Raw genomic sequence first — 57,671 nt, forward strand, 5'->3', positions numbered from 1 at the left:
CTCGAGGAAAAAGATGAGAATAGAAATTCTCACTTTTTCCTCGAGTTCACCAAGCGAAGCGCGGTAATTTTATCCCGCAAATTTTTAAAATTTCAGGACATTTTCATTTACGGTTGACACACTTATTTTAAAATATCAAAATTAACTGTTTAAACTTGCTATCTTTTGGAGGTCACAGTACAACTGAACCTCTAATTTTTGAGGGTAGATTTTCTGACACTCTTTTTCTAACTAAATAGAGTCATTATTCTCCATATTTAATGAAGTGTTTAAGATATTTATATATAGAAAAAAAAGAATACGGTATCACTATTACAAGTACGGGAATGATTAAAAACCCAGTTTGAATACCAAAAAAATCTAAAATATAAATAATTATTAAAAAGCTACCTACGAGTAAAGTAATAGACGAAGCTCCTACTGCACCTTTTTTTGAATTTCAATCGGGTTGTCTTTAAAATTATTCCCAGCAACTATTCCGTACCATTTTCCTCTTCTAAGTTGAATACCAATGATTATTAATAAAAGACCAATAATAATTAACAAGAACACCACTAGCACTTCCTTTTATCTTTAAAGTAGCAATGTGTAAAATTTTTAAAATTCAATGTTCATAAACTTTCAAGTATATGAATAGAAGTTTTGTCACTCTGAATATACAAATAATTAACTCAAGATGGCAAAATAATTTTGTCAAGTAATATATAAAGCTGATTAGTGTTTATCATCAAGAAATTTTAGAAGATATAACTCTTATTTTAAGAGAGAAATATTTGTTTTAATCGCGAAGAAGATGATACAGGAAACTTTGGACGAATTTTTGCTTACGATGATAAAGATGAACGAGAAGATATTCTTCATCATTTAGGATTAGAAATCACTAATGAGAATATTGAGTGGTTAAAAAATCTACCAAAATATCATTGCCTTTATTTAGATTTACGAGGACGTGTTGGTAAAATGCTTGTCTACTGTCCTTATGAAGAAATCCATCAAATGCTGCAAACGGTCAAAAAAAATACAAGTGCAGATGTGGAAACAACCTTTAGCGCTTAGAAAGGAGCTGCTATGTTACTAAAAGATTTATTTGATATTGACAGTTTCCAATCTTTTTTTGAAAAAGGCGGCTGGTTTAGCATCAATGAAAATTTAAAAAGTGTGCTAAATGCGTTGCTCAATATTGCCTTTGGCTTAATCAAATACCTTGTTCTGGCATTAGATTATGTGATAGACAAACTCTTTAGTTTAAATTTATTAGAAGGAGTATTACCAGATTTATTCTCTACTACCGGTGCTATTTACAACAAATTATTCAGTGTTGTAGGGATTCTCCTTTTTACATTTGTGATTGTCATTTCAGTGAAGGATTTTTTTGAAAAAGGAATCAGCAAGGCATTAATTCGTTTTGGTATATTCACCTTAATCTACGTTGGCAGTATGACCTTCTTTGCCGATGGTGCCAACAAAGTTCAAGAAGTGAATACCCTTTCTCAAAATGTGCAAGGACAGTTAGTTGATTTAACAAGTGGTAGTCTAACAAAAAACACTGGCAATATCAAAGAAAAGTTACTTGGATCAAATCAACAACTAGACGGAACAAGTAATATCCGAAATCTCATTTTTGATGAATTTGTTATTAAACCGTATGCTTTACTCAACTTTGGAAAAACAGACGTATCAAAAGAGCAATTTGAATCCTATCTCGTTAAAAGTGGCGAAACATTTGATCAAAAAAAAGACAGACGAAATTGCAGATAAAATAAAAAAAGACTCCGAAAAAAGTTCTTATCTCACCTCAGATCGTATGACCGAAAAAGTTGCTGTTTTATTAAATACATTTATTATGCTAATCGTGATTGGAACGGCTGTACTAATTATCGGAGTTGCAAACATTTTAATCCAGCTATTAATTTACGGCATCCTCTTTCTCTTTCCTTCAATACTATTTTTAGCTTTGATTCCAAATATGCACCATCTGTTAAAAAATGGCTTCATGTTATTAGGAACACTGTTTGCTTCAAAGATAGGGATTGGATTCGGTTTTGGTCTCTTGTTCTCTATTTTAAATTTGTTAGATACTTTTTTTGTTGTCACAAACATTGTCACTATGATTGTGGGACTGTTTGTCAAAGTTTTGTTGGGGCTATTTATCTGGAAGAATAAAGGACAGATTGTTCGTTCATTGACGAAAGGTAAAGCAGAGTTAAAAGACTTTTCTTTCAACCCAAAACAAGCTATTCAAGAAAGGCAACAACAACGAGCACAAAAAGAAGATCAGCAAAATCGCTATGCTGAACAAGACTATAAAACACAAACCGCAGAAAATGATTATCTTCGATCAGGTATAGAGCTAGATCACGCTTATCGTCAAAATGAACTACAGGATAATTTATTAGTGCAAGCTGGGGAGGAAGAAACTTCTCTTTATCAAACGACAATGCCTTTTGATAAACAACCAATGGAGTCCAAAGAAGAACCACTTCCTACCGATACTTTTGATGCAAACGACTCAGAAGAATCATTTAACTATCCTGTTGAGAAAACTCCTGGTTCTGTCTCAAATACAGAGCCATTACTCGCTGAAACCGCATTACCTACAGAAGAGGTTGATGATCATTTGCTTAGCCCAGATGCTTTAACAGATGAAACAGAAATACCTGTTGAATCAGTCATTGAAACAAGCAATGTAAAGGACGACTCATCAGAAACAGAGCCACACCTCCCTTCTCCAGATTCAGAACAAGAAGCTCAGCAACTAGAAAAAGAAATCAGTCATCTAAGGAAAGAAACCTATACTACGCCAGAATTTAGTGAGGAACAAGCCTATGAAAATGCGTAAGTTATTTCCCTTGCTTTTTTTGGGCTTCTTTTTCGTTTTTTTATGCTCATCGCTGGCAGTAGTTCTTCTACTACACACACAGCCTCCGAAGAAGGACAAAACCTGCCAGAAGTAGTGCTTCGTTAGAAAGATAAAGTCACAAAAGAAGTTACTAAAAATGAAATTCCAGAAGCGGTTCCTTACTTATTAGGAATCATTATGGCAGAATCAGGTGGAAATTCAGAAAAATATCCCGATATAATGCAATGTTCCGAAAGCCAAGGAAAACAACCAAATTCAATTCAAGATCCAAACGAATCTATTGAGGTTGGCGTAAAATATTTTGCAGATATGTGGAAAGGACATCGTGATTACGATGTTTTAAATATTGTACAAGCCTATAATTTTGGCGGTGGCTTTCTAAGTCATTCAGGTAAGAGCTACTCTCTGGATAATGCAATTCAATTCTCAAAAACTCAAGCAGGTGGAAAAACAATCACTTACACTAATCCTATAGCTGTCAGCTTAGGCTATGATTATCGTTATGCGTACGGCAATATGTTTTATGCTCAAATTGTTAAGCAATACATCACGTCTACTTCCAACAACAATAGTCAAGGGAATGCAGCAATTGTAAAGGCAGCACTTAAAGAATTGGATGAAGGAACACATGAGGGTGGAACGAAATATTGGCAATGGTATGGCTTTGATGGACGTGTAGAATGGTGCGCTATTTTTGTTTCTTATAATGCGGAAAAAGTTGGGGTTAAAATGGAACGTTTAGCCTATTGCCCAACAGGTATTGAAAACTTTAAAGCTAAAAATCAATGGCTAGAAGGAGGGAATCTTCCTAAAAGTGGTAATATATCTTTTTTGATTGGGATGGTGATTCTATCAGTGACCATGTTGGGATTGTTGAGAAAGTGGAAAATGAAGTTGTTTACACACTTGAAGGAAATTCTGGTGATATGATTGCAAAACAAAATTATAAAAAAAACAGCCCTTATATTATGGGGTATGGGACACCTTGACTTTATTCACATAGTTTTTCAAAAGTTTTCAATTTAACATAAATTATTCATGTTCAATAAAAATAGCGCAAAATCATATAAAACCCAAATACCTCATGAGAAAATTTGGGTTTTACTTTTTATTCATTTTAGAATTTATGCATCTATCTATGGTTTTCAGCCTTCGAAAACTTCTAATAAAATTGGATCTACATCATTATTTTGAATATCAGTTACAACTTTCAACATAATATCTTTATCTAATTTGCAAGACACAGTCATTCTGTTTTGATTATAGATACCATCTACAATTTCTTGATTTGTTTTTACTTCATCATTTCTTGCTTCTGAAGTAATTTGATTATAATCACCTAATACAAATGCGATTGAATCCCACACCCAGCGATCCCGATCTATCGATTTTTCACCAGAATCAATGACAGAAGTATGATTTTGTATAATTAATGCTAACCATCCGGGAAGATAATTAGCAACAGTGTTAGGAAATACATGTCCGATTATTTCTACACTCATTGATTTATCTGAAATAGAAATATTAGAATCATAGTTTAATGTGTATCGATCTTTTGAAGCGCATACCATTTGTCTCGTATTGTTATTGTAGTCTAAAGCCAGATATGATTTTAATAAATCATCGTTTTTAATGTGAACTACCTTTGGTGTTACCCAATAATCTATTGTTTCAGGAATTGATGATGCCGAAACCTCAGAAAATGGCATTAAAAGGAGTAATACTATCACAAACGCTAACAATGTGCTAATTAATTTTTTCACTATTTATTCACCTTCCTTCATTTTTTTAGTGTGATAATCACGGTTGCTTGTTGATTTTCATTTTTTATGGAGATTAAACCATTCATTTTTTTTATCATCAAATCTGACATATATAAACCTAGCCCAAAATGCTCTTTTTCCCTTTGACATTTATCGGAATAAAATGGAATGAACTCCCCCTTTAAATACTCATCTGAAAATAGAGAATCTGTATTACTAATAGAAATTGTAGTTTCTGAAAGAGTTTGGATAACCGAACATTCAATTTCTCCACCTATGTCTACATGTTCAACTGCATTTGATAAAACATTTTGAATAATCCTTGTAATCATTAGTTGATCACAATATATGGTTATCAAATTGTCTTTGTAATTTTCTCGGATTTTAATTTCATTCATTTTACATAACGAAGAGAACTCTAATATAGTCGAATGTAAAATATCAATTATGTTAAGTTCTTCATATTTCAAAGTATAGCTATCAGTGTTTAAACGAGTTATTTTGAGCAACTCAGTTAATAATTTATCGATTCTAGAAACTTCAGAAGCAATCACAGAACATCTTTCCAGCACAGCGGAATCTTCTGATAACATCTCTAATAATTCAGTTTCAGCATTGATTATAGTTAATGGTGTTCTTACATCATGTGCAATAGAAGAAAATAATTGTTTCTGTACAATTGATTTTTTTCGAGATTCATCTAATAAATTGTTTAATTCAATCCTCATTTTATTGACCTGTCTAGATAATTCACCAAATTCTTTGTCATTAAAATCGGGTAGTGGCGTTGATAAATCCCCCTCTTCAATCTCTTTTAAATGAGTTTCTACTATTTTAAATTTTGACCGAATCGCTCGATATAGTTTAGTAGTAAAAATGCTAAGAAAAATAATAAATAACATAAATGGACTAGCTACTATAAAATATTGAAATACAACATTTATATAATCTACTACCTGATTGCCTGTTGAAAAGGCAGGATAAATCATTAATATTTTGACAGTAGGATAATGATCAAATACTTTAAAAGAATACATTTCATTATTTTCCACAAATGAGTGAGTACCATTAGACGTTTCGTTCAACTTAATACCATTATTTGGAAAATCATCACTTTTGATTTGTTTCTTCCCATCAATAGTTATCAAATATTGAAATTTAGAATCTTTATTGGGAATATCCCTGTTTTCGCCTAATAAAAGATTGGGGATTTCTTTCTCTACAGATTTTAAAAAAGACTCCGAATAAACTTTTTCATAATAATTTCTAGGGAATACAGATAACCAAATTAACCAAAATATAAGTATTACAAAAAACAAAGCAACTGTAGATGTAACTACTTTTATGACCAATAAGTTGAATGAACGCTTAAGTGAATAGTTATTTTTCATATTTAGGCTCCCAAATATAACCCAATCCATATTTGGTCTGTATGTATGAAAAATTAGAATCATGTTCAGCTAATTTAGATCTAATTTTTTTGATGTGTTCAGTAACTGTACTTAAACTACTTTCGCTATCATATCCCCAAATTGTTTCGAAAATTTGATCTTTACTTATAACACTTCCGATATTACTAATTAATTTCTCTATAACTAAATATTCTTTCTTAGGGAATACAACAATAGTATCATTTACAACAATCTGCTTTTTTTCTTTATTCAAAACTACGTTTTGAGTACGGATCATTTTTCGGGGAAGATTGTTTCTATTTTCTCTTCTTAGATGGCTATCTATCTTTACTTTTAACTGCTTTAAGCTAAATGGTTTAGTAATGTAATCATCTCCACCACTTTCTAAACCGCTAATAATATCTTCTTCTAATCCTAAAGCGCTAATAAAAATAATTGGGTATGAAATAGTATCCCGGATACGTTTACAGATATTAATACCATTAATATTGGGCAGCATAACATCCAATAGCATTAAATCAAAATATGAAATATCTATCTCATCTAATTCCTGAAATGAATGAACAACAGTCACTTTATAGTTATTCATTTCTAAATATTGTTTTACCAAATCTGTGATTTGAATATCATCATCAACATAAATAATCTCAATCATAAAAATCTCCACCATTGTTTGTCTAATCAAGTAAAAATACTGCATCCCAATTGGTCTCTTTATTCCCTATCATAGACAAAATAGGAAGCAATACACCAGTTACACCATCAAGTATACCAATAGTATTAATCATTTTCATCTCTTGTTGATTTTGATCGTTTGTATTGTGCTCCCAATTAGGAAATCCAAATGGAAGTTTTTCATCGTAAAAAGATATAGTTTCATTCATCAATCGCTTAGACTCAAGATTGAACGCCTCAATTTTGGTATTTTCATAAAATTTCTTATAAATATATGAGACACCAATATAACCATGGCAAAATGTTGGTGATATAAGCCCAATTTCAGAATCAATAGCTGCTTCCATAGTTTCACAAGCTATATTCAAAAGTTTCTTATTTTTTAAAGCTTGTGAAGCTTTCAATATACTTAGGCACTTTGATCACTCCTTCACATTTTTTATATCAGTAACCGATTACAATTTGAAGTATAAACATAGAATGTAAAGTTTTTATAAACTATCTCTTTTTTTATTTGTTTATAAAAAAGTTATTATTTGTTGTTAAACTAAAATCACTCAATTAGGAGAGGAGCATGGAACATATGGGTTTACTATTAAAAACAGAGAGTTTAACAAAAGAATTTAGCAGACAAGTCGTTGTTAATTCACTCTCTATAAGTGTAAAAAAAAATTCGATTTATGGTTTAGTTGGGCCAAATGGAGCTGGAAAATCAACAACCTTAAAAATGCTAACAGGTAGTTTAAAACCTACAAGTGGGGAAATAATAATTACTGAAGAAGCAAATAATATTCCTACAATTGGATCATTGATTGAAGATCCTGCATTGTATAAGAACCTAACAGCTGAAGAAAATCTTTTAGTTTTAGTAAAACTTTTTGGGTTGAAAAAAGAGCGAATTAAAGAAGTTTTACATCTTGTTGATTTAGAAAATACTGGGAAAAAAATCGTTGCTAAATTTTCTCTAGGAATGAAGCAACGACTAGGCATTGCAGCCGCATTAATAAGACAACCTGAATTACTCATTTTGGATGAACCCACAAACGGTTTAGATCCCATTGGCATTAAGCAACTTCGAGATTTAATTAAGTCCTTTCCTAAGCTTGGAATTACAGTTATAGTGTCCAGTCATAATCTAAATGAAATTCAGCATATGACTAACTACGTTGGAATTATGAATGCTGGTAGTTTGAAATATGAAGGGACGATACCTGACAATACTAATTTAGAAGATTTCTTTCTGGACAGAATAGACTCTGAAGGAGATGTGGTGAAAACAAAATGAAAAACTATATAGCCGCTGAATATATCAAGGGAAAACGTTCTTTCAGTCATTTTTTCTTTATGTGGTTCCCACTGATGGTTGTACTAATCTGTATTCCATTTTCTCAATTTATGTATTTCGATATAAATTTTTTTGTACCCCTCATTTATAACTGGTGGCCAACACTTTTTTTACCCATAGGATTGGCAGTTTTGGGTTATCAATCAATACAAAGAGAAAAGGAAACTCACACTCAGAATTATTATTATTTGTTAAACCAAAATATGTTCTGGAAAACAAAATTAATTACCTTAGCAACTTACTCATTGACAGCTAACATTTTGATAGCTCTTTTGACCATAATTTTAGAGTTCATCATGTATGATTCATCAAATATTATCATTACGAATGTATTATTAGCATCACTAGTTCTCTGGATCACTACATTATTTATTATTCCACTCTCAATTTTATTGGCACAACTAACAACACCAATTTTATCAATTATTGTAAATCTTTTTGGTATTGTAACAGGCATTTTCACCGCGGTAGGAAACCATTGGTATATAAGTCCTTGGGGATGGTCACTACGTTTGATCACTCCAATAATTAGAACAAATCCAAATGGCACGTTACTACAAGAAAATGATCCGTTAAACTCTACTTCAATAGTCTACCCTGGGCTTGGACTTGCTCTTTTGATTTTCATTATTCTTTATATAAGTGTTCCACTAATCTTATCTCGAACTAGGGAGAGTGAATAATAATGACTTTTTCTTTTAGTGCCGAATGGCTTAAAACAAAAAATTCACCTTTTAGAACAACTTTGTATAGCTTTCCAATCTTGTTTAATCTATTAATTTTTGGATACATCTTTTTTACACACCAAAGAGTATCCGAAAGTAGCTTTTATTCTAATTACTTTTCTATTCTCAATTTCTTATTACCTTTTACTGTAAGTTTCATAGTAGCATTAATGAATAACTGTGAGCGAGAAGCTGGAAACTTCAAAAACATCTTTGGATTAAATCATCACTATTACTTTTTATTATCTCAAAAGTTTATCTTTTCGTATTTAGTGATTAGTTTTGTATTTCTATTTAATTCGTTCCTCACAATTATGTTACTTAAGTTTACATTCAATGTATCTTCTATTGTTTTCTACTCTCATTTTTTTTACGGTTTTGCCTTAACATGGATATCTTTTATAACTTCATATATAATATACTTTTTCCTTAGCATCATTTGTAGTCTTATTACGACTCTTTTTATAGGATTGATCTCCTCGTTATTAACAGCTATAGTAGGTCTAACAGCCTTAGGCAATGGAATTTGGATACTCTTTCCTTTTACATGGGGAATCCGCTTTATTACAATAAGCATTAACAATAAATCCCTAGTTGATTTTTTTTATGAACACACTAATTTCAGCTATGTTCTTTTGGTCTCCCCAATAATTTGCTTTCTTGTATTCATAATTATTTGTGTATCTTTATTCAGAAAATAGTCTGTTGATATAAATAACTATCGTCATCTAATTTTAATTTAATGAAACAGCCAAAAGACTATCAAAATATAATTGATAGTTTTTTTGTTGTTATTAGATAGCTTTAAAACCTTTTATTAATAAAGAGGTGATTATTTTGAATTTATTAGAAGAAAAAAGAGCGTTGATGAAGCTTATAGTTGAACTGATCCATGAAAGAAAAGCAATTACCAGTCTTTATGGGGCAATCGAAAAACGATTAAACCAAATAGAAGAAATTGAAAATACTATTTCTGAAGGACCACCGTACACTAAGACGACTATTATTCCAAAGAAAGAAATTGATTACGCAAAATTTAATGATCAAAAAATAAAGCCTTCTTCTATCCCCTATGACATTATTTCTAAGGATATTTGCGATGTCCTGAAAACTTCTGGTATACCAATGAATGCCTCACAAATTTATTCTGTAGTCACTAAAAATCTACATTTCAATTTAGGTTATAAAAACCTAGTAAATAACATTTTACCAAAAATGGTAGACGATAATAACTTGCCTGTTGAAAAAGTTCATAGAGGTTTTTGGCAGTATAGACATACGGAAAAATCACATAGATAAAGGAGGTAGTTTACATGGCCAGTACTCCAAGCGATAACAAACTAAAAAAATACATTCATATAGGTATACACTATCATGCAAACAACTATTATAGAAAAAAGAGGAACTACTCCACTCGACTACTCCTTACCGATTTTCAAGATATCATGCTCGATTCTTCTTACACAGATAACTATTTTAATATTACCAATATGCCATTACTTGACTTGAAAAACCTTGAAACGTATTTTGAAAATGAAATGCTTATGAAAGCAATCAAACAACTTAATATTAAAGAAAAGAGATTTCTGCTAGAAAAATATGTTATAAAAAAAAGTGATACTGAACTTGCACAAGAAAAGGAAATATCACAGCAGGCAATTTCTATTTACAAGAAAAGGTTATTAGAAAAGTTAAAGGGGTTAATGAAAAGATAATCTCCGATTCGTTCATATACGAGCTCCTCCCTCCCATAGAAAATTAATAAATTACCTATGGGAGGAATAGAATATGGAAACTCTTACTTCTTTAGCAATTAAAGCTCAAAAAGGTGATCGTGAAGCAATGGTGCATTTATACCAACAGTTTCAACCACTTGATTTTGATAAAAATACGCTCAAAATGAATGGTAACATTACTTTTAAAGAGCTTTACGAAGAATTTATTGAACAATACCGCTTGAAAGTGAAACCTTCTACTATCATGATAACAAGAAGAGTGATTGAAGATCATGCATTGGAATATTTTGGTGATAAAGTGCTGAAAGATATTTCCGTACGATTTTGTACTCAAGTCAATCGGCGTTGGATTAGAGATGGATATAAACAAGCCTATTATTTTCGGCGAGCTGTTGCTCAGATTTTGTAATATGACGTACAGCAGGAACTTATCCATGAAAACCCAATGCGAAAAACCGAACCAATCAAACGTCAAGAAATTGATGAAAATTCAGTGGCTACAGAAACAATGACTGTTTATACACCAAAAGAATTAGCTATTTTCCTAGAATCCTGTAAAAAACATGGCAACATGAAAATAGAGACTTACTTTCGTGTTCTATCTTATACAGGCGCCAGAAAGTTAGAAATACTTGCATTGGAATGGAATGACATTAATTTTGATAGTAAAAAATTGACGATCAGTAAAACCTTAGCTGAGGTTGAAAGCAGTCCTAATACTAAAGTGACTAAAGTAGCTAGCCAAAGTGCTAAAACAACTGCTGGAAAAAGAACAATCTCGATTGATACAGAGACAATGACAATGTTGAAGAAATGGCAAATCAGACAAAAATTCGAGTTTAATATTTTAGGCTTCAAAACAACCGATAAACATCAACTTGTCTTCGCAAATAGAGAAAATAAATTTTGTCGTCCTGGTCAAGCCAATGATTGGTACGATGTAATTGCAACTAAATACAATTTAAAACGAATTACTCTTCATGAATTTAGAAAGACACATGTCTCTCTTTGCGCAATGGCCGATATGAGCTTAGAGGATATTATGTATCGTGTCGGTCATAAAGATTCTAAAATGACTCGTCAGGTCTATAACTACTTCTATCCTGAACGTGAAGAACGAAGTGCAGATCGATTCGCACAATTCATTGAAAAAGAGAAATATTTGTTTTAAACGCCGTTGTAGTTAGTTTTGTAGTTAGTTTGCTTTTTCTAAAAAAAGAAACGTTAGAAACATTGATAAATCAACATTTCTAACGTTAAAATTGAGATTACCCAACACTGCCTTCCATCTCATAAGCGATCAGACGATTCAACTCGACGGCGTATTCTAATGGCAATTCCTTGGCAAAAGGTTCGACAAAGCCCATGATGATCATTTCAGTCGCTTTTTCTTCGCTAATACCACGACTCATTAAGTAAAAGAGCTGTTCTTCAGAAATACGTGATACCTTGGCTTCGTGCTCAAGTGAAACATTCGAGTTATGTACTTCATTGAAAGGGATGGTATCTGATTTTGATTTTTCATCCATAATAATAGTATCGCACTCTACGTGGGATTTAGCTCCATCAGCTTCAGGCCCAAAGTACAACTGCCCCATATAATCGACATTTCCCCCATCTTTAGCAATCGATTTGGAAACAATGGTTGAGGAAGTGTTTGGAGCATTGTGATAGATTTTAGCTCCAGAATGTTGATGTTGTCCCTCGCCGGCAAAGGCAATCGATAAAACAGTACCTCTTGCACCCTCTCCATTTAAACGACATGAAGGGTACTTCATGGTCTTATAAGAGCCTAAGTTGCCGTCCACCCATTCCAAGGTGCCACCTTCTGCAACGGTTCCCCGTTGGGTAACTAAGTTATAAACGTTGTTAGACCAGTTTTGGATGGTCGTATACCGGCAAGTAGCATTTTTCTTAACTACGATTTCCACCACCCCAGTATGCATGGAAGTAGCGGAATAAGTTGGAGCAGTACAGCCTTCCACATAATGCACGCTGGCTCCTTCATCCACAATAATTAAGGTGCGTTCAAATTGTGCCACACTCGAATTGTTTAAACGGAAATAGGCTTGAAGTGGCATATCAACTTTAACCCCTTTAGGAATATAGATAAAAGATCCACCACTCCAACAAGCTGAGTTTAAGGCTGTTTGAAAGTTTTCATTGGGATGAATGACTGAGGCAAAATGTTCTCTAAAAAGTTCGGGATGGTCTTTTAAAGCAGAGTCGGTATCGGTAAAGATTATGCCTAATTTATCCACTTCGTCTTTCATTCGCGAATATACGGTTTCTGATTCATACTGAACACTGGTTCCAGCTAAGAAAGCCCGTTCGGCTTCTGGCACACCTAGACGTTCAAAAGTTTCTTTAATTTTGTCTGGCACCTCATCCCATGTACGAACAGGTTGGTCGGTTGCTTTTAGATAGTAGATATAATCGTCGAAATTTAAATCAGATAAATCAACGCCCCAGGTAGAGACTTTTTTATTGCGGAAAGTTTCATAAGCTTTTAACCGGAAGTCAAGCATCCACTCGGGTTCATCTTTTTCTTTTGAAATCGTACGGATGACTTGCTCATTAAGTCCTTTTCCAGTCGAAAAGAGGATTTTAGCATCGTCTTTAAAACCGTATTCGTATTCACCTAATACAGGAACTTCTGACATTATTCATCTTCCTTTCTTTCAATGCCATCTTGATGGAGCAATTGTTCATTGCGGTTTTGATCGAGTCCGTACTCGACGGCTCGCCAAGAAAGAATGGCACATTTATAACGGGCTGGAAAATTTTTGACGCCAGCCAAAATAGCTGCATCTTTTAATTGTTTGCGTAATTCAGCTTCATCTTTTTCTTCTTCATCGTTACCGATTGTTCCACCTACTAATTGATTGAAGTCATGCACTAATTGGATGGCTTCATCAACCGTTTTACCAATCATTAAATCGGTCATCATACTGGCTGAGGAAATAGAAATGGTGCAACCTTCACCATTAAAAGCAATTTGTTCAATCTGATTATCTTTAACAATCATATCCACAGTAATGGCATCACCACAAGTTGGGTTGAGTAATTGCATTTGATGGGTAGGTTTTTCTAAATGCCCTCGATGATGAGGGTTTGAAGAATGGTCAAGTACAATCGTACGATAGAGTTGGTCTAATCGACTAAGTGCCATAAGTGAAAAACTCCTTTATTTCTTTGGTAGCTTCTATAAAACGGTCGACTTCTTCAAGAGTATTATAAACCATCAGGCTGGCTCTTAAAGTGGCTGGAGTTTCAAGCAGACGCATCAAGGGTTGAGCACAGTGGTGTCCTGCTCGGACTGCGATCCCTAATTGATCATAACCTGTTGCAGCATCATGCGGATGGACTCCCTGAATATTAAAAGAAAGAATACCATGACTTTTAGCCGATTCAGGAGTATAAAGAACGACGTCCTCTAACTCTTTCATTCCTTGATACAGTCTATCGCCTAATAATTTCTCTTGGGCTTGAATTTGATCAAAGCCAATAGCTTCAATCCACTGAATTGCTTGAGTCAACCCAACCACTTGAGCGATTGCCTGGGTGCCGGCTTCAAACTTCCATGGAGCTTGTTTGTAGTTGGATTGAGTATCCTCTACTAGGTGAATCATCTCACCACCGAAGCTAACCGGTAAGCAGCTTTCATGATGTTCTTTAGCTAAATAGGTGATCCCCAATCCCATCGGACCATACATTTTATGGCTTGAGAATGCATAGGCATCAACTTCCCATTCCTTCAAATGTAAACGAATATGTGGACTGGCTTGAGCGCCATCAACAATCAAAAGGGCACCTTGTTGGTGGGCCCATTGACTGAGAGCTTGAATGGGTTGCTGTACACCTAACACATTTGAAAAGTGTTGAATAACAATTGCTTTGACTGGCTGATCTTTATACTTACGTGATAAAGCTTCTACATCCACTTGATAATCAGCAGTTAGGTCCATAAATTTGAGCTTAGCTTCGGTGCGTTTACATACTTCTTGCCAAGGCACTAGGTTGGAATGGTGCTCTAAGCGCGTTGTGAGTATGATATCTCTATCTTGAAGGCGTGGTTCGATGAGTCCACGAGCAATTTTGTTGATGCTATCGGTTGTCCCTGAGCTAAATGAGATGCAGGCACTGGCTTCTGCCCCGACAAAAGCCGCAATTTTTTCACGACCTTTTTCAAAGGCTTGGGTAGCGCGCTCACTTAGGGTATGTACGCCGCGGTGAACATTGGCATTATCCTGTTGATAATAGGCAACAATTGCCTCGACCACTGATTGAGGGGTCTGGGAAGTCGCCGCATTATCAAAGTAAATAAGTGGCTCATCATTAACGATTTGATCGAGTATAGGAAATTCTTGACGAACTTTTAAAAGATTTTGTCTAGTCAAGGCTATCACCTGAATTTATGCTTTCTAATTTTTGGTCTAAAGCATCAATCATCATTTGTCTTCTCTCAGGATCTTTAATTTGATTTAAAGTTTGCATTAAGAAGCCACGGATGACTAGATATTCTGCTTTAGTGCGATTTACTCCACGAGTCATTAAATACCATAATTGACTGTCATCTACCTTGGATACGGAGGCAGCGTGTCCTGCAGTCACTTCAAATTCATCAATTAAAAGAATGGGGTTAGCATCACCACGGGCTTGATCAGAGAGCATGAGTAAACGGTTTTCTTGTTGAGCATCCGCGTTTTTAGCATTTTTGAAAATTTTGCCAATACCATTCATTGTCAGGACTGCTTGGTCTAAGGCAACACCTCTTTGGTTAATGTGTCCAATGGAATGGTTGCCATAATTACTGATTTTGGTGTCTAAAATTTGTTTAAAGTTTTGATTAGAAATAGCCACTTCGGATAAATGAGCGTGTGAACCTTTACCTTTTAAATTAGAAGCTAAATCGACAATCGTTGCTCCATCATTAAATGAACCAATTGACCATTGAATATGAGCGTCGTTCTTAGCCAAAGCATGGCGACGAATATAGCTAGCTTGGTCGGTTTTCGTTTGATCAATAGCCATATAATGCAAGTTTGCTCCATCTTCGAGGATGATTTCTACTGTGTAGCTTTGACTATGGTTAGCCACTTGATTTTGTTTTAGTTTTTCAAAAAAAGTAAACTGACTGTTTTTGCCAACGGCAAGTAGTAGATATTGATGGGCTCCATCATCGAAATTTTGCTCCCATTCAAAGGTTTCATTGCCTTGATAGTTATCAGGAACATAAATCAAGGTGCCGTGATTTAAATGAGCTAATTGGAAAGCAGAAACTTTATCTTGATTAGCAGGAACTGCTTGGAATAAATACTTTTTTAAAAGTTCTTCGTGATCAGTTTGAGCGCTTTGCCAATCAGCAATGATAAGGTCCGGATGAGTAGCTAATTTTCTTTCAGCTACTGAAAGCCTACTTTGAGCTTCAACAAATAAAGGCCAGGTTTCGATCTTTGCTCGTTCGATGGTGGGAAGTCTTGTATTCTCGAATGCTTGTTGACTTTGGTCAAAGATATCCTTAAGCCAGTTGACAGTTGGTGCGAATAATTGTTGAGTCATCTTTTCACCTACTCTTCATTTAATTCAATGCCGTTTTCGAGAGCTATCTCTTTATACCCTTTGGCTTCTAATTCTAGGGCTAACTCAGATCCACCTGATTTCACGATGCGTCCATCCATCATAATATGAACAAAATCTGGCTCAACATAGTTCAAAAGGCGTTGATAGTGGGTAATAATTAAAGCGCCAAAATCTTCACCACGTAAAGAGTTGATGCCTTTGGATACAACTTGTAAAGCGTCAATATCTAAGCCAGAATCAATCTCGTCTAAGAGAGCAAAACGAGGTTCGATCATTAACATTTGAAGGATTTCATTGCGTTTTTTTTCGCCCCCTGAGAATCCTTCATTCACATAACGTTCAACCATTTCATCAGACATATCTAAAAGCGCCATTTTTGCATCTAATTTGTCTAAGAATTCAAAAATAGGCATCTGATCATCTTCTTTACGGCGTGAGTTGATGGCTTCACGCATAAGAGTGGCATTAGTAACACCTGAAATCTCACTTGGGTATTGAACGGCCATAAACAGACCGGCTCTAGCACGCTCATCGACTTCCATTTCTAAGAGGTCAACACCATCAAGTAGAACTTGGCCTTGTGTAACTGTATAGTCAGGGTGCCCCATGATAGCTTGTGAAAGAGTAGACTTACCTGTTCCGTTTGGTCCCATAATAGCATGCACTTCATTAGTGTTAATTGTTAAATTAACACCTTTTAATATTTTTTTATCTTCAATTTCTACGTGTAGATTTTTGATTTCTAGTGTGGACATAAACTCGCTCCTTCTAATCATTTTCACAAGCTATATTCTACCATAAATTGTGAAGATTAAAATCTTGAATTTTAGAGTATCTATTTAGGCAGATTTTAAAAGCATTCGCCAAGCAGTGACAAATTCGATATAATAAGTTTACTAAATGGAGGAGGCTATAAATAATGAGTTATCAGGCATTATACCGTGTTTGGCGACCGCAATCTTTTGATGAATTAGTCGGGCAAGAAATGATCGCCCAAACTTTGAGGAATGCGATTGCTAAACAGCAATTAAGCCACGCCTATCTCTTTTCAGGTCCAAGAGGAACGGGTAAAACTTCTGTTGCTAAGATACTTGCAAAAGCGGTCAATTGTCCTAATTCAACGGATGGAAATCCTTGTAATGAATGTTCTATTTGTCAAGGGATTACTTCAGGAGAGATTAGTGATGTGATTGAGATTGATGCGGCATCGAATAACGGAGTTGATGAAATTCGTGACCTGAGAGACCGTGTTCGCTATGCTCCTACACGTGCCAAGAATAAAGTATATATTATTGATGAGGTTCATATGTTAACAACTGGTGCCTTTAATGCACTCTTAAAAACATTAGAAGAGCCTCCTGCCAATGTAATTTTTATACTTGCGACGACGGAGCCTCATAAAATACCGGCCACTATTTTATCAAGAACTCAGCGCTTTGACTTTCAACGGATTAAAGACCTTGATTTGATTAGAAGGATGCAATATATTTTGGACCATGACCAACAAGACTATGATCTTGAAGCGTTGAAAGTTATTGCTCGAGCAGCTAACGGTGGAATGCGGGATGCTCTAAGTCTACTAGACCAAGCGCTTTCTTATGGGCAAGATCACCTAGAACTTGAAACGGCTTTGTTAGTATCCGGTTCTTTTGCTCAAACCGTTTATGTTCAATATATTCAAGCGCTTGCTCAATCACGAGTAGAAGAAGCCTTGCAGATCTTGGAAGAACAATTACAAGAGGGAAAACAGGCTGGGCGATTTATTGAAGAACTGATTTTATTTGCTAGAGATGTCCTTTTAAGTTTATTTTCAATTAAGAACCATACACTGCTAACTGACCAAGAATTACAGCCATTGAAAGAAAATGTTGAGCCAGCATTCTTTTATCAGTTAATTGACTTTTTGAATCAAGCGCAAAATAAGATGCGTTTTTCTACACAACCAGAAGTTTATTTAGAAGTTATGACGGTTCAATTAGCACAATTAGGGCAGGACCTACTTCTAAGAGAAGAAGTAGAGCAAGTAGAGCCTCAAATGTCTGGACAGATAGAAAGTCAGATTAGACTGTTACAAGAGGAACTAGAAAAACAAAAAAAATTACTTGCTGAACTTATAAATAATCAAAAAAGTACTACTCAAGGAGTTAATAATCAAACGGAATTAACTCCGCGTAAAAAGCCTGATTTTGCTCAAAAAGATTATGTGGTCGACTTACATGCGATTTATAATGTTTTGAATCAAGCAACTAAAGAAGATATTAACCATTTAAAAAAAGAGTGGTCAGCTATTTTAGCTGAACTAGCTCCTAACCAAAGAGTTCGCTTGAATAATACTAGACCGTTAGCGGCAGGGCCAGACTGCGCTTTGATTTCCTTCGAAGACCAAAATTTATGCGCGATTGTTCAACATGATAGTCATTTAATGGATCAGGTGAATAATATAGCGAGTCAGCGTTTAGGTAAGGCGATTCACTTCACTTATTTGTGGCAGGCTGATTGGTCTGGTATTCGAAGGGATTACAAAATCTTGTTTGAACAAAATGGTAGAAAGCCGATAGAACTAGCTAAAAAGTTATCAAAAGTTCAAGAAAGTATAACTCCGTCAGAAGGAACTATTGATTCGCTACAAAATGATCAGACAGATTCGCAGGACAATCCCCCAGGTCACATTAATCAGGATAATTTATCAGAAATTGATCAAACTGAAAAAAATAGGCCTCAAAATGAAGAGTTAGAATCAATTGAAGCTCAATTACCTGAGCCGGCAGAAGATGTAGCAGCTTTATTCCAACGGAGTCAAATTCACCATATTGAAGAGGGAGAAAGTTCAAGTATTCAACCGGCGGATGGGCAAACGGGATTTTTTGATATAGAGGATACTCAGGAGCAAGAGAATCCAGCGGTCCAAAAAGCCATCGAACTCTTTGGTGAAGAAAATATCACTATTTACAATGATCGTTAAGAAAATTAGTTGGTGATGAATTTAATTAATTCTTTAAGTATCACTTTTACTGCTGAAATAATATGAATTACAATTGATAGTTAGTCAATAGAGAATCCAAGTGTTTAAGCGCTTGGATTCTTTTGGTTTATTAATACTTTACGAATGGTATGAGGTGGAGTATGAGTTGAGGTGAATTTGAATTATTTAATTTGATTATAAAAGACTTCTTTTGTAGTCGAAAGAAGTTATTGCCGTATGCTATAATTGAAGCGTAGTCGAAATAAAAGACAAATTTTACAATAATATTGAAACAATGGAAGGAAGATGCAAAATGATGCCAAATATGAACAATATGATGAAGCAAGTTCAGAAGATGCAAAAAGAGATGGAGAAAACACAAAAAGAACTAGAAGCTAAAGAATTTATGGTGGAGGATGCACAACAATTAGTTAAAGTGGTTATGACTGGTAAAAAAGAAATCAAAGAATTAACCATTAAACCAGAACTAGTTGATCCAGAAGATATCGAAATGTTGCAGGACGTAGTTTTAGCAACAATTAACCATGCGATTCAAGAAGTTGAACAAACAACACAAGACCAAATGGGCCAATTCACCAAAGGGCTAAACTTGCCTTTCTAGTAGTAAGAAAAGAAAGGGGGAGTTGGAATGGATTATCCATCACCCATTGCCAAATTAATAAATAGCTTCACTAAATTACCAGGTATCGGAAGTAAAACAGCCGCTCGTCTAGCTTTTTATGTTTTAGAAATGTCTGAAGCAGATGTTTCTTACTTTGCTCAGGCCTTGATAAACGCTAAGCGTGATCTTAAATATTGTTCGGTTTGTGGAAACATTACTGATACAGACCCATGTATGATTTGTAGTGATTCGTCAAGAGATCGATCGATTATTTTAGTTGTTGAAGATAGTCGTGATGTGATGTCGATGGAAAAAATGCAAGAATTTCACGGATGCTATCACGTCCTGCAAGGTGTACTCTCGCCTATGGAAGGCACAGGACCTGAGGATTTAAATATTGCCTCACTAATAAAGAGACTTCAAGATGAAGAAGTGAAAGAAGTGATTGTAGCTACTAATGCCACTGCTGAAGGTGAAGCGACAGCCATTTATTTATCAAGGTTGATTAAGCCGGCCGGCATAAAAGTAACGCGTCTCGCTCATGGATTATCAGTGGGATCCGATATCGAATACGCAGATGAAATGACCCTCTTTCGTGCCATTGAAGGCCGAAGAGAGTTATAATAAAGGAGTATCAAATGCCAAAAGGGAAGTTTATTGCGTTTGAAGGACCAGATGGATCAGGGAAAACCTCGATTATCAAAGTTTTAGGTCCAATGCTTGAAAAAGAAGGTGTAGAAGCAGTATTTACTAGAGAGCCAGGGGGCAGCCCGATAGCTGAGCAAATTCGCGAACTCATTTTAGATATTAATAATACAGCTATGGACTATCGAACAGAGGCCTTACTATATGCAGCAAGTCGTCGGCAACACTTGAGTGAAACAATTTTACCCAATGTTCAAGCGGGGAAAATGGTGATTAGTGACCGTTTTGTGCTGTCTTCATTAGTCTATCAGGGCGTTGCAAGAGCAATCGGTTTAGAGGCCGTTTGGCAGATTAACCAGTTCGCCATTGAAGACCACTTACCAGACCTTACTATTTTAATAGATGTTCCTGCTGACATAGGTTTGGAGAGGATCGAGAAAGCTCGTGGTAGTAGACAGTATGATCGCCTCGATCGGGAGGCACTTGCCTTTCATCAACGAGTCAGACAAACCTATCTCGACTTGATACCTCAATGGGAAAATATTGTGGTAATTGATGGTAATCAAAGTGTAGAACAAGTTAGCTTGGAGTGCTTCGAAACTCTAAAAAAACGTGGTATGATTAAGTAATAATACATCAGGAGGGATAATATGAAATTACTAGTAGCGATCGTGCAAGATCAAGACCAACAAGTTTTGGGGAAGGCTTTATTAGAAAATGATATTCGTGCGACAAAATTATCTTCAACTGGAGGTTTTCTTCGTTCAGGTAATACAACATTCTTATTAGGAGTAGAAGATGAGCGAATTGAGGAAGTGCTTGAAGTTATTAAAGCTTCATGTCAGTCTCGTGAGCAATATATTTCAACACCTATCCATCTAGATATGAATTTGGAAGTTTCAAATACTTACCCATTAAAAGTTGAAGTTGGTGGAGCGACTGTTTTTGTTCTACCTATTGAAAGTTTCTTCCATTTCTAAGAGACAAGCATTTGAAAGAGGGAGTCTATGCGGTTAGAAGCTGCCAAAAAGCATTTTAATCTATTGATACAACATAAGCGACTCGCTCACGCTTATTTATTTACTGGCGAATTAAACCCAGCAAAAAAAGAATTAGTGGATACAATTACTCAAGCCCTTGTTTGTAAGCATTTTGATGCAGAAGGAAGGGCTTGTTTAAATTGCATGGACTGTCAGAGAATTACTAGGGGTCAGTTTGCAGATTATATGACTATTGAACCCGATGGGCGTAGCATCAAAGTGGATCAGATCCGAGGGCTAAAAGAATGGTTAGGAACGAGTCCGATTGAGGCTGATTTTAAAATTGCTACGATTGAGCAGGCAGATTTAATGGGCCCAGCAGCAGCCAATGCTCTTTTACTTTTTTTGGAAGAACCAAGTCCTAATGTTTATATCTTTTTATTTAGTCGTCAGGCTGAACAATTACTACCGACTATTCAATCGAGAGTTCAGGAAGTGATCTTGGAAGATGATAAAGAACACTCTCAAATTGATCAGATGGTGCAAGCAGGTATTCGTGATCAGCATGCAAGAGTAATGTTAAAGCTATCAGCCAATCGCTTGGAGAATTTAATGGATGACTATGAGGCGGAGTCTTTCGAAGCTTGGCTAAAAGCCATAGAATATTTTTATCAGTTATTGATACAAGAAAACCCTTATGCTTTTGTCGCTATCCAGCAATATTTAAAACCCTATCTTAATTATAATCAAGGCCAAGATGGTCTCGATTATTTAAATTGGTTGAATGCCCAATTGTTATTGAGTCACTATCCATCTAAAGAAAACCACTTAGGAAGTTTACAAAAGAGGGTAAATAGAATTAAAGAGAGAATCGATCATCAAATGAGTCAAACAAGCTATCATAGAATGAATGAGCTCTTAATGGATAGTAAAAAACTCCTTTTGTTTAATGTCACACCACAGTTAGCCTATGAGCGCTTAGCGATTAAAATGTGTGAATGGAAGTAATATGAAGAGAGGTGTTAGCATGTCTGAAATAAAAATTGAAGAACTTCTTATGCAAGTTAACCAAGAGCTGAATCAATTGTTCGAAACGGTTAACACCTTGTCGGAAGAAGTGACACGGTTAACTAATGAAAACAATCGGTTAAGGATGCAGCAGTACCAAGCAGTTGAGCAAATAGAAATTAAGCCATTAAAAGATGAGGAAAATCAAAAAAATCAAGTTATTGATAAATCAGAGCAAACGCTTGAGCATCGTCAAAGTGGGCAAGCTCGTCTTCAAGCCTTCTATAATGATGGTATTCATATTTGTCATCATTATTTTGGTAGTAAGCGTGAAACCAATGAAGAATGTATCTTTTGTCAAGACATTATTGACTCTTTAGGAGAGCAATAGATGACAAAAGAACTGTTTATGCCAAAACTGACTGATGAACAAATACGATTGGTGAAAGATGAAGAACGACTTGATTTTCTGATTCGAGAAAACCGTTATGTAATACAAAATCCAAATTACTTTCCTTTTTCTGTGGATGCCGTTTTGCTGGCGAATTTTATCACATTCAATCAGCGGTCCTCTTCCTCAAGGATAATGGATTTTTGTACAGGCGGTGGCATCATTCCTCTACTTTTATCGCATCGGACAGATGCTAAAATTCAAGCTATTGAGTTGCAAGCAGATATTGCGGATATGGCAAAACGATCGGTTCGATTAAACGGTTTAGAAGAACAAATTGAAATCATCCAGGGGGATTTAAGGCAATTAAAAGCAAATAATCAGCGATTAGATGTTATCAGCTGTAATCCTCCTTATTTTTCGCTCAATGAGGCAGCTAAATTACATTCTAATCCTTATCATGCTATTGCTCGTCATGAAATTCACTTAACTTTAGATGAATGGGTGAGCAAAGCGAGCCAATTACTTAAGCAAAAAGGCAGGCTATTTATTGTTTATCGCCCAAATAGATTAGACGATCTAATGATGAGTTTATTAAATCATCACTTTGCTATCAAACGCCTTTGCTTTGTCCATCCAAAACAAGCTGAAAATGCCAATAGTGTCTTGGTAGAGGCCATTGCCAGGGGAGGAAGACAAGGCGTTCGAGTTGAACCTGCAATTATCGTACATCAAGAAGATGGATCCTATACCCCTATGATGCAGGAGATCTACTATGGAAATCATTAATGATGAAGGGTTCTATTTTTATGTTTTATACTGTCATGACAAAACACTTTATGGAGGATTTACAACCAATCTTAGGCAAAGGTTAGAAGCTCATAATAAGGGCAAAGGAGCGAAGTATACTCGCGTTAAAAAGCGGCAGCCTTTAAAACTAATCTATGTTGAAAAGTGGCCGAATAAGTCTTTAGCGATGTCTGCGGAGTACCATTTCAAACAGTTAAATCGTCCCAAAAAAGAATATTACTTGGCTAAAAACGGTATGGCTAATTTTGATAAGGGTGTTTATATTATTAAAGATTACAGTCAGCATTTGATTTGTCATTTACAAAGAGATTTAAGCTTAAAGGAAGTGAGTGCATTTTGAATATTCAAAAGAGTTATCAAACAGAAAGCTCTTGTCTCTACTTGGTTCCTACTCCAATAGGTAATTTAGAAGATATGACTTTTCGAGCGGTTAGAATTCTTCAAGAAGTCGATCTAATCTTGGCTGAAGATACGCGAAAAACAGGAATTTTGTTGAAGCATTATGATATTAAAACAAGAATGTTTTCTTTCCACGACCACTCGAATCAATCGGAAGTAGATAAGTGGACGGCCTATATTGGAGAGGGACATACGGTTGCCCTAGTCTCAGATGCTGGTATGCCACTAATCAACGATCCTGGCCATCCTCTAGTACAATCCCTACTGGCTAATTCATTAGCCGTAATAAGCCTTCCAGGAGCGAGTGCCGCCATTACTTCTTTGGTTGCTTCAGGTTTACCTGCAAACACCTTTACTTATTATGGCTTTTTTCCAAGAAGTAAAAATGAGCAAGTTGAGTTACTAACAGATATCGGAAGGCGAAAAGAAACGGCTATTTTTTACGAGTCGCCCTATCGATTAAAGCAATCCATTCAGCAAATTAATCAGCTGTTAGGAACGGATACAAAAGTGGTTGTAGCTCGTGAAATCAGTAAAAAGTTTGAGGAATATCTTAGAGGCACAAGCCAAGAACTAATCAATCATTTTGAGGAGCATTCTTTAAAAGGTGAATGTGTCCTTTTGTTGCAGTCTATGGGTCAATTAGATCAAAGGCAAACGCTGCTCAATCCAGACTTAAGCTATAAAGACCAGGTTCAATCTTTAATGGATAAAGAGAAACTTTCAGCCAAAGCAGCCATTAAACAGGTTGCCCAAGCACAAAATGTCAAAAAACAAGAAATTTATGCGGCTTATCATGAATTGGATCTCGACAGAAAGGACTGAGCGGTTTGTTGTATTTTCTGTCTTTCATTTTATTTGTCTCATCCGTTTTGGTCTACGTTTTTAAATGGCGCAAAGTCTCATTAATTGCTTTGCTTTATTTTTCACTCCTGATAGTTTTTTTTGCGATACTTAATGAATCAAGATGGTATCTATTATCACTTATGCGCTATTTATTGTATTTTTCAAGTTCAGGAATTGCTATCATTATTCCCTTTTTTCTTTTGTTGTTAGCCTATTTAATGTTAAGTCGAATAGAAGATGACCGTTCGCTATCAGGCATGCGTATTTTTTTTAATTTGACGATCTCTTTTACTTTTGTTGGGATTGTTATTTTTACAGCATGGGTTGTTATACAAAGAAACTATTATATGACTCGGTTCTTAGCTATTTATACCTTAGTGGCTATGTACTTAATTATTAATTTTTTTCTTTTTATTGTTCTTAACCTTCTCTTGTTACTATTTAAGTTTAAAATGCGATCTAATGATATTTTATTAGTTCTTGGCGCCCAATTAACAGCGAACGGTGAGATGGACAAGACTTTAATTTATCGATTAAAAAGGGCATTAAAAATTTTTAAACAAAGTAGAGCAAAAGGTCAAAAGCTGCATTTAATTGTCAGTGGGGGAAATAGTCACGAAAATATTGCTTCAGAAGCTGAAAAAATGGCGAAATTTTTAATTGCTAATGGTATTGACCATCACTTCATTACTATTGAAGATCAGGCTCGAACGACTAGAGAAAATCTCATTAATATTCAAGAGCTTTTAAATGATTGTTTTCCTGAACGTGGGAAGACGCTCATTGTAACAAGTTACTTTCACCTTTTAAGGACTTATCTTTATGCTTGGCGCTTCGGTTTTGATTTAAGAGTCGTCGGGGTAAGAACCCAATTTGGTCATGGTTTTTTTGCTATTTTAAGAGAATACCTTGCTTTTTTTGTATTAACTAAAGAATTAAATTATTTTTTTATGATTGGATTATTAATTTATGGTATTCGTCAAGTGCTTATGATATTCCAGTAGGAGGTAAAAATGCAAAGATGCCAATGGGTAGCGAATAAGCCTGATTATTATATTCAGTATCATGATAAAATATGGGGAAAACCAGAACATGATGATTTACTTTTGTTTAAATGGTTGGTGTTAGAAACGTTTCATATCGGCTTGTCGTGGCAACTAATTTTATCTAAAGAACAAGCTTTTGAACAAGCTTTTGATCAGTTTGACTACCGAAAGATAGCCAATTATCAAGAAGATAAAGTTGAGGCTTTATTAAAAAACGAAAAGATTATTCGTCATCGCGGTAAGATAGAAGCTACAATAACCAACGCTCAAGCTTTTATCAAAATTCAGCAAGATTTTGGTAGTTTTGATAATTATATCTGGCATTTCACCAACAGACAGCTAGTATTAAGACCAAAAAGTCAGAAAGAACCTAAGACAGCTTCAAAGTTAAGTGATGAAGTCGCTCGTTCCCTAAAAAATTATGGTCTTAAATTTGTAGGTTCAGTAACTATATATTCCTACTTACAAGCTATTGGTGTTATTAATGATCATGATGCCGATTGTTCCTTTCGTTTAAAATAGTAAAAGCCCAATTACTTCCAGTAACTGGGCTTTTCATGTGTAATGTATTTAAAATAATCGGTTATTCAAATTAGCAAATCAGTAAATATAAGAGAGTCAAGTCTGATATTAAGCGTAAATTCAAGCCGCTTGACTTATTTAAACGGTCAATTCGATAATTAAGCGTGTTGCGATGTAAGTACAAATCCTGGGCGGTTTTACTAATATTCCCCCCATTTAGAAAGAGTTGGCGTATCAACGCACGATCTTGATCATCTGAAATCGTTTGACCATAGTTAGCAAATTGGGCGAGATGACTTTCTTGTAAGTTCTTACCAACTTGTTGTAAAAGCAAATGGCTCATGCGATTAATGGTGTTTTTCTTAAGTAACCTCTGATGACTTTCTATCTGAGCCACGTCAAAAGAAATTTGATCTTCAACACTTTCTATACCAGTATAAGGAGACCCTATGATGACAAGCGCTGATTGTCCAAAGTCATCATTAAGCATTTTTAGAATTCCTTCCATCATTTGGGATCCTTGGTTAGCCCAAAAAGAATTGTGGATGACATAAACAAAGTGATGTGAATTTCGTTTTATATAATCAATAATGTTTTGACTGCTTGATCTGAGAGTAGATAACCACAAGGATTGATCAAAGTCTGTTTGCAAATGCTCAAAAAAGATATGAAACAGACAATAACCTTCTTTATGAGAGCCCTCTAAATCAAGAAGAGAGTGAGGAATTTGAATGACTCCTTTTGCTTTCATTGTAAGACCTCCTCGTAAATAAACGGTTTAAAGATTATACTTAATTTAGCGAATAACTTTTTCGCTTTCTTTATCGAAGAAATGAATTTTTTCCATATCGAAGGCTAATTCAATGGATTCTCCTGGAGTATATACTTCTTGTGCGTTTACTCTAGCAATGAACTCATCTGATCCAATCGTTAGATACAGCATGGATTCGGACCCCAGCAACTCTGCGACAGAAATCTTAGCATTAACAAGCGAGTCTTTAGATTTCGCAACAATGCTTGTTTCCGCGTGAATATCTTCCGGACGAATGCCAAGAATAATTTCTTTTCCTAAATAACCCTTATCTGATAACAACTTTTTGTGATGAGGGCTTAATGGCAAGTTAATACCTTGATTATTGGTTAAGGTATTACTTTCAATAGTAACAGTAAAGAAGTTCATAGCTGGTGAGCCGATAAAGCTTGCCACAAAAACATTATTGGGTTTATTATAAACTTCCTGAGGGCTACCTATTTGTTGAATATAGCCGTCTTTCATAATAACGATTCGACTGGCCATTGTCATAGCTTCAGTTTGGTCATGGGTTACATAGATAGTAGTTGTTTTTAATTGCTGATGCAGTTTGGCAATTTCTGCCCGCATTTGTACGCGCAATTTAGCGTCAAGATTTGATAAAGGCTCATCCATTAAAAAGACTTTGGCATCACGAACAATCGCTCGACCTAAAGCGACTCTTTGTCTTTGACCACCGGACAGAGCGGCTGGTTTGCGGTTTAAAAATTCAGTTAAGCCGAGTAAGTCAGCGGCATGATTGACACGTCGGGTAATTTCACTTTTATCATACTTACGCAGCTTTAAACCAAAAGCCATGTTGTCGTAGACAGTCATGTGCGGGTAAAGGGCATAATTTTGAAAGACCATAGCGATGTTTCGATCCTTAGGTGCTACGTCGTTCATCAATTTACCATCTATAATCAGTTCGCCTGCTGTTATTTCTTCTAAACCAGCAATCATTCTTAAGGTGGTTGATTTTCCACAGCCGGAAGGTCCAACAAAGACGATGAACTCTTGATCAGCTACATCTAAATTAAAATCAGTTACTGAATTGGTTTTTGCGCCTTCATATCTTTTATTAATCGACTTTAAGTTTATTTCAACCATTTTAATCCTTCTTTCTTACATAATAATTCTAGCTTAACTGAAATTTGTGGATTATACGATAGGCAATGTGCACAAGAAAAGGGAAATCCCAGAAAAGCTGGGCTTGTCTGGGTATTAAAACTAATTAATTATTTACTTTTTAATTCTGAGAGTATATCTTGTAATAGTTCGACTTCTGAAGGGCTTGCTGGCTCTTCTTCTGGAGAAATAATTTTTTTGTTTTGTGCTTTTTCTAAAGCTTTAAGTGTGATAAATAAGAAGCTACCAATTAAAAGAAAATTAATAATTGCTTGGATAAATGCTCCATAAACAATTTCAGTCTTACCAACTGTCAGAACAAGACCTGAAACATCTGCTTGACCTGTAATGGCTATAATGAGTGGCATAAAAATATTATCGACTAAAGAAGTAACAATTGCTGTAAAAGCTGACCCTAAAATAATCCCAGTTGCCATAGTAACAACATTTTTATTTGCAATAAAACCTTTAAATTCTTTCCACATAAAAATTAATTCCTCCGTAACAATTCATTTAATACTTATAGAGTACCATGAATTCGAAATAAATCAATGTCGAAATTTTTCATTTGCTATATTTTATGAACAAGTTGGTGACTGGAAATAATTTCTTCGGGAAGATCCCAATAATTATTGATGATTTTATGGACCCATTGATAAGCTAGATAGGGTCCACTTGTTAAGCCGGAAGACCCTAAGCCAGAAATTGTCCATAGATTGGATAAATCAGGGATGGATCCGATTAAGATATCGCCATTGTCAGTGAAGGCTCGAGTACCTACTTTTACTCGATAAAGAGGATAGTTAAAAACATCCGGAAAAATTTGCTCAGCCTTTGTTTTTAGCTCTTTGATAACCATGGGATTAATGGTTAAGTCTTTTGCTTGGTCATCTTCATGACTTGCGCCAATTACTATCTCACCATTATCAAAGGGAAGGATATCAATGCCACCCGGTGACATAATAACAGGCCAGTTGTTATCGACCCATTGTGGGTGGTAGATAGAAAATAGCTGGCCTTTTTGAGGGCGTAAGTTACAATCAAACCGCAAGGAGCTTAGAAGTTCTTTGACAGCGGGTCCTGCTGCCAAAAGGACCTGATCTGCAGTAAATGAGTCTTGATCAGACTGAATCAAAAAGCTCTTTCCTTCTTTAAGCAACTGAACTTCTTTTTTAACTATTTTCCCCCCTTTTGTTAGAATCGCTTTATGTAATAAAGCAACCAATGCCTGTCCATCTACTCGGCCACCCCTTTAATTAAAGAGCCAGGCCAAGGGCTATCAATAAGAGGAAACAAATCATGAATTGCTTCTTGTGTTAGTGTTGAAACTTTTCCGATAGAAGGAGATTGCTCTCTTTTTGAATCTGCGTTTTCAAGATCTCTGTGTAAGTCTTTTTCATTTTTACGTAGAATCAAAGTCCCAGTTTCCTTAAAAAGACTGGAAGCATCAAATCCGTCTTCAGTTAAATCTTGAATAAATTGACGGTAGAATTCTGCACCATGAACGACAAGGTGATACCATTTTTTATTTCTTCTTTTGGAAAACCAAGGACAAATAATTCCAGCCGCCGCCTGGCTGGCTTGACCAACTTCTTTATCGAGAAGAATTACTGGATAGCCAGAACGAGTCAGATAATAGGCAGCTGTCGATCCAACAATACCACCGCCAACAATGATAAAAGGAAAATGTTTTTTCAAAAATATCCTACCTTTCATTAATAGAAATTAAAATCAGTAAATGCTAAATTAGAGACATCAAATTAAAAGGAGACCTTTTTATGGAAGAAACACTCAGACAGATTCAAAATCACCGTAGTATTCGCTTTTATAAAGATCGCCCAGTTGCAGTGGAAACTCGTCAGCAACTAATGGAAACTATGAATGCCAGTCCGACTTCAAATGGGTTGCAGGCCGTTTCAGTTGTCCGTATTACTGATCGTATTTTACGCGAAGAATTAGCCAAGGTTGCAAAACAAGCCTATCTTGCCGAGGTGCCTGAACTATTGATTTTTCTTGTGGATTGGCATCGCAATGCTGAAATAGCTAAGGCTAAAGGCTATCAAGGAGAAAAATATCGCTCAATGGATTATTTCTTTCAGGGAGTGGCTGATGTTTATATTCAAGCTCAAAGCTTAGTGATCGCTGCTGAATCTTTAGGATTAGGAACGGTTTATTTTGGATCGATTTTAAACGATTCAGCTAGAGTCATTGAACTATTAAAACTACCTGACTTGACTTTTCCTTTAGTAGGGGTTGGGTATGGCTATCCGGACGATCAACCCCCATTGAAACCACGAATGCCAATCGAATTTAAATTATCTGAAAATTATTATCGCGCAAATCCAGATTATCTTCAAATGTTGGCAGACTATGACAAGGAAATGACACAATACTATGACACTAGAAATAGCAACCAAAGAGTGGATAGCTTTACTAATCAAGTTAAAAATAAAATTGCTATTGGCGAAAAGAAAAGAGCCCAGTTAATGCAAGTTGTTAGTAAACAAGGCTTTAATGTAATGCTAGAAGATGGAATGGATTATTAAAAATTAGAAAATAATATTTTTGATGAGAAAAGAGTGAGGGATTTAATCTAGCGATTCCTTAAATATAACTAGCTATATGCTTATTGCTAAGGTAGTTATCCTTCAATAAAAATTTTTTGTAGATTAATGGTTGACAGGATTGTTTTTTTTGATTAGAATACTTCTAACAAATCGAATGAAACACGTAGATGTGGAAAGTAGATCGTCAGACTATTTTAAAGAGAGCTTGAGTAGGGTGAAATCAAGCAGTAGGAAGCGATTGAAAATGGCCATGGAGTGGTTATCCTGAATGCATAGCAATAAGGATAAACGGCTGCAACCGTTAGTAAGCCTCAGTATAACAAGTGATACTCACTTGCGTACTGGCAGAGGTAACCTTAGTGATGAGGTTACAAATTAAGGTGGTACCACGAAGTATTAACTCTCGTCCTTTATTGGAGGAGAGTTTTTTGTGTTTTATTGAAAGGAGTGAATACTTGATTGAATTAAAAAATGTATCTGTCACTTTTGAAAAAGAAAATAAAAAAATCCAAGCGGTTTCAGGTGTAAGCTTACAGATACAAGCGGGGGAAATCTTTGGCATTGTGGGTTATTCTGGTGCCGGCAAATCCACTTTAGTTCGAACAATCAATCTTTTACAAAGACCTTCTAGCGGGCAAGTGATAATAAATGGAGTTGATTTGATGCAACTGTCAGCGTCTGAATTGAGAAAATCTCGCAAGAAGATAGGGATGATCTTTCAGCACTTTAATTTGATGAATTCAAGAACGGTGGCAGAGAATGTTGCTTTCCCACTTAAAGATTTAAAATTATCTACTGCTGAAAAAGAAGCGAAAGTGTCTGCTTTGTTAGAAATGGTTGGCATATTAGATAAAGCTCAAGCCTATCCTGAACAGTTATCAGGTGGGCAGAAGCAAAGAGTAGCGATTGCTAGAGCCTTAGCTACAGACCCTTCAATTTTATTGTGTGACGAGGCAACCTCTGCTTTGGATCCTAAAACCACACATTCTATTCTTGATTTGCTAAGGCAGTTAAATCAAGAATTGGGCTTATCGATTATAATGATTACTCACGATATGAATGTTGTTAAAAACCTCTGTCATCGAGTGGCTGTAATGGCTGAAGGGCAAGTGATTGAAGAGAATGGCATTGTCGAAATGTTTACCCAACCTCAAAACCCATTGACGCAAGAGTTTATAAATATGGCTACCCACTTTGATTGGGACTATGAATTAGTGCTTAAAGAAATGCGAGGAGCTAACTCTTCAGAAGATTATTTCATCGCTCGCTTATCCTTTGTCGGTCAAGAGGTGACGGAGCCCTTTATTGCACAGTTAGCCAGAGACTATCAGGTACATTGTAATATTTTATATGGTAATATTGAAGCTTTAAGAGGATCATTTGTAGGTAATCTTGTTGTCACGGTTGAATCAAAGTCGCAAGATTGGGAACGAGCTTTAGTCTTTCTGGAAAAACATAAAGTAAATGTCGAGATTTTAACCGATAGGGAGGGTGTTAAGTGGATGAATTAGAAGTAAATGTATATTCCTTTATTAATGACCAATTCCCCAATTTATCATCTTTTTTAGAAAAATGGTTACCCAATGCTTGGCCCATTCTCGACGAATTTATTGTTGCAACTATCGAAACCTTATATATGCTGATACTGACCATCCTTTTTGCAGGTTTATTAGGTTTAATGCTTGGCGTAGTTATTGTTGTAACAGGACCAAAAGGTATTTTAAAAAACCAATGGATTTATCAAGTCTTAGACAGTTTTATTAATATTTTTAGATCCATTCCTTTTATTATTCTTTTGGCTTTATTAGTCCCTTTTACACGTATGCTTGTAAATACTTCCATTGGCCCGACGGCGGCTGCCATTCCTATCATTGTAGGAACGATTCCCTTCTTTGCTAGGCAGGTGGAGATTGCTTTGTTAGAGGTAGATGAAGGGATTGTTGAAGCGGCTCAGGCCATGGGGTCTTCACCGTGGGACATCATATGGCGTGTCTATATTCGAGAGGGCTTAGGATCTTTATTAAGAGTATCTGCTTCGACTGTTATTAATGTTATTGGCTTGACAGCTATGGCGGGTGTAGTAGCTGGAGGTGGCTTAGGAACCGTTGCGATCGCTAGAGGCTATCAAAGAAGTCGTTTTGACGTTGTCATAGTAGCAACCTTATTGATTTTATTAATTGTTTTGATCAGTCAATTGCTATTTAATTGGTTGATTCGAAAGGCAGAAAAACATAAAAGAAAGTATTAGAAAAGGAGAATTATGATGAAAAAATTTTTAAAAGTATTATTAGTGGGTTCTTTATTAGGGGGGGTTACTCTCAATAATGTCTTCGCTGAAGATAAAGAAGATTTTTCAGGTCAGAGTGTTTCAGTGGGTGTCGCTTCAGAATATGAAGAAGATGTTTGGCAAAGTGTTGCTGATATCGCAGAAGAGGAGGAAGGAATAAAAATCAAACTGGTTCTATTCAATGACTATGTTCAGCCAAATATATCTTTGTCTGATGGATCGATTGATTTAAATGCCTTCCAGCATGTTGAGTTTTTAAATGATTGGAACCAAGCTAATGACGGAGATTTAGTATCGATAGGTTATACATATGTTGCACCTTTGAAAGTTTACTCTGAAAAAATTGATTCTCTCGATCAATTAAAAGAAGGAGATAAGATTGCTATTCCAAATGATGCGACAAATGGGGGGCGTGCTTTACTAGCTCTTGAACAAGCAGGCGTGATTGAAGTGGATGATGAAGCGGGTGTGTTAGCTGAAGTAAGTGATATCACCAAAAATGAATTGAATTTAAAGTTTGAAGAATTAGATGCTGCACAATTAGTGTCGGCTTTACCCGATGTAGCAGCTGCGGTTATTAATAATAATTTTGCCAATGATGCAGAACTCGAAGAAGATCTCGTTATTTTTAACGATGCGGCGGATATTGAAAAGCTACCAGATTCATATAAAAATATTATTGCTAGTCGTAAGGAAGATAGTAAAAACCCACTATTTTTAAAAATTGTAGAACTTTATCAAAGTGAACAAACAGCTAAAAAAATAGAAGAAGTTTCAAAGGGTTCGGATCAACCTGCTTGGTAATAATAGTGATACGACATGTTGAGCATTGTTTTTCGACTGTATAAAAATACAATTCGTTTAGACGGCTTATTGTCTCAAATATGGTATAATTGAACCATCAGTACAGACATAGAGGAGGAATTTCAATGTTCAAGCGTGCCGGATCATTTGTGCAATATGGTTTATTAGTTACTTTACTAACTTATGGATTATTAACCAGTTTGGGAGGACCTCAAATTTATACTTTCTTATCCATTGTAATTTTAGGAATTATTTTAGGTCTATTGTTCCTAATCTATTACACAAAATCACTAACTTTTGGTCAAAAGTTAGCGAGTCATATTGGGGCTTCAGCCTTAGTGATAATTGCTGTTGCTTTATTCAATGGTTGGATGCAAGTCGATTGGGATAAGGTTCTTGCAGGAATACTTATCTTATCTGTTTTATGTTTGTTTGTTTATTTTGGCTATCACTATCTAATGAACAAGCGTCAAAAACCGCAAGCTACTATTGAGCCTGAGGTCACTGATAAAGTGGCTCCGAGGTCGGATTTTGATCCTAGGACAGGTGAAGTCCTTCATCAAGAGTCGGTATCAAAAGAAAAAGACACTCATAAAGCCGACTTTGTAAAAGAGGAAGCAAAAGACATTGACCCAAGACAAACAAAGGAAGTTGAAGTTGCCGAGCCAATGGATTTTGAGGTAACAGAGCCCAACCAATTTGAGGAAGTTGAAACTTATGAAGTAGTTGAGCCTTCTGATGAAGCAGAAGAAGTTGTTGCTGTTAACACAGATCTAGAAGGGGATCTCGTTCTGGAAGAAGAGGTAAAGTCAGACGAAAGCCATGAAACTCTCAATAAGTCAGAAGACCAAGAAAAGATTTAAAATGAAAAAAGATTAACCCATTAACTATGAGCAGTGTTTATCTCACCGCTTCATAGGTTAATGGGTTTTCTTAATGAAGAAAGTTCTGAGCTTTGACTAATAAGTCTTTATCATTCGAATAAGTAATTTTATCTAGAGCTTCTTGGTAAGGAAGCCATATGAATTGACTCACTTCTTCTAATTGACGAGTGACTTTATTTGAGTTTGTCTTTGCTATAAAATAGACGACTTCTTTCATAACATCTTTTTTAGGAGAAAAGTGAGTAGTCTCTCTGAATTGATTATTCAATTCAACTTCGAGACCTGTTTCCTCTTTAATTTCTCGAAGGGCTGTTTCTTCTTCCGTTTCACCTTTTTCAATATGTCCTTTAGGAAATGCCCAGTGGCCACCATTTTCATGTTGGATGAGGAGAAAAAGAAAGTCTTGATTATCTTTATAGTAGATAACTGCTCCACATGATTTTTCTTTTTTCATAGATTTCCTTTCTAGAATAAGCGTTCTTGAATATTGTGGGTAACATCGTGGCGTTCATTGGTATAAGCATCTAAAATTTTCTTTTGACTATCAGTGAGACTTTCTTGAGGCAAATTGTATAAATCAGCAATAAACTCTCTAGGAAAGAAAATACGATGGTCTCCTCTGACTTGACCTGTTAAGGAATGAACTAAACTTGAAACTTGAGAAAGTTCGACAACTTGATTGGTTTTAGTGACTAAGTCAATTTGTACTTTTTGACTTGAGTGATAAGGTCGATAATAATCGTAAGGAAGGTCAAAGCTGGAATCTTCATTAATATAATAGTTAGGGTCAAATCCGACTTTACTTAATTCATTGAAGATGGCAGTACGTAGCTCTTCTCTTTCATTGTCATTTGTAATGACTGATTTAAAAGGCTTACGATTAATAAAACGGTAGGCCAAATCAGCAAGAATGGGATCTTTTTCATCTGCCCATTGGATAAAATAAGCGTTCATTATATGATCATCTAACTTGAGATAATCATCAAGGGTCCAATTGTTTTTTAAAAAAGGTTCGAGTAAGTGGATAGGAGCCTCAATTTTTTGACAGTTGTCACGTTCAAGATAACAATCTTTAGCACGAGCTAAAAGTCCCTTGAGGACTTGTTCCATTCCTCTAGAAACTGGGTGGAAATAAACTTGCATATACATTTGATAGCGACTCATAATATAATCTTCTACCGCATGCATACCAGAAAAATCAAAAACGATTCTTTTATCAAACGGTCGGATGACACGCGAAATGCGAGTTAAGTCAAATTCACCATAGGATACCCCTGCATAAAAGGCATCTCTTCTTAAATAATCCATACGGTCGGCATCAATTTGACTGGAGATTAATTGAACAACTTGTTGATTAGGATAGGTTTTATTGATGACGGACGCTACCTTTTCAGGGAAGTCATCACCTAATCTTCTTAAAACTTGGTTAACTTCCGTTTGCTTAGAAGTGATAATTAATTGAGTTAAGGCCTCATGGTCAGTATTAAAAATAGCTTCAAAAGTATGTGAGAAAGGACCATGTCCAATATCATGTAAAAGGGCTGCGCAAATAGCAACCATTCGTTCATCATTATTCCATAACCCATCACCATCCGTTTTAGAGCGATAATTACGGTCAAATTGGCTGATAATGCGACGGGTAATTTCGTAAACACCTAGCGAATGGTTAAAACGAGAGTGTTCTGCACCGTGAAAAGTATAAGAAGAAGTTCCTAATTGTTTGATGCGGCGCAAGCGTTGAAACTCTCTGGTGTCAATTAAATCAATGATGATACGGTCACGAATATGAATATAATCATGAACAGGATCACGGAAAACTTTTTCACGTTCAAGTTTTTGATTGGCAATAATATTTTGGAATTCAGACACCTATTTCACTCCTTTAGACTTTTCTATGTTAGTGGTTGAATTTTTTGACTACGTTGATAGGCTTTTTCAAATAGCGGTTGATAGATAGAAATTAATTCAGGGTCTTTATAATTTCCTTGATCAATCGCTGTTTTTTGAGAGAGGTAGTTTATAAAATGTTTTTGATAATCAGACAAGGAAAGATCTTGGCCAAGAATTTCAGATAGCGTTGACATAGAACGAGGTTCAATAGTAGGAAAGCGTTGATCGGATTGACTAAGTGAGTAAAATTGCTTCATTAGTTGGCCACGAGCAAATTGGTTACCATTGACACCAATATAAGCAGCAGTAGTAACAGCATCTTTATAGCGACGCTGTGCAATTCCACCTACCTTTTTTTGGTTAATGACCACATCATATTTACCTGGACAGTAAGAATCAGCAATTTCATAAGCCTCTACTGCTAAACCGTAATGATTTAAAGTCGCTTGAATTACTGCAATGGAAAAGCTAAAAGCTTGGTCAATTGATAAGTTGATTGAACGATTGTCTGTTACAATTGCAAAATTTAGGATGCCTGCATCTTCAACCACTCCCAATCCACCATGTGGTCTTACAGATACTTGATAGCCTGCTTCTTTTAAATAGCTAACACCCTTGGGTAAGTTTTTTAAAAGTTTATCTTTAGCTCCTAAGAAGACACTCGGTTTAAAAATAGGATAAAAATGAAAAATACCATAAGCTTTATCTTTTTTTTGAAGGTCATTTTTTTGTAGGAGATATCTAAGAAAACTATCTTGATAAGCTAAGGCTACATCTCTTTGATCTTTCAGTGGGTTTTCTTGTTCTTGAAAAACTAACCATTTATGTTGTGATAGAATAGATAATAGATTTGAATCAGTCATTGACGAATACTCCTCAAATTGTTAAATTGTAAAGGCTATTAACACTTTGATTATAGCAAATTTTGTTTTATAATAACATGAAAGCTTTAAAGTAAAACTACTTATTAATCAATTAAGCACCAGTAGCTCAGCTGGATAGAGCACTCGCCTCCTAAGCGAAAGATGATGGTTCGAGTCCGTCCTGGTGTATCAGAGACGACATAAGGATGAGAGGAGAAAGATGGAAAAACAAGCAGTCGATGTTTATGTCGAGCAAAAAATAAATTATGCACAAACGAAACATTCAGACCGATGGGAGCACTCCTGTCAAGGTCATACTTATATTCTTTCTACCTATCAAAAACTAATTTATCATGATCAATTAGAAAGAAAAATTGAAGTAAAATGGCAACTGGATGATTCAAAACAAAAGATTAACAAAGTGAAGGTAGATCAAGGAAAGCAGACTTTAGTTTTTAATATAAATCACGCAACCACCACTCTATATGAAAGTGATCAAGGTATCTTATTATTAGAAATCAAAACGCATAGAATTGACTATAGTAAGACAGCTGACGGTCAAATGATACAAATTCACTATCAAATGCATACGAACGATCAATCACTAGGTGAATATTTCTATCAATTGAAATTTACATCATAAATTAGCAATTCCTAGTGAGAATTTTAAGGAGGATAAAAATGGAATTAAAGAAATTTGAAGGCCAAATAAAGGAAGAATTATCGTTAATTGAAGTGGCATATGCTATTTTAGAAGAAAATGGTGAGGCTATTGATTTTACTCAACTGCTTTTAGATATACAAAGCTATCTAAAAGTTTCAGATGAGTTTATTGAAGCCAAAATGATTCGCTTTTATACAGATTTAAATATTGATGGGCGTTTTATCTCAGTAGGTGACAACCGTTGGGGATTAAGATCATGGTACGCAGTGGATGAAATTGATGAGGAAATCATTACTTCTTCTGAAGAAGAAGCTTCAAAACGCCGTAAGAAGAAGTCAGGAAAAGTGAATGCTTTCGCTGACAATGAAGAAGATATGATTGATTACAATGATGATGACCCTGAAGATAGCGATGATGGGTATGTTTATGATGAAGACGAAGATGAAGAAGACGAAGAGGACGAAGAAGATGAACCAATCGAAATCCTAGTTGCTGACGTTGAGGAAGATGAGCCAGATGAAGATGAAGAGCTGAATGAGTATGCAACGGATTTATCTGAATTAGGTGACGAAGAAATCGACCTCGATGAAGATGAAGATTTTGACGAAGAGGACGATGATTTAGAAGAATTAGAAGAAGACTAAAAATAAAAAAGTTAGAGAGACCGGTTCATTTGAATGGGTCTCCTTTTTATTCCAGATAAGATAATTGTAGTTAGCTAAGTTAAAAAATCTATTTTAATGCTATCACGATTTGATGACAATTTGCTGCTTCGTTCGAAATTTAAGCTTCAATATGATAAAATACGCCTATATTATAAGAAATTAGGATGTGGATTCATTGTCACATAATAGTATTCACAATAATCAGACTCAATTTGCTTTGCTGAAACAGTTACTTTATCATCAGCATTATCAAACAATGCTCAAATTTTTAGAAGACAATCCTTCTTGGGAAAGTCAAGAATTATCTAAACTTTTGCAATTAGGTCATGCTTATATTCATACAGATTTGAAAACGATCGAAGAATTATCTGGGCAAGTTGAAATGGACTATCTTACAAAGCCTAGTCTTTTAGAGCGTCGTGTCTATTCTTATATTCAAGGCTTAGCCATTAAATTGGAAATTAAAGAATATGATGATTATTTAAGAGCAATTACACCTTTATTGGTAGATGTATTAAGGCTAACTTTAGAAAACACGGTATTCCCCGATCTTGAACGTTATTTGGTTGAGGTAATGAAAGAAACTGATGAAGGGATCCCTATTTATCGCGGTTTACAGTGGAACCAGTCTTTAATCGAAGCTGATAAAAATGGCAAAATTAATAGAACTTGGGAACGCTACTATGGGAAACATTTTAATTATTCGCACTATGTTTCTTCTAGTCACTTATTAAAGTTAGTAGAAGACTATGTAAAAGACCCGAAAATTTTAAAGTTAGCTGTTCAAATGCGACATATTGAAAAATACGCGAGAAATATTGTGGCCCATGAATTAATCTATGTAGATGATGCTTGGTTAAAACATCGTCTAAAAATTGAAGCTAAGGAAGTTCATCAGCAAATTATTAATATGATAAATGCTGCAGGGTTAAGAGATCCTCAGCAGTGGCAAGGCTTAGCTAGTATTCAAGCCGCTATTGAAAAAGAATTAGAAAAAAATTATACGAAAATGTCGAAATAACGACTAATCTTGATAAAAAGGAGTCATTATCTATGAAAAAATTGATCATCCGTGGAGGCAAAGCACTAAATGGTGAAATTAATATTAATGGAGCAAAAAATTCTACCGTTGCCTTAATTCCAGCAGCCATTTTAGCCGATTCGGAGGTTATCTTAGAAGGAGTGCCAGATATTCAAGATGTCCACTCTCTACTTGAAATTTTGGATGAGTTCCACGTCAAGACTTCTTTTGAAAATAATATATTAAAAATTGACCCTTCTCATATGCAGTCAATCCCTATGCCAACAGGTAAAATTCAGAGTTTGCGAGCTTCTTATTACTTTATGGGAGCAACCTTATCAAAATTTGGGGAGGGCGTAATAGGGTTACCCGGAGGTTGTTTTTTAGGACCTCGTCCCATTGATCAGCACGTAAAAGCCTTCCGAGCTTTGGGTGCGGTGGTTGAGGATGAATACGGGGTAATTACCCTCTCAACTCCCGAAGGGCTTAATGGAAACCGAATCTATATGGACGTGGTTTCAGTTGGAGCAACTATCAACACTATTTTAGCCTCAGTTAGAGCTGAGGGGAAGACGATTATTGAGAATGCCGCACGTGAACCAGAAATTATTGATTTAGTGACTCTATTAAATAAAATGGGGGCAAAAATTCGTGGAGCTGGAACTTCAGTTATACGAATCGAAGGTGTCGACCGTCTAAAAGGAACCACTCATACAATTATTCCCGATCGAATTGAGGCAGGAACCTATATTTCAGTTGCAGTAGCAATGGGAAATGAAATTAAAATTAATAATGTAATTTTTGAGCATATTGAAAGTTTTATCGCCAAACTAAATGAGATGGGTGCTAAGATGGAAATTGGAGAAGATAGTATTCTCGTTCATCGCTCGGATGATTTAAAAATGGTTTCATTAAAAACCCAACCTTATCCAGGATTTGCAACGGATCTACAGCAGCCATTAACTTCTGTATTAATTAAAGCAAATGGAAAGGGAACGATTACGGATACCATATACCCTCAAAGAGTTAAGCATATTCCTGAATTAAATCGTATGGGAGCTAATATTAAGGTGGATGGCGATATTATTCGTGTGGAGGGCCCGGCTAAATTGACTGGTGCTCCAGTTCGTGCCAGTGACTTAAGAGCAGGAGCCTGTTTAGTTATTGCTGGTTTAATGGCAGAGGGTCAAACAGAGATTACAGGTGTTGATAATATCTTAAGAGGTTATTCAAATATTGTTGAAAAACTGCAAGAAGTCGGAGCTGATATCCAAATGGTTGAGGATGAATAGAAAGGAAGTACCCAGTGAGTGATGCATTTTCCTTAGAGAATTTATTAAATAAAGAAGTAAAAGACTTATATGCTTATGCTAGGGAATTAAAAATCCCTGATTTTAGTCAACTGTCTAAAAAAGAATTAGCTTTAGCTGTGATGCGAACACAAAAGGAAAAGCAAGGTTTTTTCCAAGTGGAAGGTATCTTAGATATTCCTAATGATGAAGGCCTAGCCTTTATTCGTCCGATTAATTTCTCTCCTAGTAGGGAAGATGTTTATATTTCAGATTCACAAATCCGCCGGTTTTCCTTGAGAAATGGTGATCGAGTAGGAGGACCTGCTCGACCGCCTAAGGACTCAGAACGTTATTATGGTTTGATGCAGATATCGAGCGTCAATGGGAGAGATCCTGAAGAAACGCTTAATCGAGATGCTTTTGCCAGTCTAACACCCATTTATCCAGACCGGCAGATAAAATTGGAATATAAACAAAATGTTTTATCAAACCGCCTGATTGATGTGATTGCACCAATTGGGTTCGGTCAAAGGGGATTGATTGTTGCACCACCTAAGGCTGGTAAAACAACTATTATAAAAGAGATAGCACGAGGGATTGCCAGTAATTATCCTGATAGTAAACTCTTTATTCTCTTAATTGATGAGCGTCCTGAGGAGGTAACTGATATTGAGCGTTCAGTCAAGGCAGAGGTTGTTTCATCAACTTTTGATGAAAGACCGCAAAACCATGTGCGTTTGGCAGATTTACTACTTTCTCATGCACGTCGCTTGGTGGAAGATGGACAAGATGTTGTTGTCCTTTTGGATTCAATCACACGGTTAGCACGAGCTTATAATTTGGTGGTGCGACCGAGTGGAAGAACATTGAGCGGAGGATTCGATCCTGCAGCTTTTTATTTTCCTAAGCGGTTCTTTGGTTCAGCTAGAAACATTGAAAATGGCGGGTCTTTAACGATTTTAGCTACTGCTCTAGTAGATACTGGATCAAGAATGGATGACATTATTTATGAAGAGTTTAAAGGCACGGGCAATATGGAACTTCATTTGTCCAGAGAATTAGGCCAAAGACGTATCTTCCCAGCTATTGATATTAAAAAATCTTCTACCCGTAAAGAAGAATTATTAATTGAGGAAAACTATTTAAGTCAAATCTGGGACTTGCGCAATTTAATGACTTCTAACGGTTTAGAATATACCGAACAATTAATACAATTGATGCGTCAGACAGATAATAATCAAGACTTTTTTGCACAGTTATCCAAACTTTCAAGTAAATAAATAAGAAATACCCTTACTAAGTGAGGGGTTCTTTTTTGAGAAAAATATATATTTCTTATAGATATGGTTGAATATAGTAAGAAGGAGAATACTTATGAAATGTTTGAATTGTGGTTATGAAAATCTGCCAGATGCTAAATATTGCTCAGAGTGTGGCTTGCCGTTAAACAATGATCATTTATATAAAGAAAATGATAGTGCATCCTTTGATGGAAGAGTAAATCTATTAGAAAATGAAAAGAGTCCAAAAGATTCTGTTCTGTCCCAAAGTAGAATGGATTTATATCATGGACAAGATGAAAGAAACTTGTCAACAGACCAGGAGGATAATAAATCTGAGACTACACAATTAGATCATAAAGACCACAGGGTACTAACTAAGCGAGAAGGCTTTGATTGGAAAAAGCTTGTTGGTTTTAGCCTGATTTTTTTAGGAGTAATTAGTTTTGTCATGATTTATCGCTTAAATTTTTCTAAAGCAGCAGTTGAAGAGCAATTCACTAAGGCTATTAAAAAGAAAGATTATTTAAAGGCAGCAGCGGTAGTAAAAACACCTATTACTGAAGCGCCCTGGACAGATTTAGATGTCAAACGAACAATTGAACATTATCAAGAAGCTGATATTGATTTTCCACAATTATTGCTAAATGGTAATTTATCAACAGGTATTGAATGGCAAGGAAGTAAGTTGGCGAAAACAGAAAAAACGGGAAGCTTTCTGTTGATATTTCCTAAATATGCGATTAATCTTTATCCCTTACCAGTCCAACTCTCTCTTTCTAATGAATATCGTGACCTAAAAATATTGAGTGAAGACCAAACTACTCAGTCTATTAACTCAAAAGGAGGCATTTTAATTGAGCCTCGAATACAAAATGTGATGATTCAATATACTTATCAAGGAAAAACCGAAGAGGTTTGGTTTGATTTAGATTATAGTCAATTAGAAACACTCCGACATAAGCTGTCCTTAGTACCAGTGACTAACACTTTAATGGTGGATAAAGCTCTATTAGGAGTAAGACTTGATCTACCTTTTCAAGTAATTTCATTTAATATTGATGGTCAGGAGTATTCACAGAATCAGATTCAATTGTCAGGCTTTGTTGGTCAAATTTTTGAAGTGAGCTTAAAGGCTAATTATAATGGCCACGAATTACAGACAGAAACCATTCCAGTCAAACTAGTCAATAAAACAAAAACCACTTTAGACTATTCCCAAGATCAAAACCTCAAAGCGCAGATCCAACAAGCGGAGTTAAAATAAAAAAAAGAAGGCTCGTTTTGAAGCCTTCTTTTTCAATAAATAAACTATCCATATTAGCAAAAGATTATAATAATAAAACGAACTTGTTATAGAGTTAGCTCTATGGTACTATTAGAATCTAACATAAAAAAGGAGGTTACTTATGGAATGGATTAAATTAATTGGAATTATTATTATCGTTCTTGGTTTTTATTTTAAGCTAGATACCTTAGCAACTGTTATACTGGCAGGATTAGCTACAGCTTTAGTTTCAGGGATTTCCCTGGCTGAATTTTTCACAATTTTGGGAGAAACTTATACTAAACAGCGAGTTGTATCTTTATTCTTTTTATCTTTACCAATGATTGGATTATCAGAAGCTTATGGTTTGAAACAGCAAGCTGTTAAACTGATTGGAAAACTAAAGGGGTTAACCACTGGTTGGCTATACTCTCTTTATATGTTGATTCGTATAATTGCAGGATTTTTATCAATTCGTTTGGGAGGACACCCACAATTTGTGCGTCCATTAATCTACCCAATGGGTGAAGCAGCAACTAAGTTAAAAGTAGGCGACGATCTTAATGAAGAAGAAACCGAATTGATTAAAGGGCGTGCGGCGGCTAATGAGAACTTCGGAAACTTTTTTGGACAAAATACTTTCATAGGTTCAGCTGGAGTCCTCTTGATTGCTGGGACTTTAAAAGAGTTAGGTTATGAAGGAACGACGGCTAATGTAGCCGTTGCTTCAATGCCAATTGCTATCATTGCTTTAATTGTAGTAGTCGTTTACAACTTATTATTGGATGTCAAAATTAGACGTCATCATAAAGGGGAGGTTAAATAATGCAACTCTTAAGTAATTATGCTGGGTTTCTAGCGATAACTTTCCTTGAAAGCTTAAATGCCGCACTTGAACCTTATGTGCCAATGCTTTTGGAAATCACTTTTATTCTTATTGGTTTGCAACTTCTCCACACGGCATGGCGAGCTTTTACAGACGAAACGAATCCTAATCGAGTTGGAACAGCCATGTTTTGGGGTTTATCTGGTCTCACTTTTTTAGGTGGACAATTTATCCCCCCTATGATTATCGGAATTATCATCTGTGTCATGGGTGCTTTATCACTCTTTAAACAAGTTAAAGTGGGAACTTTACCAATAGTTGATGAAGATAAAGCAGAAGCTCGTTCTGAAAGAGTCGGTAATAAAATCTTTATCCCTGTATTAACACTTGGGATAGTGGCTTTAATTATTGGATTTACGATTCAAAGCTTTAATGTAGTCGGGATCGCAATGGGTGCAGTTTTAGCCACCGTTATAGTGTTCATCGTTTCAAAAGCTAAACCCTATGAGTTTCTTGATGAAAATAGTCGAATGGTACAACAAGTTTCTACTACAGGTATTTTACCTCAGCTACTAGCCGCTTTAGGAGCAGTCTTTACAGCGGCAGGTGTTGGTGATGTCATTGCCAGTTTGATTGGTGGCGTCGTTCCTGCTGATAGCCGTTTCTTTGGAGTGGTTGCTTACGTAATGGGAATGGTAATCTTCACTGCCATTATGGGCAATGCTTTCGCAGCCTTCACCGTTATTACTGCAGGAATAGGAATACCTTTTGTATTTGCCTTAGGGGCAGATCCTTTTGTGGCAGGAGCCTTAGCCATGACTGCTGGTTATTGTGGAACTTTGATAACGCCGATGGCTGGAAATTTTAATGCTTTGCCAGCAGCTCTATTACAAATGAAGAATGAGTATGGCGTCATTAAACAGCAGATTCCAGTTGCAGTGGTAATGATTGTAGTCCATATTGTATTAATGTATTTCTTTGCTTTTTAATTGTAAAATAGAAGTGAATAGGGAGGAATTTGATGAAAATTTTAGTAACAGGCTTTGATCCCTTTGGTGGCGAAGACGTAAATCCAGCCATTGAAGCAGTAAGAATGTTGCCTGATGAGATTGCAGGAGCAGAAATCATAAAATTAGAAATACCGACTGTTTTTCATAAATCAGCGGAAGTTGTTCGTGAAAAAGCCTTGGAAGTAAAACCGGATGTTATTTTAAACATCGGTCAAGCAGGGGGGCGTGCGGAGTTAACACCTGAGCGTGTGGCCATTAACCAAGATGATGCGCGTATCCCAGATAATGAAGGCAATCAACCGATTGACGTTTCTATTCAAAAAGACGGAGAACCTGCGTATTTTGCTAGCTTACCGGTTAAAGCAATGGTAGAAGCTATTCGTAAAGCCGGTCTACCCGCAAGCATTTCGAATACTGCTGGGACTTTCGTTTGTAATCATATTATGTATCAGTCACTTTATTTTGCGGCAAAAGAGATGCCGAATACTAAAGCAGGCTTTATGCATATTCCTTTTATGACCCAACAAGTGGTTGATAAGCCAAACGTTCCTTCAATGTCATTGAAGGATATTGCTAAGGGAATTGAAAAAGCAATTGAAGCGATTGTTGAGTATAATGAAAAAGAAGATATCAAAGCTGTTGGTGGCGCTACTCATTAATCTTAGAATTAAAAAAAGAAATTAAAACAGCACTCTCTTTGATGGGGATTAATCCATCAAAGAGAGCGTTATTTATTTAGGAAATACTTTCAATAAAAGCTTGTGTTCGTTGATGTCGTGGATTATTAAAAACATCGTAGCTGCTTCCTTCTTCTAAAAGGATACCTTTGTCTAAAAATACGACTCGGTCTGATACTTGTTGGGCAAATTTCATTTCGTGAGTTACAAGGATTAAGGACATATGCTGGTGGGCAATTTTTTGAATAAGGTCTAAAACGCCTCCAACTAGTTCAGGGTCCAAAGCAGAAGTGGGTTCATCTAATAGGATAACTTTGGGTTCAATCGCTAAAGCCCTAGCAATTCCAACTCTTTGCTGTTGTCCGCCTGATAGCTGGTGAGGGTAGTCATCTAGATGGTCCCCCATACCAACTTGCTGTAGGAAGGGGATGGCCCTTTCCTTTGCTTGAGATTTAGAAAGTTTTTTCACCATTAAAAGATGTTCCATCACATTCTCCAGCGCAGTCTTTTTAGAAAACAATGCATAATTTTGAAATACCATAGCTGTTTGTCTACGGAGGTTAAGAACATCAGTTTGAGAGACCGTTTCAACATTCAGTGTTAACTGATCCAAACGAATAGTTCCCTCGTCAGCAGGTTCAATAAAGTTAATTGTTCGTAGTAGAGTCGATTTGCCCGATCCAGAGGGTCCGATAATAGTCAGGACTTGTCCAGCCTCAACTTTTAAATGGATATCTTGAATAGCTTTTTTATTTTGAAATGACTTTGACCAATGATTTAGTTCTAACATTTTAAGTTCCTTTCTAAAAATCAGCCCACTTGGTAATAGCTTTCCAGTTTTTTAATCAACCATTCTAATAGAATGCATAAGAGCCAGTATATCAATGAAATAGCAATATAAGCTTCAAAAAAGCGTAAATTAGAGCCAGCAGTTATTTTGGCTTGTCCCATCATATCAACGACCGTAATGGTAAAGGCTAGGGATGTCCCTTTTAATAAGCGAATAAGACTGTTTCCTAGGTTAGGTATGGCATTAATCATAGCTGAAGGTAAGATAATTCTCCACATGGTTTGACTAGCATTTAAGCCAATAGAATAGGCAGCTTCAATCTCCTTATGATCGACAGAAAGAATGGCTGAGCGAATCGTTTCAGAGTTATAGGCAGATTCATTTAGTCCCATGGCTAAGAAAGCGTAAAGAATGGCAGGGACTTGATTCACATCCCAATCAGTACCAATTGATCGATTAAGCCATTGTAGAAAGATGGGTAAGCCGTAATAAGCAAGAAATAGCTGAACAAGCAAGGGGGTTCCACGCATAAAAGAAACAAAAAGATTGACGAACCCTCTTAGACCTTTGATCTTTTTGAGTTTGATGATAGCTAAAATAAATCCAAGTATTAAGCCGATTATCCCAGCAATAAGAGTAATTAATAAGGTAATCGGAAGTTTTTCAAGAATCCGTGGGAAAGCGATTTTAATGGCATTTAATGAAATAAGTTGACTGTTTGTTTGTTCTTTAAGTCTTTGGGATTCAAAGCTCTGATTGCGCTGAATAATTGTTTCATTTAGCAGAGTATCATCTTGACCTAAATATTTCAGTGAAATTTCACTCAGACTACCATCTTGTCGCATAGCTTGTAGGGTTCGATCAACCACTTGCCGCAATTCAACTTCATCTTTGCGGAAAATAAAATAAGAGCCAGGAATTCTAATTTCTTCTTCGTTAGCTATCGGATGCATTTTTAATTGGATGCCGTAAGTATCCTCAACATCCTTTAGATAGGTTGTGGCGTAAATAGTCGCGTCGATTCGACCGTTATAAACATCACGTATTAAAGAGGCTGGGTCAGACTCTGCATATTGGATAACAACTGCCTTATCAGGGTGAGTCTCATTCCAAGCTTCTAGGTAGATAGATTGTGGGGAAGAAGGAACGACACCAAAAGATTTGCCTGCCATTTGTTCAATGGTGAGGCCTTCCCTACTATCATTAGCTGTAATTAATACATTGTGAGTGATGACATATGGGTAGAGGGAAAATAAAAATTTTTCACGTCGTTCGGGATTTTCACCCAAATTATTGGCGACTAGATCGAACTGACCAGAATCCAGTCCTGCGAAGAGGGAAGAAAACTCAGTAATTTCAAATTTGAACTCAATATCTTCATTACGTCGATCAATTTCTTGCAGGATTTCAATTTCAATTCCTACTAATTGACCCTTATCATCAAAATAGTTGAGTGGTTTGGTTTGACCGGAAGTTCCAATCGTATACTCTTGTTTAGCTAATATGGAAGGATGAGTTAAAATTAAACTTATGGAAATAAGCAGTAAAGTAAAGATCAATTTATAAAGTTTTTTCATGGAATTCTCCTAAGCACAATAGAATATGATTATTTTATCAAAAAAATGAATAGATAGATAGATTATGTGAATAAGAAAACAAGCAAAAAACAATCCCACCTATACGCTGATTGGGTAGGATTGTTTTTGTAGCAATTAAGAAACACCTGTTTTGACTATATGAAATCTTATAAAAGCCCTAATAGAGGTTGAATCATTGAAACTTGTACGGGTGCGCCAGGTCCTAATGGAAGGTTGAGACTGTACCATACAATTAATAAGATTGACCAGAAGATTAAGAAAGCAATAGAGTATGGTAGCATAGTTGAAATAAGGGTCCCAATTCCACTCTTCTTATCATATCGTTGCATAAACACAAGAATCATTGCAAAATAGTTCATCAATGGTGAAATAATATTAGTGGATGAATCAGCCACACGATAAGCCATTTGGGTCATCTCTGGGGACAAGTTAATGGCAATAAACATTGGAACAAAGATAGGAGCTAAGATTGCCCACTTGGCAGAAGCTGAACCAATAAACAAGTTGATAAAAGCTGCAAAGAAAATAAAAGCAAGGATTAAAGGAATTCCTGAAATCTTTTGACTTTTTAAGAAATCTGCACCTGTTGAAGCTAAAATAATTCCCAAATTAGACTCGGTAAAGTAAGCAATCAGTTGGGAAGCAAAGAAAGCCATTACGATGAAACCTGCCATTGATCGCATAGCCTCAATCATTGATTCCACGAAGTCATTAGAATTTTGAATTTTGCCAGTTGTACGACCATATACATAGCCTGGTATACCAAATAATAAGAAAACCATAAATATTAAGCCGGTATTCATAAAGGGTTGTAAAGTCTTTAGACCGGTCTCAGGGTCGATTGATTGGAAGGGACCAAACCAAGGGTTCATTAGTAGAAAAGCCGCGACTAATGAAACTAACAATGCGATCCCGGCATTCTTTAGACCTTTTTCTTCCTTAAGGGATAGCTCGCTAGTTTCATGTTTATCAAAGTCGCCATGGTATGAACCAAGATGTGGTTCAACAATTTTTTCGGTTATTAAAGTACCAATAATGGTTAAGAAAACAGTAGAGACGATTAAGAAATACCAGTTACCACTAATGGAAACTTCATAATCAATGCCACTGGCATTTAAAGCGACGTTAGTGATCCCTCCTAATAAGGCATCAGTTGGTCCAAACATAAGGTTGGCTGAAAATCCGCCCGATACCCCAGCAAAGGCAGCAGCTAGACCAGCAATTGGGTGACGCTTAGCACCAGCAAACATAATAGCGCCAAGTGGCACAACCACTACGTAACCAGCATCAGAGGCAATATTTGAGATAATACCGGCAAAAACAACCACCATGGTTAAGAGTGAATTAGGTACCTTCATAATTAACTTAGTCAAGGCAGAGCCGATTAAGCCTGACCATTCTGCAATTCCAACACCCAACATGGTGACGAGAACAGTTCCTAAAGGAGCAAAGCTAGTAAAGTTTGAAACCGCCGATTCAAATATATAGCGTAAGCCATCACTGTTTAAGAGTGAGACGGCTGCTATAGTACTGGTTTCATCTGCTTTCGCATCAAAGAACTCTACTGAAACGCCTGAGCGGTAAACCAAGTCAGAGATTAAAATAGTGATAGCCGACAAGATGATAAAAATTACTACTGGGTGCGGCATCTTATTACCGACTTTTTCCACCCAATCTAGTGAACGTTGTACAAAACTTTTTTTATTCTTTCCATTTGATTCCATACTACTATTAATTATTCCTCCTATAACAATATTTTAAATCATTATAATAATAAATCTTATTAAATTATTTAAAGAGATGCAAGGCCTTTTCAAAACAATAGAAAGTCATCAATGAGTCTCTAAAAACAAATGCAAATAAAAACCGACCGGAGCGCTTTTAAGCACCTGGGTCGGCTTTTTGAGCTGTTTAAAATTAGTCTTCTTTTTTTGCGTTTTTGTCCACAAATCCGAACTTTTTGTTGAACTTGTCGACGCGTCCATCGGCTTGTGTAAATTTCTGACGTCCAGTATAGAATGGATGTGAATCAGATGAAATTTCAATCCGGATTAAAGGGTAAGTGTTTCCATCTTCCCATTCAACTGTCTCTGAAGAAGACTTAGTTGATCCTGATAAAAATTTATAACCTGTCGAAGTATCCATAAACACAACTGGATGATATTCTGGATGAATGCCTGCTTTCATGTGTATACTTCCTTTCTGCCGTAAATTATTTGCTAATCTACAGTTATTCTTTGCACAGGGTGCAACATAAGAATAATAACAAAATTTTATAGTGCTGACAATCTTTTTTTGGAATATAATGAACTATCCCATCTCTTTTATTTCGAAAACGAGATAAAAAGTGCTATAATTTATGAAAATACTTTAGAGGGGGGGAAGAAGTTGAAACGTGAAGAAGAACAGATTAGACAATCGCTTGCTAATTATCGGCCGAATCAATTTAAAGATAAGACACATTATGCTGTTTTAATTCCTCTTATTCAAAGAGAAAATGAATGGCACCTCCTTTATGAAGTAAGAAGCTCCTTAATTTCTCAGCCGGGCGATACTTCTTTTCCGGGAGGAAAGGTGGAAGTGGGTGAAACTTTTGAAGCAGCGGCAGTTAGGGAAACGATGGAAGAATTAAATATCAGTCGTAAACACATAGAAGTTATTGGAGAGTTAGATGGATTGATTCATGATGCAACAATGATTCATTCTTATGTAGCTTTGATTAAAGATATTACTTTTGATAATATAAGTCCGAATGCCAAAGAAGTCGCTTATTTGTTTACCCTTCCCTTAGACTATGTCTTAAATAATAATCCAACTTATTACGATGCATCTGTATTGACGGAAGTAGGGGAAGATTTCCCCTTCCACTTAATGGCTCATGGTGCATCTTATCAATTTAGAGTGGTAAAACGTAAAATTCCGTTTTATAATTTACCTAGTGGAGAGTATCTATGGGGCTTTACTGCCAGTATGACACAATGTTTTGCAGAGGTCATTCGTAATCATTATGATATCAATGTTCAGGAGGAAAAAATTAATGAATAATTTTTTTCAGCCATTCGAAAAAATGGGTCTACAAGTATTTTTAGCAGGAGCAGAATATAATTTTAGAGTCGCTAAAATAGGTGAAGCAGCGGTAAGCCAACAAATTACAAAAGCGCTTGAAAAAGGAGGTTTTGACTTCCAAAGTTTCTATACTGGAGAACAAGTTCATGGTCCCAAGGTTGCATTTCCTCAAGAAGAAATTAGCAATCCGTTTGCAATTGGGCATATAGTGCCTCAATCGGATGGTTTGTTAACTAATCAGCCTCAGCAAGTTTTAATGATAAAGTTTGCGGACTGTACTCCTGTCATTATTTTTGATGCCAACCAAAAAGTTTTTGCAATTGTTCATTCAGGCTGGAGAAGCACGGTACAAAAAATCAGTCAATTGGCTGTTAAAAAGATGCAAGAGAAATTTGCTTGTAAATTAGAAGATCTTTGGGTCTATATTGGTCCTTCCATTGACCAAGATCATTATGAAGTGGGCGAGGAAGTCTATCAAGCTTTTGCCGAGTGGGATAATCATGCTTTATATATAAAACCAGGTCAAAAAGAGGGCAAGTATCAATTGAGTATGACTGATGCTAACATGAAGTTAATTCAAGATTTGGGGATCCCTCAAGAAAGAATAATGGTAGATAGGCGTTCTACTTATCTATCTTCCGAGCTTCACTCTGCGCGCAAAGAAGGCAGTGACTATCAATTGAATGGTCTTTTTGCCATGATTAAGTAAAAAAACGAACCGAGCTTTTGCTTGGTTCTTTATCTTTTTTCTAGCTTTTAGTTAAGGATTGTTTAGAATAAAGGATATTAAAAGGAATTGGAGATTTTATATGGCAGAGGATAAGTTTAATAAAGAGGACTTCATGGCCCATTATAAAGGGCGAGGCTATTCTTACGAATCCATTCAAACAGAGATAGATAGTGAAAATAACAGTCGGGTTGTCATCAAAGAGCTGGAGGCGCAAGTATCAAAACAAGTTCCGGAATTTTCATCTAAATTACGCCATCGCTTAGTTGAGATGCCGGACGAAATCTATTAAGCTTCTGGAATTCGGATTTTTGGTCATCGAATGAAGAGTTTATTATTTTCGCCAGATGTGGCCCTTATTCGAAACTCAAATGCCCATGCTGTTATGTCAGTTTATCCTTTCACACCACAAATGGCTATTAATCAGTCATTGATTAATGTCTCATCCGTACCAGTTTTTACTGGAGAAGGAGGAGGAATGACCAGTGGCGAGCGCAGTATTCAACTAGCCTTTCAATCTGAGCAAGCGAGAGTCTTTGGAGTAGTCGTTAATCCACCAATGGAAAATGAGCTAATCCGTCAGATTGCCCAGGTGGTTGATGATCCTGTAGTGGCAACTGTTTCAAGTGAGCATGATGATGATATTGGGAAATTAAATGCAGGGGCTAATATGTTAAATGTTTCTGGAGGTGCTAGAACCGCTCAGTTAGTGGCAGAAATTCGTCAACAAGTGGGTGACGTTGTACCTATCATAGCTACAGGAGGTCCAACAGGCCCCAGCATCTTAGAGACTCTTGAAGTAGGTGCTAATACCATTACCTATAGCCCACCTGCTTCTGCAGATATCTTCGCTGAATTGATGGCTAAATATCGTAAAAAAAAAATAAAATAAGACGGGATATAAAAACTAAGCAGAAAGATGGTATAATAAATTTAAAATAAGTATAAGGGAGTTCAATATGTTTTCTAAAAAAGATCAAATTGCTGTAAATACGATTCGTGCTTTAAGTGTTGACCAAATAGAAGCGGCCAACTCAGGACATCCAGGATTACCACTTGGAGCAGCGCCAATGGCCTATGCTTTGTGGTCGAGTCATTTGAATATTAATCCTAAAGATAGTCAATGGATTAATAGAGACCGTTTTGTGCTATCTGCTGGACATGGTTCAGCCATGCTATATAGTCTATTACATTTATCTGGCTTCAAAGTTACAATGGAAGATTTAAAACAATTCCGTCAATTAGGTTCTATAACACCAGGGCATCCTGAATATCGTCATACTGATGGAGTTGAAGCGACTACGGGACCGCTTGGTCAAGGAATTGCGCAAGCAGTTGGTATGGCTATGGCAGAACAACATACGGCTGCTTTATATAATACGGACCAACATCAAGTTATTAATCATTACACCTATGTATTAGTGGGTGATGGCGACTTAATGGAAGGTATTTCTTATGAAGCTTGCTCTTATGCTGGCCGTCAAAAATTAGGCAAATTAGTGGTTCTCTATGATTCAAACGATATTTCTTTAGATGGTGACTTAGACTTATCATTTGTGGAAGATATTAAAAAACGTTTTGAGAGTCAAAATTGGCATTATCAAAGAGTAGAAGATGGTAATGACCTAGAGGCTATTTCTCAAGCAATCGAAGTTGCTAAAGAAGTAAGCGACCAACCTTCAATTATTGAAGTAAAAACAGTGATTGGTTTTGGATCACCGAATGAGGGAACTTCTAAAGTTCACGGAGCGCCATTGGGAGCAGACGCTTGGTCACAAACTAAAGCTAAATATGGATATGATTATCCAGCCTTTACTGTGCCCGAAGAGACTAAATCTGTTTTTAATGAAAAAATAGTGGAACGTGGAAAAAAAGCTCAAGATGAATGGCAAAATTTATTTGAACAATATCAAGAAGCTAATCCTGAATTAGCAAAAGAATTAAAAGCAGCTTTTGCAAATGAATTACCTGAAGATTATGCAGCTGACCTTAAATTTCTCGATGTGAATGCTAAAGCTGAAGCGACAAGAAGCTCTTCTGGAACAGCCATTCAAGGCCTAAAAGCTAGAGTTTCATATTTATGGGGAGGCTCTGCTGACCTTTCTGGTTCAAACAAGACCATGATTAAAGAGACAGAAGACTTTATGCCAGGAAGTCGACAAGGACAAAACATTTGGTTTGGTGTTAGAGAATTTGCCATGGCTGCCATGATGAATGGAGCTGCTTTGCATGGTGGAAATAAAATTTATGGTGGGACATTCTTTGTATTCTCAGATTACTTAAAAGCGGCCATTCGTTTGTCAGCTTTATCTCAATTACCCGTTACTTATGTTTTAACACATGATTCAGTTGCTGTAGGTGAAGATGGGCCAACACATGAACCGATTGAACATTTAGCAGCTTTTCGTGCCATGCCAAATCTTAATGTCATCCGACCGGCAGATGCAAACGAGACAATGGTGGCTTGGAAGATTGCCGTGGAATCTCAAACAACACCTACTTTATTAGTTCTTAGCCGTCAAAACTTACCGGTTATCAACAACTCTAATGAATTAGCAGAAGAAGGTGTTCGTAAAGGTGCTTATATCATCTCACCTGCCAAGGAAGACGCACAAGGTGTTTTAATTGCTACAGGATCTGAAGTTTCAGTAGCCATTGAAACTCAAGCACTATTGGCTGAAAAAGAAGTTTATGTAAATGTTATTTCGATGCCTGCTCAAAATATTTTTGATCAACAAAGTGACGAGTATAAAGAAATGATACTACCTAAACAGCTTGACAAACGAGCTTCTATAGAGATGGGATCTAGCTTTGGATGGCATAAATATATTGGTATGGATGGCTTAACCATTAGTATTGATGAATTTGGTACCTCAGCTCCAGGCCACCAAGCCATTGAACACTTTGGTTTTTCAGCAGAAAAAATCGCTCAAGCTTATCTTAAACACTTTGAATTATAAAATTAAAAGGGGGAGAAGGTATGGGGAAAAGAACAAATGAGACAAAGCCTCTAATTGTTCGTTTATTAATTATCGCAGCCTTAACTATTCTCCAGATTATATGGATAGTTGTATTGGTCAAAGATCTAGTTGCCTATTCTGTTTGGCTAAACCTCTTTATGACTATTGTATCTTTTGGGATCATCATTTATTTGCTAGATAAGAACGAAAGTCCTGCTTATCGCTTATCATGGATTGTGTTATTAGCAGTTTCACCTATCATAGGCTCTTTGTTTTATCTCTATGCTGGTAACAAACGACCTTTGGCAGATATGACAGAACGACTTAATCGTCAGAATCGCTATCATTTAAGGGACTTAAAAAAGGTGCCCAATGCCTTAGGGTCGCTAGCACAAGATAATCCACGGATTGCAGGCATTGCAAAGTATGTCAATGATTACGCAAAAATGCCTGTTTCTGCGGGGGTAGACGTTAAGTATTTTGCGAATGGCGAATCAATGATGGAACCACTTATTCAAGACCTAGAGTCAGCACACTCACATATTTTTCTTGAATTCTTCATTATTGAACAAGGTCAAATGTTTGATCAAATCTTTGACGTGCTTAAAAGAAAAGCTCAAGAAGGTGTAGAAGTACGTTTAATATATGATGATTTCGGTTGTCTTTTAAGACTTCCTAAAGACTTTGTCGAACAAATGGAGGCATTTAATATTAAGGCCCTTAAATTTAACCCAGTGCGGCCAATTGTTTCTCTTGTTTACAATACTCGAGATCACCGCAAGTATATTGTTATCGATGATAAGATTGCTTATACAGGGGGTCTAAACATTGCAGATGAGTATATTAATGCGGTGGAGCGATTTGGCTATTGGAAAGACACTATGATTCGTATTAAAGGTGCTGCTGTATGGAACATCTCACAAATGTTTTTAACTATGTGGAATGCCTACGTAACTGAAGATTCAGATGACAAAAAATTTACTGACCAAGCCAGTTTAGATGAAAGTTTAAGTATTATCGAAGGTAATGAGTCCAGCGGCTATGTCCAACCCTTTAGTGATACACCTTTAGATAGTGAAGTAATAGGTGAAAATGTCTATCGTGAGATTCTCAACACCGCAGAGCGTTATGTTTATATTTTTACTCCCTATTTAATTATTTCCTATGAGTTACAAACGGCTATGACTTTAGCAGCTAAAAGGGGTGTGGACGTGCGCTTGATGACACCAGGAATTCCTGATAAAAAATTAGTTTATCGAATTACTAGGTCTTTCTATCGTCCTTTGATAGAAGGTGGAGTAAAAATTTATGAATATACTCCCGGTTTTCTACATGCTAAGTCATTCGTTTCAGATGATCGGGTGGCGATAGTCGGTACCCTTAATTTAGATTATCGTTCACTATATCTTCATTTTGAAACGGCTACCTTGCTATACTATCATCCAGAAATAAAAGCGATTAAAGATGACTTTATTCAGGCACAGAGTGTGGCTGAATTAATTCGGATGAAGCACCTAAGACGTTCGATTGCTGGAAGGATTATCGACGCATTGTTGAGATTGTTAGCTCCATTCGTCTAGTATTAAGGAGGCCGAAAATGAGGTGGGAAGATTTAAGACGAAGTAAAAATGTTGAAGACCGTCGAAGCCAAGGCGGAAGTTCTTTTGGCGGAGGAATGGGCTCAGGCCGTTCGGGTGGTATGAGTGGTAATCTCCTAATGATGTTATTGATGTCAAAAGGGAAATTTAAATGGATTTTGATAGGAATCTTGCTTATTTCCTTTTTTACAGGAGGATCTTCTTTGTTAGGAGGCGGGCAACCAACGAATCACAACTACGGTGATTCAGGTGTCGTTTTTGAAGATGCTAGTGAAAAGTCCGACTCTAACAATCAAATAACTGATGAAGAAGGAGAGTTTCTTTCAGTAGTATTAGCTAATACCGAAGATTTTTGGACTGAAAAGTTCGCTGAATATGATTTAACTTATAAAAGACCAAAATTAGTCCTTTACACAGAAGGAACAAATACTGGTGGATGTGGATTTGGCCAAAGTTCTGCAGGCCCCTTCTACTGTCCAGGTGACCAAGCTATCTATATAGATGTTAGTTTTTATCGTGAATTAGCTAATAAATATGGCGCTCCAGGAGACTTTGCGATGGCTTATGTTCTGGCTCATGAAGTGGGGCATCATGTCCAACAACAGCTAGGGACAATGGATGATTATCAGAAACTGGCTCAACAAAATCCAGGCGTTAAGAATGAATTAACGGTTCGCTTAGAATTGC

The 57,671-nt window shown here is 36.1% G+C and carries 60 protein-coding genes, 1 tRNA gene, 4 pseudogenes and 1 other annotated feature (1 of these 66 running past the window's edge); of the genes and pseudogenes, 43 read left to right on the forward strand and 22 right to left on the reverse strand.

Going from position 1 to position 57,671, the window contains the following annotated elements; all coding sequences use genetic code 11:
- Positions 1 to 417: 417 nt before the first annotated feature.
- On the reverse strand, positions 418 to 552 hold the full coding sequence (locus ACQV2S_RS05340; RefSeq protein ID WP_428885121.1) for a hypothetical protein: 135 nt from the start codon (positions 550 to 552) through the stop codon (positions 418 to 420).
- Between the two features lie 234 nt (positions 553 to 786).
- Here ACQV2S_RS05340 and ACQV2S_RS05345 point away from each other — a divergent pair.
- The 4 genes and pseudogenes from ACQV2S_RS05345 to ACQV2S_RS05360 form a co-directional block, all read left to right on the forward strand.
- Positions 787 to 1,056, forward strand: a pseudogene (locus ACQV2S_RS05345) (ATP-binding protein); the annotation flags it as partial.
- 12 nt (positions 1,057 to 1,068) lie between these two features.
- Complete coding sequence (locus ACQV2S_RS05350; RefSeq protein WP_428885122.1) at positions 1,069 to 1,758, forward strand: hypothetical protein; 690 nt, start codon at positions 1,069 to 1,071, stop codon at positions 1,756 to 1,758.
- Entirely contained in the window at positions 1,724 to 2,839 is a 1,116-nt protein-coding gene (locus ACQV2S_RS05355) for a hypothetical protein (RefSeq protein WP_428885123.1), read from the forward strand. The genes ACQV2S_RS05350 and ACQV2S_RS05355 overlap by 35 nt, the downstream gene beginning before the upstream one ends.
- Positions 2,826 to 3,849: pseudogene (locus ACQV2S_RS05360) on the forward strand (lysozyme family protein). The gene ACQV2S_RS05355 and the pseudogene ACQV2S_RS05360 overlap by 14 nt, the downstream one beginning before the upstream one ends.
- Positions 3,850 to 4,005: 156 nt before the next feature.
- Here the strand turns inward: ACQV2S_RS05360 and ACQV2S_RS05365 are convergent.
- The 4 genes from ACQV2S_RS05365 to ACQV2S_RS05380 are packed head-to-tail and all read right to left on the reverse strand — an operon-like array spanning position 4,006 to position 7,114.
- Positions 4,006 to 4,623, reverse strand: a complete 618-nt coding sequence (locus tag ACQV2S_RS05365; protein ID WP_428885124.1) for a hypothetical protein — start codon at positions 4,621 to 4,623, stop codon at positions 4,006 to 4,008.
- Between the two features lie 17 nt (positions 4,624 to 4,640).
- The gene (locus ACQV2S_RS05370; RefSeq protein ID WP_428885125.1) at positions 4,641 to 6,014 is read right to left on the reverse strand and encodes a HAMP domain-containing sensor histidine kinase; all 1,374 of its coding nucleotides are present in this window, start codon (positions 6,012 to 6,014) and stop codon (positions 4,641 to 4,643) included.
- On the reverse strand, positions 6,004 to 6,690 hold the full coding sequence (locus ACQV2S_RS05375) for a response regulator transcription factor (protein WP_168427168.1): 687 nt from the start codon (positions 6,688 to 6,690) through the stop codon (positions 6,004 to 6,006). The genes ACQV2S_RS05370 and ACQV2S_RS05375 overlap by 11 nt, the downstream gene beginning before the upstream one ends.
- Before the next feature lie 22 nt (positions 6,691 to 6,712).
- The gene (locus ACQV2S_RS05380) at positions 6,713 to 7,114 is read right to left on the reverse strand and encodes a lanthionine synthetase LanC family protein (protein ID WP_428885126.1); all 402 of its coding nucleotides are present in this window, start codon (positions 7,112 to 7,114) and stop codon (positions 6,713 to 6,715) included.
- A 179-nt stretch (positions 7,115 to 7,293) separates the two neighbouring features.
- On the opposite strand from ACQV2S_RS05380, the gene ACQV2S_RS05385 reads away from it, so the two are divergent.
- The 5 genes and pseudogenes from ACQV2S_RS05385 to ACQV2S_RS05405 all read left to right on the forward strand — a co-directional run.
- Positions 7,294 to 7,995 carry an ATP-binding cassette domain-containing protein gene (locus ACQV2S_RS05385; RefSeq protein ID WP_428885164.1) on the forward strand — a complete coding sequence of 234 codons (702 nt, stop codon included), beginning with the start codon at positions 7,294 to 7,296 and terminating at the stop codon, positions 7,993 to 7,995.
- On the forward strand, positions 7,992 to 8,738 hold the full coding sequence (locus ACQV2S_RS05390) for a lantibiotic immunity ABC transporter MutE/EpiE family permease subunit (protein WP_428885127.1): 747 nt from the start codon (positions 7,992 to 7,994) through the stop codon (positions 8,736 to 8,738). The genes ACQV2S_RS05385 and ACQV2S_RS05390 overlap by 4 nt, the downstream gene beginning before the upstream one ends.
- 879 nt (positions 8,739 to 9,617) lie before the next feature.
- Positions 9,618 to 10,079, forward strand: coding sequence for a hypothetical protein (locus ACQV2S_RS05395; RefSeq protein WP_428885128.1), 462 nt, complete (start codon positions 9,618 to 9,620; stop codon positions 10,077 to 10,079).
- Between the two features lie 14 nt (positions 10,080 to 10,093).
- A complete protein-coding gene (locus tag ACQV2S_RS05400) occupies positions 10,094 to 10,495 on the forward strand; it encodes a hypothetical protein (protein ID WP_428885129.1) in 402 nt (133 codons plus the stop codon).
- 139 nt (positions 10,496 to 10,634) lie between these two features.
- Positions 10,635 to 11,687: pseudogene (locus ACQV2S_RS05405) on the forward strand (site-specific integrase); the annotation flags it as partial.
- 97 nt (positions 11,688 to 11,784) lie between these two features.
- Here ACQV2S_RS05405 and sufB read toward each other — a convergent pair.
- From sufB to sufC, 5 genes are read right to left on the reverse strand one after another with little or no spacing between them, the layout of a single operon-like run.
- A complete protein-coding gene (gene sufB, locus ACQV2S_RS05410) occupies positions 11,785 to 13,179 on the reverse strand; it encodes a Fe-S cluster assembly protein SufB (RefSeq protein WP_428876587.1) in 1,395 nt (464 codons plus the stop codon).
- Positions 13,179 to 13,688: a Fe-S cluster assembly sulfur transfer protein SufU gene (sufU, locus tag ACQV2S_RS05415; protein ID WP_428873106.1), complete on the reverse strand. Its 510-nt coding sequence runs from the start codon at positions 13,686 to 13,688 to the stop codon at positions 13,179 to 13,181. Before sufU ends, sufB begins: the two co-directional genes overlap by 1 nt.
- Entirely contained in the window at positions 13,678 to 14,916 is a 1,239-nt protein-coding gene (locus tag ACQV2S_RS05420) for an aminotransferase class V-fold PLP-dependent enzyme (protein ID WP_428885130.1), read from the reverse strand. Before ACQV2S_RS05420 ends, sufU begins: the two co-directional genes overlap by 11 nt.
- Positions 14,909 to 16,078: a SufB/SufD family protein gene (locus tag ACQV2S_RS05425; RefSeq protein ID WP_428885131.1), complete on the reverse strand. Its 1,170-nt coding sequence runs from the start codon at positions 16,076 to 16,078 to the stop codon at positions 14,909 to 14,911. Before ACQV2S_RS05425 ends, ACQV2S_RS05420 begins: the two co-directional genes overlap by 8 nt.
- Before the next feature lie 8 nt (positions 16,079 to 16,086).
- A complete protein-coding gene (sufC, locus tag ACQV2S_RS05430; protein WP_428873109.1) occupies positions 16,087 to 16,854 on the reverse strand; it encodes a Fe-S cluster assembly ATPase SufC in 768 nt (255 codons plus the stop codon).
- 164 nt (positions 16,855 to 17,018) lie between these two features.
- Between sufC and dnaX the strand changes: the two genes are divergently transcribed.
- From dnaX to ACQV2S_RS05490, 12 genes are all read left to right on the forward strand, one after another.
- Positions 17,019 to 19,061 (forward strand): DNA polymerase III subunit gamma/tau, encoded by a 2,043-nt coding sequence (gene dnaX / locus ACQV2S_RS05435; RefSeq protein ID WP_428876592.1) that lies wholly within the window; start codon positions 17,019 to 17,021, stop codon positions 19,059 to 19,061.
- A 316-nt stretch (positions 19,062 to 19,377) separates the two neighbouring features.
- Positions 19,378 to 19,683, forward strand: a complete 306-nt coding sequence (locus tag ACQV2S_RS05440; RefSeq protein WP_428873163.1) for a YbaB/EbfC family nucleoid-associated protein — start codon at positions 19,378 to 19,380, stop codon at positions 19,681 to 19,683.
- Positions 19,684 to 19,710: 27 nt separating this feature from the next.
- Entirely contained in the window at positions 19,711 to 20,307 is a 597-nt protein-coding gene (gene recR, locus ACQV2S_RS05445) for a recombination mediator RecR (protein WP_428873111.1), read from the forward strand.
- Between the two features lie 14 nt (positions 20,308 to 20,321).
- Positions 20,322 to 20,957 (forward strand): dTMP kinase, encoded by a 636-nt coding sequence (gene tmk, locus ACQV2S_RS05450; protein WP_428873112.1) that lies wholly within the window; start codon positions 20,322 to 20,324, stop codon positions 20,955 to 20,957.
- Between the two features lie 21 nt (positions 20,958 to 20,978).
- The gene (locus tag ACQV2S_RS05455; protein WP_428873113.1) at positions 20,979 to 21,308 is read left to right on the forward strand and encodes a cyclic-di-AMP receptor; all 330 of its coding nucleotides are present in this window, start codon (positions 20,979 to 20,981) and stop codon (positions 21,306 to 21,308) included.
- 27 nt (positions 21,309 to 21,335) lie between these two features.
- Positions 21,336 to 22,316, forward strand: a complete 981-nt coding sequence (locus ACQV2S_RS05460; protein WP_428885132.1) for a DNA polymerase III subunit delta' — start codon at positions 21,336 to 21,338, stop codon at positions 22,314 to 22,316.
- 19 nt (positions 22,317 to 22,335) lie between these two features.
- On the forward strand, positions 22,336 to 22,707 hold the full coding sequence (locus ACQV2S_RS05465; protein WP_428873115.1) for an initiation control protein YabA: 372 nt from the start codon (positions 22,336 to 22,338) through the stop codon (positions 22,705 to 22,707).
- Positions 22,708 to 23,496, forward strand: a complete 789-nt coding sequence (locus tag ACQV2S_RS05470; protein ID WP_428873116.1) for a tRNA1(Val) (adenine(37)-N6)-methyltransferase — start codon at positions 22,708 to 22,710, stop codon at positions 23,494 to 23,496.
- Entirely contained in the window at positions 23,483 to 23,857 is a 375-nt protein-coding gene (locus ACQV2S_RS05475) for a GIY-YIG nuclease family protein (protein WP_428873117.1), read from the forward strand. The genes ACQV2S_RS05470 and ACQV2S_RS05475 overlap by 14 nt, the downstream gene beginning before the upstream one ends.
- Positions 23,854 to 24,741 carry a 16S rRNA (cytidine(1402)-2'-O)-methyltransferase gene (gene rsmI, locus ACQV2S_RS05480; RefSeq protein WP_428875231.1) on the forward strand — a complete coding sequence of 296 codons (888 nt, stop codon included), beginning with the start codon at positions 23,854 to 23,856 and terminating at the stop codon, positions 24,739 to 24,741. Before ACQV2S_RS05475 ends, rsmI begins: the two co-directional genes overlap by 4 nt.
- A gap of 173 nt (positions 24,742 to 24,914) precedes the next feature.
- Entirely contained in the window at positions 24,915 to 25,766 is an 852-nt protein-coding gene (locus ACQV2S_RS05485; protein WP_428885133.1) for a YdcF family protein, read from the forward strand.
- Positions 25,767 to 25,775: 9 nt separating this feature from the next.
- Entirely contained in the window at positions 25,776 to 26,330 is a 555-nt protein-coding gene (locus ACQV2S_RS05490; protein WP_428885135.1) for a DNA-3-methyladenine glycosylase I, read from the forward strand.
- A 70-nt stretch (positions 26,331 to 26,400) separates the two neighbouring features.
- Here the strand turns inward: ACQV2S_RS05490 and ACQV2S_RS05495 are convergent, their stop codons facing one another.
- From ACQV2S_RS05495 to ACQV2S_RS05515, 5 genes are all read right to left on the reverse strand, one after another.
- Positions 26,401 to 27,081 carry a PucR family transcriptional regulator gene (locus ACQV2S_RS05495; protein WP_428876052.1) on the reverse strand — a complete coding sequence of 227 codons (681 nt, stop codon included), beginning with the start codon at positions 27,079 to 27,081 and terminating at the stop codon, positions 26,401 to 26,403.
- A gap of 45 nt (positions 27,082 to 27,126) precedes the next feature.
- Positions 27,127 to 28,230: an ABC transporter ATP-binding protein gene (locus tag ACQV2S_RS05500; protein ID WP_428881968.1), complete on the reverse strand. Its 1,104-nt coding sequence runs from the start codon at positions 28,228 to 28,230 to the stop codon at positions 27,127 to 27,129.
- A 128-nt stretch (positions 28,231 to 28,358) separates the two neighbouring features.
- On the reverse strand, positions 28,359 to 28,733 hold the full coding sequence (gene mscL / locus ACQV2S_RS05505; protein WP_428873123.1) for a large conductance mechanosensitive channel protein MscL: 375 nt from the start codon (positions 28,731 to 28,733) through the stop codon (positions 28,359 to 28,361).
- 86 nt (positions 28,734 to 28,819) lie between these two features.
- Entirely contained in the window at positions 28,820 to 29,473 is a 654-nt protein-coding gene (locus ACQV2S_RS05510; RefSeq protein ID WP_428885137.1) for an NAD(P)/FAD-dependent oxidoreductase, read from the reverse strand.
- Positions 29,474 to 29,484: 11 nt separating this feature from the next.
- Positions 29,485 to 29,946, reverse strand: coding sequence for an NAD(P)/FAD-dependent oxidoreductase (locus ACQV2S_RS05515; protein ID WP_428885139.1), 462 nt, complete (start codon positions 29,944 to 29,946; stop codon positions 29,485 to 29,487).
- Positions 29,947 to 30,026: 80 nt separating this feature from the next.
- Between ACQV2S_RS05515 and ACQV2S_RS05520 the strand changes: the two genes are divergently transcribed.
- The 5 genes from ACQV2S_RS05520 to ACQV2S_RS05540 all read left to right on the forward strand — a co-directional run bounded on the left by ACQV2S_RS05520 (position 30,027) and on the right by ACQV2S_RS05540 (position 34,769).
- Positions 30,027 to 30,794, forward strand: a complete 768-nt coding sequence (locus tag ACQV2S_RS05520) for an NADPH-dependent oxidoreductase (RefSeq protein WP_428873125.1) — start codon at positions 30,027 to 30,029, stop codon at positions 30,792 to 30,794.
- 176 nt (positions 30,795 to 30,970) lie between these two features.
- Positions 30,971 to 31,229: a binding site (T-box leader), on the forward strand.
- Positions 31,230 to 31,270: 41 nt separating this feature from the next.
- Positions 31,271 to 32,326: a methionine ABC transporter ATP-binding protein gene (locus tag ACQV2S_RS05525; RefSeq protein ID WP_428873126.1), complete on the forward strand. Its 1,056-nt coding sequence runs from the start codon at positions 31,271 to 31,273 to the stop codon at positions 32,324 to 32,326.
- Positions 32,327 to 32,346: 20 nt separating this feature from the next.
- Positions 32,347 to 33,063, forward strand: a complete 717-nt coding sequence (locus ACQV2S_RS05530) for a methionine ABC transporter permease (RefSeq protein ID WP_428873164.1) — start codon at positions 32,347 to 32,349, stop codon at positions 33,061 to 33,063.
- A 15-nt stretch (positions 33,064 to 33,078) separates the two neighbouring features.
- Positions 33,079 to 33,906, forward strand: a complete 828-nt coding sequence (locus tag ACQV2S_RS05535) for a MetQ/NlpA family ABC transporter substrate-binding protein (RefSeq protein WP_428873127.1) — start codon at positions 33,079 to 33,081, stop codon at positions 33,904 to 33,906.
- A gap of 125 nt (positions 33,907 to 34,031) precedes the next feature.
- Entirely contained in the window at positions 34,032 to 34,769 is a 738-nt protein-coding gene (locus ACQV2S_RS05540) for a DUF3021 family protein (protein WP_428885141.1), read from the forward strand.
- Positions 34,770 to 34,839: 70 nt separating this feature from the next.
- On the opposite strand, the gene ACQV2S_RS05545 is transcribed toward ACQV2S_RS05540, so the two are convergent.
- From ACQV2S_RS05545 to ACQV2S_RS05555, 3 genes are read right to left on the reverse strand one after another with little or no spacing between them, the layout of a single operon-like run.
- Entirely contained in the window at positions 34,840 to 35,244 is a 405-nt protein-coding gene (locus ACQV2S_RS05545) for a bis(5'-nucleosyl)-tetraphosphatase (protein WP_428881972.1), read from the reverse strand.
- An 11-nt stretch (positions 35,245 to 35,255) separates the two neighbouring features.
- Positions 35,256 to 36,659 (reverse strand): HD domain-containing protein, encoded by a 1,404-nt coding sequence (locus ACQV2S_RS05550; RefSeq protein WP_428873130.1) that lies wholly within the window; start codon positions 36,657 to 36,659, stop codon positions 35,256 to 35,258.
- Between the two features lie 23 nt (positions 36,660 to 36,682).
- A complete protein-coding gene (locus ACQV2S_RS05555) occupies positions 36,683 to 37,543 on the reverse strand; it encodes a lipoate--protein ligase family protein (protein ID WP_428885142.1) in 861 nt (286 codons plus the stop codon).
- Between the two features lie 116 nt (positions 37,544 to 37,659).
- On the opposite strand from ACQV2S_RS05555, the gene ACQV2S_RS05560 reads away from it, so the two are divergent.
- The 10 genes and pseudogenes from ACQV2S_RS05560 (at position 37,660) to pcp (ending at position 46,227) form a co-directional block, all read left to right on the forward strand.
- Positions 37,660 to 37,732, forward strand: a tRNA-Arg gene (locus tag ACQV2S_RS05560).
- A gap of 31 nt (positions 37,733 to 37,763) precedes the next feature.
- On the forward strand, positions 37,764 to 38,186 hold the full coding sequence (locus ACQV2S_RS05565; protein ID WP_428876060.1) for a DUF1934 domain-containing protein: 423 nt from the start codon (positions 37,764 to 37,766) through the stop codon (positions 38,184 to 38,186).
- 38 nt (positions 38,187 to 38,224) lie between these two features.
- A pseudogene (rpoE, locus tag ACQV2S_RS05570) lies at positions 38,225 to 38,488 on the forward strand (DNA-directed RNA polymerase subunit delta); the annotation flags it as partial.
- A 559-nt stretch (positions 38,489 to 39,047) separates the two neighbouring features.
- Positions 39,048 to 39,893, forward strand: a complete 846-nt coding sequence (locus ACQV2S_RS05575) for a hypothetical protein (RefSeq protein ID WP_428873133.1) — start codon at positions 39,048 to 39,050, stop codon at positions 39,891 to 39,893.
- A gap of 32 nt (positions 39,894 to 39,925) precedes the next feature.
- Positions 39,926 to 41,185, forward strand: a complete 1,260-nt coding sequence (locus ACQV2S_RS05580) for a UDP-N-acetylglucosamine 1-carboxyvinyltransferase (RefSeq protein WP_428873134.1) — start codon at positions 39,926 to 39,928, stop codon at positions 41,183 to 41,185.
- A gap of 14 nt (positions 41,186 to 41,199) precedes the next feature.
- Positions 41,200 to 42,465, forward strand: a complete 1,266-nt coding sequence (gene rho / locus ACQV2S_RS05585; RefSeq protein ID WP_428873135.1) for a transcription termination factor Rho — start codon at positions 41,200 to 41,202, stop codon at positions 42,463 to 42,465.
- Between the two features lie 94 nt (positions 42,466 to 42,559).
- The gene (locus ACQV2S_RS05590; RefSeq protein WP_428885144.1) at positions 42,560 to 43,732 is read left to right on the forward strand and encodes a zinc-ribbon domain-containing protein; all 1,173 of its coding nucleotides are present in this window, start codon (positions 42,560 to 42,562) and stop codon (positions 43,730 to 43,732) included.
- 142 nt (positions 43,733 to 43,874) lie between these two features.
- Entirely contained in the window at positions 43,875 to 44,558 is a 684-nt protein-coding gene (locus ACQV2S_RS05595; protein ID WP_428873137.1) for a DUF969 domain-containing protein, read from the forward strand.
- A gap of 83 nt (positions 44,559 to 44,641) precedes the next feature.
- Positions 44,642 to 45,547, forward strand: coding sequence for a DUF979 domain-containing protein (locus tag ACQV2S_RS05600; protein ID WP_428873165.1), 906 nt, complete (start codon positions 44,642 to 44,644; stop codon positions 45,545 to 45,547).
- A 32-nt stretch (positions 45,548 to 45,579) separates the two neighbouring features.
- Positions 45,580 to 46,227 carry a pyroglutamyl-peptidase I gene (pcp, locus tag ACQV2S_RS05605; RefSeq protein WP_428885146.1) on the forward strand — a complete coding sequence of 216 codons (648 nt, stop codon included), beginning with the start codon at positions 45,580 to 45,582 and terminating at the stop codon, positions 46,225 to 46,227.
- A gap of 76 nt (positions 46,228 to 46,303) precedes the next feature.
- Here the strand turns inward: pcp and ACQV2S_RS05610 are convergent, their stop codons facing one another.
- The 4 genes from ACQV2S_RS05610 to ACQV2S_RS05625 form a co-directional block, all read right to left on the reverse strand.
- On the reverse strand, positions 46,304 to 47,035 hold the full coding sequence (locus tag ACQV2S_RS05610) for an amino acid ABC transporter ATP-binding protein (RefSeq protein ID WP_428873139.1): 732 nt from the start codon (positions 47,033 to 47,035) through the stop codon (positions 46,304 to 46,306).
- A gap of 20 nt (positions 47,036 to 47,055) precedes the next feature.
- On the reverse strand, positions 47,056 to 48,612 hold the full coding sequence (locus tag ACQV2S_RS05615) for an ABC transporter substrate-binding protein/permease (RefSeq protein WP_428885148.1): 1,557 nt from the start codon (positions 48,610 to 48,612) through the stop codon (positions 47,056 to 47,058).
- Between the two features lie 167 nt (positions 48,613 to 48,779).
- Positions 48,780 to 50,357, reverse strand: a complete 1,578-nt coding sequence (locus ACQV2S_RS05620) for an AbgT family transporter (RefSeq protein ID WP_428885150.1) — start codon at positions 50,355 to 50,357, stop codon at positions 48,780 to 48,782.
- 193 nt (positions 50,358 to 50,550) lie between these two features.
- Entirely contained in the window at positions 50,551 to 50,820 is a 270-nt protein-coding gene (locus ACQV2S_RS05625; protein WP_428873142.1) for a type B 50S ribosomal protein L31, read from the reverse strand.
- 201 nt (positions 50,821 to 51,021) lie between these two features.
- On the opposite strand from ACQV2S_RS05625, the gene ACQV2S_RS05630 reads away from it, so the two are divergent.
- The 7 genes from ACQV2S_RS05630 to ypfJ form a co-directional block, all read left to right on the forward strand.
- The gene (locus tag ACQV2S_RS05630) at positions 51,022 to 51,678 is read left to right on the forward strand and encodes an NUDIX hydrolase (RefSeq protein ID WP_428875239.1); all 657 of its coding nucleotides are present in this window, start codon (positions 51,022 to 51,024) and stop codon (positions 51,676 to 51,678) included.
- The gene (gene pgeF / locus ACQV2S_RS05635) at positions 51,671 to 52,408 is read left to right on the forward strand and encodes a peptidoglycan editing factor PgeF (protein ID WP_428875240.1); all 738 of its coding nucleotides are present in this window, start codon (positions 51,671 to 51,673) and stop codon (positions 52,406 to 52,408) included. The genes ACQV2S_RS05630 and pgeF overlap by 8 nt, the downstream gene beginning before the upstream one ends.
- Positions 52,409 to 52,508: 100 nt before the next feature.
- A complete protein-coding gene (locus tag ACQV2S_RS05640) occupies positions 52,509 to 52,718 on the forward strand; it encodes a hypothetical protein (protein ID WP_428875241.1) in 210 nt (69 codons plus the stop codon).
- A gap of 30 nt (positions 52,719 to 52,748) precedes the next feature.
- Entirely contained in the window at positions 52,749 to 53,318 is a 570-nt protein-coding gene (locus ACQV2S_RS05645; RefSeq protein ID WP_428885152.1) for a hydrolase, read from the forward strand.
- 67 nt (positions 53,319 to 53,385) lie between these two features.
- Positions 53,386 to 55,386 (forward strand): transketolase, encoded by a 2,001-nt coding sequence (tkt, locus tag ACQV2S_RS05650; protein WP_428873147.1) that lies wholly within the window; start codon positions 53,386 to 53,388, stop codon positions 55,384 to 55,386.
- Positions 55,387 to 55,406: 20 nt separating this feature from the next.
- Positions 55,407 to 56,966 carry a cardiolipin synthase gene (gene cls, locus ACQV2S_RS05655; protein ID WP_428876072.1) on the forward strand — a complete coding sequence of 520 codons (1,560 nt, stop codon included), beginning with the start codon at positions 55,407 to 55,409 and terminating at the stop codon, positions 56,964 to 56,966.
- 17 nt (positions 56,967 to 56,983) lie between these two features.
- On the forward strand, positions 56,984 to 57,671 hold the 5' portion of the coding sequence (gene ypfJ, locus ACQV2S_RS05660) for a KPN_02809 family neutral zinc metallopeptidase (protein ID WP_428875244.1). 254 nt of this gene lie beyond the right edge of the window; only the first 688 of its 942 coding nucleotides appear in the window; its start codon is at positions 56,984 to 56,986; its stop codon lies off the right edge, out of view.

The organism is Facklamia sp. P13064 (assembly GCF_050409425.1).
In the GTDB taxonomy this organism is placed as follows: domain Bacteria; phylum Bacillota; class Bacilli; order Lactobacillales; family Aerococcaceae; genus Facklamia.

Coding starts and splice junctions, on each gene's coding strand:
- ACQV2S_RS05350 (WP_428885122.1), top strand. CDS start 1,069: ATGTTACTAAAAGATTTATTTGATATTGACAGTTTCCAATCTTTTTTT.
- ACQV2S_RS05370 (WP_428885125.1), bottom strand. CDS start 6,014: ATGAAAAATAACTATTCACTTAAGCGTTCATTCAACTTATTGGTCATA.
- ACQV2S_RS05375 (WP_168427168.1), bottom strand. CDS start 6,690: ATGATTGAGATTATTTATGTTGATGATGATATTCAAATCACAGATTTG.
- ACQV2S_RS05385 (WP_428885164.1), top strand. CDS start 7,294: ATGGGTTTACTATTAAAAACAGAGAGTTTAACAAAAGAATTTAGCAGA.
- ACQV2S_RS05390 (WP_428885127.1), top strand. CDS start 7,992: ATGAAAAACTATATAGCCGCTGAATATATCAAGGGAAAACGTTCTTTC.
- ACQV2S_RS05400 (WP_428885129.1), top strand. CDS start 10,094: ATGGCCAGTACTCCAAGCGATAACAAACTAAAAAAATACATTCATATA.
- sufB (WP_428876587.1), bottom strand. CDS start 13,179: ATGTCAGAAGTTCCTGTATTAGGTGAATACGAATACGGTTTTAAAGAC.
- sufU (WP_428873106.1), bottom strand. CDS start 13,688: ATGGCACTTAGTCGATTAGACCAACTCTATCGTACGATTGTACTTGAC.
- ACQV2S_RS05425 (WP_428885131.1), bottom strand. CDS start 16,078: ATGACTCAACAATTATTCGCACCAACTGTCAACTGGCTTAAGGATATC.
- sufC (WP_428873109.1), bottom strand. CDS start 16,854: ATGTCCACACTAGAAATCAAAAATCTACACGTAGAAATTGAAGATAAA.
- dnaX (WP_428876592.1), top strand. CDS start 17,019: ATGAGTTATCAGGCATTATACCGTGTTTGGCGACCGCAATCTTTTGAT.
- ACQV2S_RS05440 (WP_428873163.1), top strand. CDS start 19,378: ATGCCAAATATGAACAATATGATGAAGCAAGTTCAGAAGATGCAAAAA.
- recR (WP_428873111.1), top strand. CDS start 19,711: ATGGATTATCCATCACCCATTGCCAAATTAATAAATAGCTTCACTAAA.
- tmk (WP_428873112.1), top strand. CDS start 20,322: ATGCCAAAAGGGAAGTTTATTGCGTTTGAAGGACCAGATGGATCAGGG.
- ACQV2S_RS05455 (WP_428873113.1), top strand. CDS start 20,979: ATGAAATTACTAGTAGCGATCGTGCAAGATCAAGACCAACAAGTTTTG.
- ACQV2S_RS05460 (WP_428885132.1), top strand. CDS start 21,336: ATGCGGTTAGAAGCTGCCAAAAAGCATTTTAATCTATTGATACAACAT.
- ACQV2S_RS05465 (WP_428873115.1), top strand. CDS start 22,336: ATGTCTGAAATAAAAATTGAAGAACTTCTTATGCAAGTTAACCAAGAG.
- ACQV2S_RS05470 (WP_428873116.1), top strand. CDS start 22,708: ATGACAAAAGAACTGTTTATGCCAAAACTGACTGATGAACAAATACGA.
- ACQV2S_RS05475 (WP_428873117.1), top strand. CDS start 23,483: ATGGAAATCATTAATGATGAAGGGTTCTATTTTTATGTTTTATACTGT.
- ACQV2S_RS05490 (WP_428885135.1), top strand. CDS start 25,776: ATGCAAAGATGCCAATGGGTAGCGAATAAGCCTGATTATTATATTCAG.
- ACQV2S_RS05495 (WP_428876052.1), bottom strand. CDS start 27,081: ATGAAAGCAAAAGGAGTCATTCAAATTCCTCACTCTCTTCTTGATTTA.
- ACQV2S_RS05500 (WP_428881968.1), bottom strand. CDS start 28,230: ATGGTTGAAATAAACTTAAAGTCGATTAATAAAAGATATGAAGGCGCA.
- mscL (WP_428873123.1), bottom strand. CDS start 28,733: ATGTGGAAAGAATTTAAAGGTTTTATTGCAAATAAAAATGTTGTTACT.
- ACQV2S_RS05520 (WP_428873125.1), top strand. CDS start 30,027: ATGGAAGAAACACTCAGACAGATTCAAAATCACCGTAGTATTCGCTTT.
- ACQV2S_RS05535 (WP_428873127.1), top strand. CDS start 33,079: ATGAAAAAATTTTTAAAAGTATTATTAGTGGGTTCTTTATTAGGGGGG.
- ACQV2S_RS05540 (WP_428885141.1), top strand. CDS start 34,032: ATGTTCAAGCGTGCCGGATCATTTGTGCAATATGGTTTATTAGTTACT.
- ACQV2S_RS05545 (WP_428881972.1), bottom strand. CDS start 35,244: ATGAAAAAAGAAAAATCATGTGGAGCAGTTATCTACTATAAAGATAAT.
- ACQV2S_RS05555 (WP_428885142.1), bottom strand. CDS start 37,543: ATGACTGATTCAAATCTATTATCTATTCTATCACAACATAAATGGTTA.
- ACQV2S_RS05565 (WP_428876060.1), top strand. CDS start 37,764: ATGGAAAAACAAGCAGTCGATGTTTATGTCGAGCAAAAAATAAATTAT.
- ACQV2S_RS05580 (WP_428873134.1), top strand. CDS start 39,926: ATGAAAAAATTGATCATCCGTGGAGGCAAAGCACTAAATGGTGAAATT.
- ACQV2S_RS05590 (WP_428885144.1), top strand. CDS start 42,560: ATGAAATGTTTGAATTGTGGTTATGAAAATCTGCCAGATGCTAAATAT.
- ACQV2S_RS05595 (WP_428873137.1), top strand. CDS start 43,875: ATGGAATGGATTAAATTAATTGGAATTATTATTATCGTTCTTGGTTTT.
- ACQV2S_RS05600 (WP_428873165.1), top strand. CDS start 44,642: ATGCTTTTGGAAATCACTTTTATTCTTATTGGTTTGCAACTTCTCCAC.
- pcp (WP_428885146.1), top strand. CDS start 45,580: ATGAAAATTTTAGTAACAGGCTTTGATCCCTTTGGTGGCGAAGACGTA.
- ACQV2S_RS05610 (WP_428873139.1), bottom strand. CDS start 47,035: ATGTTAGAACTAAATCATTGGTCAAAGTCATTTCAAAATAAAAAAGCT.
- ACQV2S_RS05615 (WP_428885148.1), bottom strand. CDS start 48,612: ATGAAAAAACTTTATAAATTGATCTTTACTTTACTGCTTATTTCCATA.
- ACQV2S_RS05620 (WP_428885150.1), bottom strand. CDS start 50,357: ATGGAATCAAATGGAAAGAATAAAAAAAGTTTTGTACAACGTTCACTA.
- ACQV2S_RS05625 (WP_428873142.1), bottom strand. CDS start 50,820: ATGAAAGCAGGCATTCATCCAGAATATCATCCAGTTGTGTTTATGGAT.
- pgeF (WP_428875240.1), top strand. CDS start 51,671: ATGAATAATTTTTTTCAGCCATTCGAAAAAATGGGTCTACAAGTATTT.
- ACQV2S_RS05640 (WP_428875241.1), top strand. CDS start 52,509: ATGGCAGAGGATAAGTTTAATAAAGAGGACTTCATGGCCCATTATAAA.
- ACQV2S_RS05645 (WP_428885152.1), top strand. CDS start 52,749: ATGAAGAGTTTATTATTTTCGCCAGATGTGGCCCTTATTCGAAACTCA.
- tkt (WP_428873147.1), top strand. CDS start 53,386: ATGTTTTCTAAAAAAGATCAAATTGCTGTAAATACGATTCGTGCTTTA.
- cls (WP_428876072.1), top strand. CDS start 55,407: ATGGGGAAAAGAACAAATGAGACAAAGCCTCTAATTGTTCGTTTATTA.